51 protein-coding genes (1 of these 51 running past the window's edge) are annotated in these 57,671 nt (G+C 44.2%); 37 read left to right on the top strand and 14 right to left on the bottom strand.

The window, feature by feature from the left end:
- Positions 1-1,725 (bottom strand): retention module-containing protein (locus tag ACFI6L_RS02930; RefSeq protein ID WP_462573394.1); only part of this gene is annotated, 1,725 nt, incomplete at its 3' end.
- A gap of 247 nt (positions 1,726-1,972) precedes the next feature.
- Between ACFI6L_RS02930 and ACFI6L_RS02935 the strand changes: the two genes are divergently transcribed.
- The 4 genes from ACFI6L_RS02935 (at position 1,973) to ACFI6L_RS02950 (ending at position 8,056) form a co-directional block, all read left to right on the top strand.
- Positions 1,973-3,919, top strand: a complete 1,947-nt coding sequence (locus ACFI6L_RS02935; protein WP_462573395.1) for a TolC family outer membrane protein — start codon at positions 1,973-1,975, stop codon at positions 3,917-3,919.
- Positions 3,920-3,995: 76 nt separating this feature from the next.
- Complete coding sequence (locus tag ACFI6L_RS02940) at positions 3,996-6,095, top strand: type I secretion system permease/ATPase (protein ID WP_069943877.1); 2,100 nt, start codon at positions 3,996-3,998, stop codon at positions 6,093-6,095.
- Positions 6,092-7,459: an HlyD family type I secretion periplasmic adaptor subunit gene (locus ACFI6L_RS02945; protein ID WP_462573396.1), complete on the top strand. Its 1,368-nt coding sequence runs from the start codon at positions 6,092-6,094 to the stop codon at positions 7,457-7,459. The genes ACFI6L_RS02940 and ACFI6L_RS02945 overlap by 4 nt, the downstream gene beginning before the upstream one ends.
- Positions 7,460-8,056, top strand: coding sequence for a helix-turn-helix transcriptional regulator (locus ACFI6L_RS02950; RefSeq protein WP_014948583.1), 597 nt, complete (start codon positions 7,460-7,462; stop codon positions 8,054-8,056).
- On the opposite strand, the gene ACFI6L_RS02955 is transcribed toward ACFI6L_RS02950, so the two are convergent.
- The 3 genes from ACFI6L_RS02955 to ACFI6L_RS02965 all read right to left on the bottom strand — a co-directional run bounded on the left by ACFI6L_RS02955 (position 8,031) and on the right by ACFI6L_RS02965 (position 11,988).
- On the bottom strand, positions 8,031-9,965 hold the full coding sequence (locus ACFI6L_RS02955; RefSeq protein WP_462573397.1) for a bifunctional diguanylate cyclase/phosphodiesterase: 1,935 nt from the start codon (positions 9,963-9,965) through the stop codon (positions 8,031-8,033). The genes ACFI6L_RS02950 and ACFI6L_RS02955 overlap by 26 nt on opposite strands.
- Positions 9,966-9,971: 6 nt before the next feature.
- Positions 9,972-10,652 carry a transglutaminase-like cysteine peptidase gene (locus tag ACFI6L_RS02960; RefSeq protein WP_462573398.1) on the bottom strand — a complete coding sequence of 227 codons (681 nt, stop codon included), beginning with the start codon at positions 10,650-10,652 and terminating at the stop codon, positions 9,972-9,974.
- A 154-nt stretch (positions 10,653-10,806) separates the two neighbouring features.
- Positions 10,807-11,988: a flagellar assembly protein T N-terminal domain-containing protein gene (locus ACFI6L_RS02965; protein ID WP_462573399.1), complete on the bottom strand. Its 1,182-nt coding sequence runs from the start codon at positions 11,986-11,988 to the stop codon at positions 10,807-10,809.
- A gap of 299 nt (positions 11,989-12,287) precedes the next feature.
- Between ACFI6L_RS02965 and ACFI6L_RS02970 the strand changes: the two genes are divergently transcribed.
- Positions 12,288-12,773, top strand: a complete 486-nt coding sequence (locus ACFI6L_RS02970; protein ID WP_014948587.1) for an LPP20 family lipoprotein — start codon at positions 12,288-12,290, stop codon at positions 12,771-12,773.
- Between the two features lie 145 nt (positions 12,774-12,918).
- On the opposite strand, the gene flgN is transcribed toward ACFI6L_RS02970, so the two are convergent.
- The 3 genes from flgN to flgA form a co-directional block, all read right to left on the bottom strand.
- Entirely contained in the window at positions 12,919-13,350 is a 432-nt protein-coding gene (flgN, locus tag ACFI6L_RS02975; protein ID WP_014975873.1) for a flagellar export chaperone FlgN, read from the bottom strand.
- 39 nt (positions 13,351-13,389) lie between these two features.
- Complete coding sequence (flgM, locus tag ACFI6L_RS02980; RefSeq protein ID WP_014948589.1) at positions 13,390-13,719, bottom strand: flagellar biosynthesis anti-sigma factor FlgM; 330 nt, start codon at positions 13,717-13,719, stop codon at positions 13,390-13,392.
- Positions 13,720-13,821: 102 nt separating this feature from the next.
- Entirely contained in the window at positions 13,822-14,538 is a 717-nt protein-coding gene (gene flgA / locus ACFI6L_RS02985; protein ID WP_014948590.1) for a flagellar basal body P-ring formation chaperone FlgA, read from the bottom strand.
- Between the two features lie 277 nt (positions 14,539-14,815).
- Between flgA and ACFI6L_RS02990 the strand changes: the two genes are divergently transcribed.
- The 13 genes from ACFI6L_RS02990 (at position 14,816) to flgL (ending at position 27,713) form a co-directional block, all read left to right on the top strand.
- On the top strand, positions 14,816-15,745 hold the full coding sequence (locus ACFI6L_RS02990) for a chemotaxis protein CheV (RefSeq protein ID WP_014948591.1): 930 nt from the start codon (positions 14,816-14,818) through the stop codon (positions 15,743-15,745).
- A gap of 15 nt (positions 15,746-15,760) precedes the next feature.
- Positions 15,761-16,591, top strand: a complete 831-nt coding sequence (locus ACFI6L_RS02995; protein ID WP_014975874.1) for a CheR family methyltransferase — start codon at positions 15,761-15,763, stop codon at positions 16,589-16,591.
- A 201-nt stretch (positions 16,592-16,792) separates the two neighbouring features.
- A complete protein-coding gene (flgB, locus tag ACFI6L_RS03000; protein WP_014948594.1) occupies positions 16,793-17,227 on the top strand; it encodes a flagellar basal body rod protein FlgB in 435 nt (144 codons plus the stop codon).
- Positions 17,228-17,229: 2 nt separating this feature from the next.
- Positions 17,230-17,652: a flagellar basal body rod protein FlgC gene (flgC, locus tag ACFI6L_RS03005; protein ID WP_012517627.1), complete on the top strand. Its 423-nt coding sequence runs from the start codon at positions 17,230-17,232 to the stop codon at positions 17,650-17,652.
- Between the two features lie 31 nt (positions 17,653-17,683).
- Positions 17,684-18,370 (top strand): flagellar hook assembly protein FlgD, encoded by a 687-nt coding sequence (gene flgD, locus ACFI6L_RS03010; protein WP_012517628.1) that lies wholly within the window; start codon positions 17,684-17,686, stop codon positions 18,368-18,370.
- A gap of 14 nt (positions 18,371-18,384) precedes the next feature.
- Positions 18,385-19,770, top strand: a complete 1,386-nt coding sequence (flgE, locus tag ACFI6L_RS03015; protein WP_462555939.1) for a flagellar hook protein FlgE — start codon at positions 18,385-18,387, stop codon at positions 19,768-19,770.
- Positions 19,771-19,994: 224 nt separating this feature from the next.
- A complete protein-coding gene (locus ACFI6L_RS03020; RefSeq protein ID WP_012517630.1) occupies positions 19,995-20,738 on the top strand; it encodes a flagellar basal body rod protein FlgF in 744 nt (247 codons plus the stop codon).
- Positions 20,739-20,784: 46 nt separating this feature from the next.
- Positions 20,785-21,573, top strand: a complete 789-nt coding sequence (gene flgG, locus ACFI6L_RS03025) for a flagellar basal-body rod protein FlgG (protein ID WP_014948598.1) — start codon at positions 20,785-20,787, stop codon at positions 21,571-21,573.
- An 11-nt stretch (positions 21,574-21,584) separates the two neighbouring features.
- On the top strand, positions 21,585-22,265 hold the full coding sequence (gene flgH / locus ACFI6L_RS03030; RefSeq protein WP_131137252.1) for a flagellar basal body L-ring protein FlgH: 681 nt from the start codon (positions 21,585-21,587) through the stop codon (positions 22,263-22,265).
- Positions 22,266-22,287: 22 nt separating this feature from the next.
- Positions 22,288-23,400 carry a flagellar basal body P-ring protein FlgI gene (locus tag ACFI6L_RS03035; protein WP_462573400.1) on the top strand — a complete coding sequence of 371 codons (1,113 nt, stop codon included), beginning with the start codon at positions 22,288-22,290 and terminating at the stop codon, positions 23,398-23,400.
- 60 nt (positions 23,401-23,460) lie between these two features.
- A complete protein-coding gene (gene flgJ / locus ACFI6L_RS03040) occupies positions 23,461-24,411 on the top strand; it encodes a flagellar assembly peptidoglycan hydrolase FlgJ (RefSeq protein WP_462573401.1) in 951 nt (316 codons plus the stop codon).
- A 28-nt stretch (positions 24,412-24,439) separates the two neighbouring features.
- Positions 24,440-26,482: a flagellar hook-associated protein FlgK gene (flgK, locus tag ACFI6L_RS03045; RefSeq protein ID WP_342324611.1), complete on the top strand. Its 2,043-nt coding sequence runs from the start codon at positions 24,440-24,442 to the stop codon at positions 26,480-26,482.
- 7 nt (positions 26,483-26,489) lie between these two features.
- Positions 26,490-27,713: a flagellar hook-associated protein FlgL gene (gene flgL / locus ACFI6L_RS03050; protein ID WP_462573402.1), complete on the top strand. Its 1,224-nt coding sequence runs from the start codon at positions 26,490-26,492 to the stop codon at positions 27,711-27,713.
- On the opposite strand, the gene ACFI6L_RS03055 is transcribed toward flgL, so the two are convergent.
- Positions 27,710-28,696 (bottom strand): hypothetical protein, encoded by a 987-nt coding sequence (locus ACFI6L_RS03055; RefSeq protein WP_342324608.1) that lies wholly within the window; start codon positions 28,694-28,696, stop codon positions 27,710-27,712. The genes flgL and ACFI6L_RS03055 overlap by 4 nt on opposite strands.
- Before the next feature lie 239 nt (positions 28,697-28,935).
- On the opposite strand from ACFI6L_RS03055, the gene ACFI6L_RS03060 reads away from it, so the two are divergent.
- From ACFI6L_RS03060 to ACFI6L_RS03095, 8 genes are all read left to right on the top strand, one after another.
- Entirely contained in the window at positions 28,936-29,757 is an 822-nt protein-coding gene (locus ACFI6L_RS03060; RefSeq protein WP_020743045.1) for a flagellin N-terminal helical domain-containing protein, read from the top strand.
- A 705-nt stretch (positions 29,758-30,462) separates the two neighbouring features.
- Complete coding sequence (locus tag ACFI6L_RS03065; protein WP_239258044.1) at positions 30,463-31,287, top strand: flagellin N-terminal helical domain-containing protein; 825 nt, start codon at positions 30,463-30,465, stop codon at positions 31,285-31,287.
- A 724-nt stretch (positions 31,288-32,011) separates the two neighbouring features.
- Positions 32,012-32,833 carry a flagellin N-terminal helical domain-containing protein gene (locus tag ACFI6L_RS03070; RefSeq protein ID WP_020743047.1) on the top strand — a complete coding sequence of 274 codons (822 nt, stop codon included), beginning with the start codon at positions 32,012-32,014 and terminating at the stop codon, positions 32,831-32,833.
- Between the two features lie 91 nt (positions 32,834-32,924).
- Positions 32,925-33,392, top strand: a complete 468-nt coding sequence (locus ACFI6L_RS03075) for a flagellar protein FlaG (protein WP_342324604.1) — start codon at positions 32,925-32,927, stop codon at positions 33,390-33,392.
- A 10-nt stretch (positions 33,393-33,402) separates the two neighbouring features.
- The gene (fliD, locus tag ACFI6L_RS03080) at positions 33,403-34,830 is read left to right on the top strand and encodes a flagellar filament capping protein FliD (protein WP_239258048.1); all 1,428 of its coding nucleotides are present in this window, start codon (positions 33,403-33,405) and stop codon (positions 34,828-34,830) included.
- Positions 34,831-34,848: 18 nt separating this feature from the next.
- Positions 34,849-35,274, top strand: coding sequence for a flagellar export chaperone FliS (gene fliS / locus ACFI6L_RS03085; protein ID WP_020743050.1), 426 nt, complete (start codon positions 34,849-34,851; stop codon positions 35,272-35,274).
- Between the two features lie 316 nt (positions 35,275-35,590).
- Positions 35,591-38,965: a motility associated factor glycosyltransferase family protein gene (locus ACFI6L_RS03090; protein ID WP_342324600.1), complete on the top strand. Its 3,375-nt coding sequence runs from the start codon at positions 35,591-35,593 to the stop codon at positions 38,963-38,965.
- 47 nt (positions 38,966-39,012) lie between these two features.
- Entirely contained in the window at positions 39,013-39,624 is a 612-nt protein-coding gene (locus tag ACFI6L_RS03095) for a pseudaminic acid biosynthesis-associated methylase (protein ID WP_239258051.1), read from the top strand.
- A 79-nt stretch (positions 39,625-39,703) separates the two neighbouring features.
- Here the strand turns inward: ACFI6L_RS03095 and ACFI6L_RS03100 are convergent, their stop codons facing one another.
- The 6 genes from ACFI6L_RS03100 to pseB form a co-directional block, all read right to left on the bottom strand.
- Positions 39,704-40,171 (bottom strand): GNAT family N-acetyltransferase, encoded by a 468-nt coding sequence (locus ACFI6L_RS03100; protein WP_239258052.1) that lies wholly within the window; start codon positions 40,169-40,171, stop codon positions 39,704-39,706.
- 25 nt (positions 40,172-40,196) lie between these two features.
- Positions 40,197-41,249 carry a pseudaminic acid synthase gene (gene pseI, locus ACFI6L_RS03105; RefSeq protein ID WP_239258053.1) on the bottom strand — a complete coding sequence of 351 codons (1,053 nt, stop codon included), beginning with the start codon at positions 41,247-41,249 and terminating at the stop codon, positions 40,197-40,199.
- A 10-nt stretch (positions 41,250-41,259) separates the two neighbouring features.
- Positions 41,260-42,321 carry a UDP-2,4-diacetamido-2,4,6-trideoxy-beta-L-altropyranose hydrolase gene (gene pseG, locus ACFI6L_RS03110; RefSeq protein WP_462573444.1) on the bottom strand — a complete coding sequence of 354 codons (1,062 nt, stop codon included), beginning with the start codon at positions 42,319-42,321 and terminating at the stop codon, positions 41,260-41,262.
- Positions 42,315-43,022, bottom strand: coding sequence for a pseudaminic acid cytidylyltransferase (pseF, locus tag ACFI6L_RS03115; RefSeq protein ID WP_342324596.1), 708 nt, complete (start codon positions 43,020-43,022; stop codon positions 42,315-42,317). The genes pseG and pseF overlap by 7 nt, the downstream gene beginning before the upstream one ends.
- Positions 43,023-43,095: 73 nt before the next feature.
- Positions 43,096-44,265: a UDP-4-amino-4,6-dideoxy-N-acetyl-beta-L-altrosamine transaminase gene (pseC, locus tag ACFI6L_RS03120; protein WP_342324751.1), complete on the bottom strand. Its 1,170-nt coding sequence runs from the start codon at positions 44,263-44,265 to the stop codon at positions 43,096-43,098.
- Positions 44,265-45,263 (bottom strand): UDP-N-acetylglucosamine 4,6-dehydratase (inverting), encoded by a 999-nt coding sequence (gene pseB, locus ACFI6L_RS03125; RefSeq protein WP_239258056.1) that lies wholly within the window; start codon positions 45,261-45,263, stop codon positions 44,265-44,267. Before pseB ends, pseC begins: the two co-directional genes overlap by 1 nt.
- A gap of 233 nt (positions 45,264-45,496) precedes the next feature.
- Between pseB and ACFI6L_RS03130 the strand changes: the two genes are divergently transcribed.
- From ACFI6L_RS03130 to ACFI6L_RS03180, 11 genes are all read left to right on the top strand, one after another.
- Positions 45,497-46,297: a flagellin gene (locus tag ACFI6L_RS03130; protein WP_014975899.1), complete on the top strand. Its 801-nt coding sequence runs from the start codon at positions 45,497-45,499 to the stop codon at positions 46,295-46,297.
- A 163-nt stretch (positions 46,298-46,460) separates the two neighbouring features.
- Positions 46,461-47,924, top strand: a complete 1,464-nt coding sequence (locus tag ACFI6L_RS03135) for a sigma-54 dependent transcriptional regulator (protein WP_014978594.1) — start codon at positions 46,461-46,463, stop codon at positions 47,922-47,924.
- A gap of 136 nt (positions 47,925-48,060) precedes the next feature.
- The gene (locus ACFI6L_RS03140) at positions 48,061-49,203 is read left to right on the top strand and encodes a sensor histidine kinase (protein WP_039224851.1); all 1,143 of its coding nucleotides are present in this window, start codon (positions 48,061-48,063) and stop codon (positions 49,201-49,203) included.
- Between the two features lie 16 nt (positions 49,204-49,219).
- A complete protein-coding gene (locus tag ACFI6L_RS03145; protein WP_377946798.1) occupies positions 49,220-50,557 on the top strand; it encodes a sigma-54-dependent transcriptional regulator in 1,338 nt (445 codons plus the stop codon).
- A gap of 241 nt (positions 50,558-50,798) precedes the next feature.
- Positions 50,799-51,134, top strand: a complete 336-nt coding sequence (gene fliE, locus ACFI6L_RS03150; protein WP_014948630.1) for a flagellar hook-basal body complex protein FliE — start codon at positions 50,799-50,801, stop codon at positions 51,132-51,134.
- A 12-nt stretch (positions 51,135-51,146) separates the two neighbouring features.
- Positions 51,147-52,841, top strand: coding sequence for a flagellar basal-body MS-ring/collar protein FliF (fliF, locus tag ACFI6L_RS03155; protein WP_014948631.1), 1,695 nt, complete (start codon positions 51,147-51,149; stop codon positions 52,839-52,841).
- 12 nt (positions 52,842-52,853) lie between these two features.
- Positions 52,854-53,894, top strand: a complete 1,041-nt coding sequence (fliG, locus tag ACFI6L_RS03160; protein WP_014975903.1) for a flagellar motor switch protein FliG — start codon at positions 52,854-52,856, stop codon at positions 53,892-53,894.
- A gap of 39 nt (positions 53,895-53,933) precedes the next feature.
- Positions 53,934-54,716, top strand: a complete 783-nt coding sequence (gene fliH / locus ACFI6L_RS03165; RefSeq protein WP_156078030.1) for a flagellar assembly protein FliH — start codon at positions 53,934-53,936, stop codon at positions 54,714-54,716.
- A complete protein-coding gene (gene fliI, locus ACFI6L_RS03170) occupies positions 54,709-56,043 on the top strand; it encodes a flagellar protein export ATPase FliI (protein ID WP_014948634.1) in 1,335 nt (444 codons plus the stop codon). Before fliH ends, fliI begins: the two co-directional genes overlap by 8 nt.
- Positions 56,044-56,115: 72 nt before the next feature.
- Positions 56,116-56,562, top strand: coding sequence for a flagellar export protein FliJ (gene fliJ, locus ACFI6L_RS03175; protein WP_014948635.1), 447 nt, complete (start codon positions 56,116-56,118; stop codon positions 56,560-56,562).
- 351 nt (positions 56,563-56,913) lie between these two features.
- On the top strand, positions 56,914-57,671 hold the 5' end (the start) of the coding sequence (locus tag ACFI6L_RS03180; RefSeq protein ID WP_156078031.1) for a flagellar hook-length control protein FliK. It continues 1,558 nt past the right edge of the window; 758 of the gene's 2,316 nt are visible here — the first part of the coding sequence; the start codon lies at positions 56,914-56,916; the stop codon falls past the right edge of the window.

The raw sequence follows: 57,671 nt of genomic DNA on the forward strand, positions 1-57,671 counted from the left end.
CAAGGTTGGCGTAGTGTCGTTACCTGTCGCTATGGTGTCGATAGTGATCGATGGTGCAGTGGTATCAATTACGCCCGTGGTGTCTGTGGTTGCTGTATTGCCAGCCTCATCCGTCACGCTGGCGTTAACGGTAAATTCACCTTCGGCCAATTCAGCCGGCACATCAACGCTATACGTGCCGTCTGCTTGCACAATGGTAGTCACGGTTTGCGTATTGCCCGCACTATCAGTAATGGTTAGCGTAACTGTGCTACCCGGTGTGGCATCAGTGGTACCTGACAGGGTAGGCGTGGTGTCGTTATCAGAACCCGGCGCATTAATTGTAATGGTTGGGGCGGTGGTATCAATTACCCCTGTAGTATCAGCAGTTGCTGTATTGCCTGCTTCATCGGTCACGCTGGCGTTAACGGTAAATTCACCTTCCGCTAATTCAGCGGGTACATCAACGCTGTACGTGCCGTCAGCCTGCACAATGGCGGTCACGGTTTGCGTATTGCCTGCACTGTCGGTAATGGTTAGCGTAACTGTGCTGCCAGGAGTGGCATCAGTAGTACCTGAAAGGGTAGGTGTGGTGTCGTTATCAGAACCTGGCGCATTGATGGTAATGGTTGGGGCGGTGGTATCAATTTCCCCTGTGGTATCAGCAGTTGCTGTATTGCCTGCCTCATCAGTAACACTGGCGTTAACGGTAAATTCGCCTTCAGCTAATTCAGTGGGTACATCAACGCTGTAGGTGCCGTCTGCCTGCACAATGGCAGTCACGGTTTGAGTATTGCCTGCACTGTCGGTAATGGTTAGCGTAACTGTGCTGCCAGGAGTGGCATCGGTTGTACCTGAAAGGGTAGGCGTGGTGTCGTTATCAGAACCCGGCGCATTAATAGTAATAGTTGGAGCGGTAGCGTCAATTTCACCAGTGGTAGAACTATCTGCAGTATTACCTGTAGGTTCTAATACGGTAGCATCTACCGTGAACTCACCATCAGCCAGTGCGTTTGGTACGTCTACACTGAACGTACCGTCGTCTTGTACTATGGCGGTAACAACCTGAGTGTTTCCCTCACTATCGGTAACGGTTAGTGTAACTGTACTGCCTGGAATTGCTGAAGTAATGCCTGATAGTGTTGGCGTGGTGTCGCTTGTTAAGCCAATCGCATCTAGGGTAAGTGAAATGTCTTGTGCTTGCTCGCCTGTTCCAGAAAACTCAACTGGCGTAACATCGTCGTTGCCATTTGCACTTTGATCGAACTGGAAACCCACTGGATCGACTTCTTCATTTATGCGATCAACGCGCACAAAATTACTACCGCCGTCAGTACCAGCGCCGCCATCTAGACCCGCCGCGGTTGCTTCTAACGATTCTAAAATGTCTCCATCACCAGCAAGTACATCAAGAAAGTCAGCGTCACCTTCTTGGTTGTTATCATCAACGCCGTCAACACCGTCAAGTAATGCTGTTAGCTCATCGACACTTTCATCAAAAACAGCAAATTCATCGTCAGAATTGTTTTCGGTGAAATCTAATTGCAGCGGGAAAGTAACACTTTGTCCGGCTGGAAGTGTGCGAAGTTCTCCATCTACACTTACGGTAACAAATCCATCAGGTGATATGCTTAATACGTCGCCTTCCGCCACCGTCATACCGACAGTAACATTGACCTGTTCACCTGTTTCACCACGTACTAAAGAAGCCTCGCCGTTTACTTCTGCAATGATTACTTCAGCCATAATTCCCTCTCAATCGATAAATTTGCACGCTATACAAAAAGCGTAGCAGGGCTTTTTTATCTCGTTACCGGACCGTGGTACGGGGGACACATATCCTTTGGTATAAGTTGTAGGGAATTCCCCCTAATTAATTCATTTTTAGGTCAAAAAATGGTGCAGCAGTTTGCAGAAAATTTATTAGCGTCTACTTTTTAAAAGTAAGAAACGACACAAATGTCGCTTAGTATTTATATAGTGAGATGCATATATGAAGTTGATAAATTCAGTGCTTTCCAAGGTTGTTATTGGAGCAACTGGCGCTGTGCTGGCTCATGCTGCCATTGCTCAAAGCAATGGTGTTGGTAACTCACCAGTCAGTTTGGAAGACTATGTTCGCAAGGTAGTAAACGAAAACCCAGAAGTGCAAGCCAGCTGGCGTCAACTTCAAGTGGCTATGTCAGACGTTGATATTGCTCGTGGCGGCTTTCGCCCTCAGGTCGATGTGTTGGCATCAAGTGCTTATACCGATAGAAATTACGGGCTAGATCGGGAATACATGGGACATACCGCGCAAATCGCCTTAACCCAGATGCTATACGACGGTTTCTTAACAAGCAGTGAAGTTAAACGTTTTAAACAAGCGCAAGTGGTTCGCTTTTTCGAACTAATGGGTGAAGTAGAGCAAAAATCTCTGGATACAGCGCTCGCCTACATGGATGTGAAGATGTTTCGCGAGCTCTTAAAACTCGCTGAAGAAAACTTAATTACTCATGTGGACGTGTTTAAACAAATTGAGGAGAGTGTAGAAGCTGGTGTAGGTCGTCGTGCCGATTTGGAACAAATTAGCGGCCGTTTGTCTCTGGCTGAGTCTAATGTGCTTACCGAGCTGTCTAATTTGCACGATGTTACCGCGCGGTTTTTACGGTTGGTGGGCGAGAAGCCCGCGAATAACTTGCAGCCGGTAACGTTAAACTCTGCCTATGTTGATGCTAGTGTTACTGATATTCAAACCTTACTCACTAGCGCCTACGGCACCAACCCCCAATTCAATGCTGCTATTTACAACATTGATGCCCAGCGTTACGCCGTGGACAGTGCAAAAAGTCTTTATCATCCACAAGTTAATTTAACCGCAAGTTACGGCGCACAAACGCGAGACCAAGCTGCGCTGAATAACACCATTACTGAAGCCAGTGTTGGCGTCAACTTTTCTTACAACTTATATAATGGTGGTTCGGACCGCGCAGCGATTCGACAAGCTTTATCGCAGGTAGATTTAGCAAAAGACTTGCGGGATAAAGCCTGTATCGATATGAGACAAACGGTACAGATAGCTTATAACGACATTATCAATATTACTGAGCAGCTACCCTCACTGAATGCCCACCGCCTGTCTTCAGACAGAGTAAAGTCTGCATACATGGATCAGTTTACCATTGGCGAACGTTCTCTATTGGATTTGCTCGATTCCGAAAACGAGTACTACGAATCTAGTCGCGCATATTTAGAAGCACAATACACCTTAGAAAAGGCGCGCGTAAGACTGCTTGCGGCTTCGGGTAGCTTGGCACAAACGTTAGGAATTACAAAAGATGGCGTGCCAGATGTACTGAACAAAGCTGAAGAGAGAATAAGCTACGACCCTAACTACGTTTGTCCGGCCGTTCGTACAAACTTTGAAGATGAACTTAATATTCTTAAGCGCGACACAGATGGCGACGGCATTGTTGATTTGTGGGACGACTGCGTCGATTCTACGCCTGGGGCTATGGTCGATGACTTTGGTTGTGAAGCCAAAGAGCCTGATATGGCGCCAGAACCAAGTGCTGCAGATTTTACGTTAGATAATGCGAAGATAATCAATTCATTCAACGTCAATATCGAATTTGCGTCTAATTCTACCGAGGTTTTGCCTGAATATGAGAACTCGCTTCAGGATGTCATTGAAGCCTTAAACAATGACCCAAATTCAGGGGTGATTATTCACGGTCACGCCTCTTTAGATGGGGATGCAGCCTACAACCAGCGGTTGTCTGAACGCAGAGCTAAGGCGGTTGCGTCGCTGCTTATGAATAAAGCGAACATAGAAGCTAGAAGAATTACTGCGGTTGGTTACGGAGAGAGTCGTCCGCTGGTTGATGAAGAATCAGACGCGGCGAACGCCCGTAATCGCAGAATTGAAGCGGCTATTATCCAGCTTCCTTCTAACGAATAGCAATGTGTAGGCCTATATGAAGGAAAAGAAGGTCGTAGACGACATATCCTATTTGGAACAGCAAGGAGGCGTAATGATGGATTGTTTGATTACGATCTGTCATGCGCACCATCTGGATGTATCTCGAGTCAGCCTGCTCAGTGGGCTTCCCTTAGATAGCGGCGAATTATCGCCCACAGGATTTGAGCGTGCAGCTAAACGGGCGGGACTCGCCAGCAGAACGGTTAAGCGCGATTTAGACCACATTAATACTGCGCTTTTGCCCGCTGTATTAGTCTTAAATGAAAAGCAAGCCTGTGTACTACATGGCTTAGAGCCTACCCATGCAAGAGTTTCGTATCCAGAACTAGATGACGCCGTGGTTGAAGTTCCCAGAGATGAACTTGCTGCCCGTTATACTGGGTACATCATATTTGCTCGTCCAGAGATGCATGCGCAAGAAACTAATGCGCAAATTGACAAGTCCTCGGTAGGGCACTGGTTGTGGTCATCTATCAAATCTGCAAAAGGGCTGTATAGGGATGTACTAATAGCCTCTGTTTTTATTAGTCTGCTTTCCATTGCCCTGCCTCTTTTTGTAATGAATGTATACGACAGGGTGGTGCCAAATGCGGCACTGGAAACCTTGTGGGCGCTGGCGATCGGCGTGCTTTTAGTTCTCGCGGCAGATTTCCTGTTACGCATGCTTCGTCAGTATTTTGTAGAGCTGGCGGCAAGTCGGCTAGATGTCACGCTTTCTGCAAAAATTATGGAAAAAGTACTGTCTATAAATTTGGCCAGTAGACCAGCAAAAAGCGGTTCCTTTATAAACAGCTTGCAATCTTTTGAGAGTATTCGGCAGTTTTTTGGTTCTGTAACGCTGGTGGCATTGGTTGATTTGCCATTCGGGCTCCTGTTTGTCGTTATCATAGCCATGATCGATTTTTATTTGATCATTCCTATTCTTATTGGCGCAACTGCGCTTTTCCTATACGCCATGAAAGCGCAGCGCGTAATGCGTTCTCTTTCAGAAGAGTCGATGGAGATTAGTTCTCGAAAAAGCTCCCTCGTTACCGAAAGCGTGACTTCTTTAGAGGACATTAAGGCTTTTGGTTACCAGAGCCGAAACCAAAGTGCGTGGGAAAAACAGACGATATTTCTAGCCAAAGTCAACGCCAAGCTGCGTTTGGTTTCGATGTCGGTAAATAATGCTGCACTTTGGGTTCAGCAGTCAGTCGGCGTTGTAATCATTTTAACTGGTGTATATCTGATCATTGAAGGTGTAATCACCCAAGGTGGATTGATTGCTGCCTACCTATTGTCTAGCCGAGCTATGGGGCCGGTCTCCCAGGCTGCGGCTTTATTGGCGCAATACCATCACGCTGAGACGGCGAAGAATGCCCTTGACGATATTATGTCTTTACCGAGTGAGTCAGGCAGTAATAAGCAGATAAAAAGTAATATTGTGCTTAAGGGGAATATTGATGCAAGCCAGCTTTGCTTTAAATATCCGGATGAAACCGTACTTGCACTCAAAGACATAAACTTCTCAATTAAACAAGGTGAGCACGTAGCGATTTTGGGCAAAAACGGATGCGGAAAATCTACCTTGAACAAACTGCTTATGGCCTTTTACCGCCCTGAGTCTGGGCAGTTACTCGTGGATGGCATTGACCTTCAGCAATACGACCCGACACTACTTCGCAAACAGATAGGTTACGTGCCACAAGACGTCAGCCTTTTCTACGGTTCATTGAAAGACAATATTATGTCTGAAGATTTACATATCGATGAAAGTGACTTTTGGGAGGTACTGACTCAGTGTGGTTTGGCGAAACTTGTTAATGGAAATGCCAACGGGGTAGAACAAAATGTAGGTGAGCGAGGTAGCTTACTTTCTGGTGGTCAGCGACAAGCAGTAGCGATGGCTAGAGCGATAGTGCGAAACCCTGCGATATATATCATGGATGAGCCTACCTCAGCCATGGACTCAACGAACGAAGCGCAGATGAAGGAAACTATAAAAGCAGCGACATCCGGCAAAACACTCATCATCAATACTCATCGTACTACGCTGCTTGACCTTGTTGAGCGCGTGATTGTTGTCGAGAACGGAAAAGTTATTGCTGACGGTAAGAAGGAAGATGTACTTGTTCAGTTTAAACAGCCAAGTCAAATACTTAAGAGGGCGCCATGATTTCAAACAGTGGTGGTGAGAAAAAAGACTGGTTGCAGCGATTAATGCGAGGTTGGCTAGCGCCACCTCCAGGTCAGGACTGGGTATTGGAAGCCGAGTGGTCACGTATAATGCAAACGCCGGTAAAAGCCCGTGGGCTTTTGTATTTGGTATCACTAGTTTTATTTCTTTTGGTGGTGTGGTCGTATTTTGCAGAGATTGATGAAGTTGCCAAAGGCGATGGGAAAGTCATACCGTCACAGCAACTACAGGTTCTCCAATCCTACGACGGAGGAATTGTACAGGATATATTAGTACGAGAAGGGCAAACGGTTAAAGCTGGGCAAGTGTTATTAAAGGTTGATCCTACCCGATTTTTGTCAAGCCTTGAAGAAAACACAACCCAGTTTGCGGCGCTGGCGGCGAAAGTGCAGCGCTTATCTGCGCTTACCCAAGGTGACGTATTGCGGTTTAATCGAGAGCTTCGCGAACAGGCACCAACGATCGTTGATAACGAACGCAAGCTTTACAATTCCAATTTGGCTGAGCTTGATGAAGTCGCAGCAGGATCGGATTCTCGTATTATGCAACGCCGTCAAGACGTGGAAGAAGAGCGAGCGAATCTTTCCCAGTATCAAAACGTTTTGTCCCTCTCAAAGAAAGAGCTCTCTGTGACCAAGCCATTACTTGCATCAGGTGCTGTGTCGGAGATTGAAATCCTTCGATTGGAACGTCAGATAGTAGAGCTAGAAGGAAACATCACCAAGTCCAAGGTAGCGATTGAGCGTGGCTTAAACGCCATCGAAGAAGAAATCATAAAGAAGGAAGAAGCGCGTCTTAAACTGGTTAATCGATGGAACCAAGAATTGACCGAAGCCACCGCCGAAATGGCGACATTGCAGCAGTCTCAAACCAGTTTAGAAGATGTGGTGTCACAAGCAGCGCTGAGATCGCCAATTAATGGTACGGTGCAGCGCTTGCTCATTAATACCATTGGTGGGGTCATTACACCAGGCAGCGCGGTAGTGGAACTCGTTCCTCAAGATGATCAACTTATTGTTGAGGCAAAGGTCTCGCCTAAAGATATTGCGTTTATTCGAGAAGGGCAGCAGGCCATATTAAAGTTCAGTGCTTACGACTTTACTATTTATGGCGGTATGTCTGCTGAAGTCCAACATATCAGTGCTGACGCCATTACCAACGAGAAAGATGAAACCTACTATTTAGTCAGGCTTGAAACGAAGAAAAGCATTGCTGATGAAGCGTTAGATATTTTACCTGGAATGATCGTACAGGTAGACATATTGACGGGAAAGAAAACTGTCCTTAACTATATCTTATCCCCTCTGTTCAATGTTACAGCCTCTGCGCTGCGGGAGCGTTAAATGAGACATTTCATTGCCGAGAAAGATTTGCAAGGGGCGCTAACCCAGTATTCGTGGACCAGCTATAGTCGGGTTGATCAACTAACATGTGATCAAACTGATTGTATATGGATATTGGCAAGTGATGAGAACTGGCGGCAACAGCTAATTGAAGCCAAGCAAAAAGTAACGCAAGTGGTATTACTGACCTACAAATATGACCGTTTAGAGATGCAAACAGCGCTGATGCTAGGCGCTAGGGCGTATTGTCACGCATTAGGAACCCAGTCTCTTTTATCTTCGGTAGCGAGGGTGATAGAAGCCGGAGGCATGTGGTTACCTAATGAGTTGCTTTTAGTGACAACATCTAATGTGGCGGTCAATCTGCAGTCTAAACGAGTGCTACCTGCTTTAAGTGGCTTAACGAACCGCGAAAAGGACGTATTGAGCGGCATTTTAGATGGGTTAAGCAATAAAGAAATTGCAAGAGAGCACGGTATTACCGAGCGTACCGTTAAAGAATATGTGGGTACGCTCTTACACAAATTTGAGGCAAAGGACCGAATCAGTCTATTACTTCGACTTGGTGAATTTAGTCATCTAAAAGATGCTCTATAACTTCCATATGTGATACAACGCCGTCAATACCAAGTTCTATAAAGAGCGCTTGATGATCAGAGCGTTTAACGCCGTCGGCGTATACTTTAATACCGAAAGTATGCGCCAGTGAGCAGAAGCCTCGAAGGAAAGCGTGATTAGCTGGGTTGAAATCTATGTCGGCCATAAATGCGGAATCAATTTTCACATAGTCTAGCCCCATCTCTTGCACATCTAACAGTTGAGAGAACGATTCGCCTACACGTTTAAGGCCTATTTCGCATTCTTTAGCTTTAAGTGTAGTGCAAAAGTCGCTAAATTCGTCAGGGAAACGTGTTGCTGTAGATTCTCTTACTTCGAAGCACAGCTGTTTAGCTGCTTTTGAGTTGATACCTATTTGATAATAAAGCTGTGCAAGGGTTTCAGGGTCTAGCATGAACTGTTCAGAGCAAAGAAAAGCAAACTTTGATTCTGTGCCAGAACGGTTAATGTAATCAATAAGGTGAATAATGGTTGTCAGTTCTAACTGTGGCAACAAACCTAAGTAACGTGCCCAGTGGGTATAGAAGCCGCTCTTTCTAAGCTCGCCGTCTATGTTCACCCCAGCCCAGCTTTGGTAATGAACCAAATTTCTGTCTATATCGAGCACTGGGAAATTAAATGTTTCTACATCGCGCTCATCGATAGCACGTTTGAGCTCTTGCTCCCATCGCTTCTCTTCCACAAGTGAAATGAATTCTCTTAGCGGGGCCTCGACAAACGGTTCGTCCATTTCATCCGCTTCGGCTTCATCTATCATTGCATCAGCGCGCATAAGTGCGTTTGAAAAGCTGTCATCCGGTCGTAATTTCACAACCGACTGAAAGACTTGAGGGTCGCCATCGCGGCTAAATGCACTCAAACACGCACCGTGTAATGCTTCAGATATAGTAACGGCATCGTGGGTTTCGGTGAGGAGAATAACAAATTCATTTTTTTGCATTCTAGCAATACGACTGTCGGTGAAAAGGTGGTGATGCATAGAAAGGCAATCATTAATTTCTTCAACGAAGTCGCGAATACGATTTTTACGTATATTGGCCGGGGAGCGCAAGAAACCTTCGCCCTCAGTAAATCTCACAAAAAAGACGCAGTTGACGCCTTCTGTATCGCGAAAGGCAAGTTGGCCTTTTAAAATCGATATAAAATAGTCTCTGTTGGCGACACCAGATTCGTCGTCGAATTGGGTTTTATAGCGCATGAGATCAAGGCGGGAATTTTCCTCCTCCATAATCTTCTTGGACGTTCTCGCTAAGAAGTTCATCGCGCGAACCACACGTTTGAGTTCTAGCGTGCGAGGTTCGGGCAGTTGAACAAATTTCATTTCACCAAAAGACTCGGCTTGACTAACAACGCCATCCAGAGGTCGAATAATAAAACGAAGTGCCCACGCGCCTATTATTCCTGAGAAGATACCTACAAGGGACAAGCCAAAAATGAGCCGTTGAGTAGCGCGCCACATAGATGCGACGGCGAAGCTGGTGTCGGTTTCAACATATATCGTACCGTACTGACCCCACCCCTCGCTAACCTGAGCAATACCTGGATTGACATTCGGTGAGAAATTGTCTGCAAACCATTTGGGCGTGTCTTCATCTAATTGCACTTCGTGGGTGTGGGCAGACACAATTTCGCCGTCCGCTTTTTGAAGTACAATTGTTGCGTAGTGTCCTATATCGAATTGGGACATGATGAAAAGGTCTAAAGATACGGGGTCTTTTTCTAATCCACTTAGCGTTAACGCCATCATACTGGCGTTATCTAAGTTTTTTGAATAAAGCTGTTCTTCTACGTATTGCTTCGTAGTAATTCCATGAATTGTCACGCTACCTGCAATTGCAACAAGGACAACGACTACAATGGCTAGCCATAATTCTCTTGTTATTGACATAAACTCCTAGGACCTTCTGCTAATCCCCTCTTGCTTCATGCGCTCAATAACGTCACGCCACCTAGATAGTCTACTGGTAGACGAAGAAACCTGTGCCGTTTTGCCTGGTTGCCAAATACCTGAGTCGTTAAAACTAAAAACAGGTATCAAGTCTGTGCGCTGTGAGCCGGGTAATACATTAGACACTAAGCTGTCTAGCACAAGGGGATCCGATGAAGGGGTATCATAGTATCCTAAAACCATGTGTGCTTGTGTTACTCGACTTCTACCAATCTTCGCTTTTACATAAATTAGGCGAAGTTTAGAACTATCGATACCTAAGTGTAGCAGAGCTACGTATTTTGCAATGGCATAATCCTCACAATCTCCGCGAGAATGGCCAAAAAGTTCAGAAGGGGTTGCCCAGTAGTCTTTTTCTTTAAACACAATATCGTCAGTAGCATACTGAATATGCTCATCAAAGAAAGCGTTTACACCAAGCAATTGATCTTTGACACCCTTACTTTCAAGAGCGTGTAGGGCAGCTTCTAGCGCTGCAACGTGTGATGCTTTATCAGCTCCAAATTTATTTTTTACTTCCTGTTCAAGCTTTGGAAACTCGATTACATACTGATCCTTCATTTGCTGTCCAGCCAGTAGCAGGGCCACTAATGCTAAGCAGTGCGACGCAAATAGAGAAAGGGTCATAACTTCATTATTTTAGTTATACTAAAGTATAGGCGAGAGTAACCGTCTTCACCTAAAGTTTAAGTATAATTTGCTATACGTAGTTATAGGTATAACATGGCTGTGCTGATAAACCAACCATGATTTCGAATGCTAAAGTGGAAATCGAGAAAGACTATTTTTTTACTACAAAATCGTGTTCTTGAATGTTTGCGATAATTCCTGCACCTTCGTTTACTACTAGAGACGAATTACCGTAGGCACTACTCACTACAAATTTGCCAGGATATAGTGAGTACTGTAAGTATTTACGGCCACGGTTATCGACAATCTCTTTAGCTTGATAAAGGTATAGTTCATCTTTTTCAGAAATGCCATTGTCTCTGCCTAAAGATACAGAAATTTTATCGCCGGCAACATTAATCACTCTACCTGTCATTGGCTGGCATGCAGTGGCTTCTTTTATGTCTTCAATCGCTTCTGCTATTGTCGCGTTGACAGTTTGCCCATAAAGCGACTGCCAAAACTTCGTCGAAAATTCATCTACATCTTCGAATCTGTCGAATGTCCATTCTCCTTGATTCTGATAAGACTTAGTCAACAACAGGCCTCCATTAATGCCGTCATAGACCTGAATGGTCATAGCAAAGGAGCGTCGAGAAGTACCCTCACGCCACGGTGTAAAAACCGAAGCCTCTTCCCGTGTCACGCTTAAATCATCTATCATGCCCACCAGCACAAATTGAGTATTACTTTGCGCTGAAAGCGTGCGTACATTTTGGTCAGTATATCGACTGTCAAATTTTGCAGTATGTGGCGCGATATAGATAATATCTAGGTTTTCAGTTTTATTTCGCATGGTCTGCGCTAACTGCTGGGTGAATGAAGCATCGAAATTGGGAATATTACCCTGTGTTAATTGCGCTCTGTTACGTACCCTGAAATGTGTGGTAGCGAAATGTTTTTGGTCATTTTGTGCGGCACACACTTTTCCTCTTGGAAAAATGTCAGCGCGAATACTTACCGTAATCACATCGCCGCTATAAACTTCATCAACTAGTTCCAGTTGTTCAACTTCGCCGGTAGAGTGAATGGTCATCTCTTCATTTTTAAGAAGACCATTTGTAAGCTTGGCGACACTATGAACTGATGCGCCTGCAAAAAGCATGGCTTGCTTAAGTGCCTCTTGGGTAGCCGCATGTCTGGCAGTTTCCTTATCACCATTTCGCACCACAGCCTGTCCTGTAGCCTCGTACCACACGGCATTTGCTTGCCCAACCAAAAATGCAAACAGGCAAATTACCGCCACGACTGCATTTAAAATAGTTACCAGCTTTGTTTTGCTAATATGTCGCACCGCACACCTCTGGAGGTTTTTATCTAACTGCGCTATGCAAAGCGCCCGGTTTATGAAGCGAAGTATGCGAAAAGAGTGCCAGTTGATGTGGTTTGTCGCCATTAAATCAATCGGGCGCATATCTTGCACATATCTTGCAACGCGTATCTTGCTAAAGGTTTGTAAAACGCGTCAGTTTAGATATGTCAAAATCTGCTACCGCGAGTATGGCAGTATCTCGTAGTTACAAGGCTGCCACCGACGAGAGCAGCGTAACTACACATTTGATTTTATTAATAATGTAATTTGGAAATGAAACTATGTGCTTGAAAAAAATACATAAATCAAAATCGCTGCTGCTGTCTTGCTTTCTTGGTTTAGCAATAAGCACTGGTGGATGCGGCATTATTGATAAACACGTTGAGTGGGAAACAATAGAACCAGAAAGCTATCCCGTGCTCAAGGCGGTAGGCTATGCGCCAATTTCTTCTCAGCACGGCGAAAGCGACAGCATGAAGCTTATAATGGCGATGAAAGCGTCAAAATTAGATGCATACCGAGAGCTCACTGAACAAGTCTATGGTCAAAAAATTGAAGGCAATCAGTCTCTGTCTCACTTGGTTATAGATAGCGAAACATTGCGAGCATCTGTAGAGGGGGTCATTAGAGGCGCTGAAGTCGTAAAAGCCTATCCGGTAGGTGAAGATACATACGTCACCGAACTCGCTTTAGATATGCAGCAGGTTTACGATATATATCTGTCGACCGCAAAACCGCGCCGAGTAAAGGATGTTAAGTATTATTAAACATTAGCGAAAGGGGAGTTTGCGCAAGTGGCTGTATCGTGAAGTCTTAAATCATGCGCAAATTCACAGAGGTATAATTTACTTTTACCGGTTAAGGCTTAATGGTTAAAGCTCGCTGAGTGGGGTTTACTGAAATCGCAAAAAATTAGGCGCTCACTCCCGACCCTAAAGTCCCGCCTTTCGGCTTTCCTTTTTTGTCATAGGTGAGCGATTCTTTGGCACGAACTTCCATCATCAAGTTACGTAAGTGTGTGAGGCGTAGCTGTCCTTGCTCTACGGCTTTTTGATTGACTTGTGTGCGGTATTTGCAATCGTCCAGAAGTTTCTTTGCATTAGCCATTAATGCTTCATCTTCTTCTGACATTGAGCCTTGATCGCTAATTGTGCGCTCAATGCTTCCATCGAGAGCCTGAATAGACGTTAACAGTGCTGTCTTTTCGTCTAATAAGTTCATTAAAGATTCTGCGTCTCGCGAACTGATAAGTTGCAATTCTTTTTCAAGCAATACGGCAAGTGAAGACAGTTGCTCCACTTGCTTTATTAGTGCTTGTGTCAATTGGCTTTCTTGTTCAGTCACGTTAGCTCTCTTCTGGTTAGTTACGAGTTTTGTCGCTCACTATTTAGCGCCAAAAATCTCACCTTCTAGTTTTGCAATCTTGTTGGCAAGCACTTCAGGATTAACTTTATACTCGCCACTTTGAATCGCTCGCTTAAGGCGATCGACTTTATCTTGGTTCACAGGCGCTTCCGAACCTTTCTTCTGAACCTGGTTGAGCTGCTGAGCAGATTGCGTCAACGATACAGAATCCTGACGCGGAACTGATGCGGTTTGCGCAGCCTGTGTTGATGCCTGCTGTGGAGATTGCTGCGTTTGGTTTTGCTGCGCAACCTTTCCATTATCAACGGGTGTTTTCGGTAACCCATTGTTTATATTGTTAATTGCCATAATTAGTCCTCACTACTTTTTCGCCTCTGTAAAGTGTATCGGCCTTTCGGCTAATTTCTTTAGCTAAATTGTGAACAAAAAAGTAGATATTCGCTGCCTCGTTTATAAGTGTATCACGACTTCTTCAGGGCTTGCGACTCTTGCTATCACCGCCTTTTGGCTACTGGCATTAATTACCTTAATATTGTCACCAACAACACCGTCTTGCTGAGCGATTCCGGCTGTTTTCACTTCCATACCTGCTACCTCAGCAGTTATGGTAATTCTGTCGCCTTTGCACACAAAGCATAGCATATTTGACTGTATAGCTTGTCCGTCAGTCACTCGGCGTTTTATTCTAGCCCCAATAAGTGCTTCTAGCTCAGTAAATGCGGTATGGCGCAATCGTCTTACATCAACTTTTGCCAGAGAGAGATTCGATGATGTTAGTACGGTTCCTGGACTTATTGCGCCTTGAGTGACAACAATTTCTTTGGTACGCGTTACTTGCCCGCTGGTAAAAAGGTACCATTCATTATTTCTACAGCTCACTCTAACTGATATATACGATTGGCTCAGCGCTTCTTGCGACGCGTTGTATTCGAACCCAGTTGGGCAGTCAGGAATATTTATCCTATCGTCTATCTTCACAATAGACACATCAATGCTAGTATCCTGCGTATTATCAGCAAGTTGAGTTATTAGGTATTGTTTTGCGCCTTCTTCAACCTGTTTGTGATTGGTTTGTGTCGCCAAGCAGTTCATAGAAAGCACACTGAAAACGGTTAATGACAGTAATCGTGTGAATGTAAGGCGCGTTTTGGCGTTCATATTTTTCATCATGACTTTTCGTGTTCAGTTTACAAGTTATTGACTATGCTTAATACGGCCGGTTTGCTTAGTGCAAATAAATAACAGCCAAAGTAAATCCATAAGGTTTACAAGCACGAGCGTCAACGCAGGATCATTGACTAAGTTAAGGTATAAACCCTACTAAAGACTGAAAAATGCTATTTAGTGTCATTTTTCTGTCGTTTGACCTGCAAAAATTTAGTGATATTGTCTATCTTTATCATAAGAGGCAATGATCATGCCCAGTATTACTTAGAGGTGACCTATGTCGGGGATTTTAGATTCAGTAAACCAGCGCACGCAGCTTGTTGGGCAGAATCGCTTAGAGTTGCTGCTGTTTAGACTGAACGGCCGCCAACGCTTTGGAATTAACGTTTTTAAAGTGCGGGAAGTGCTTCAGTGTCCTCCGCTAACAGCAATGCCGAAATTAAACCCGTTGGTTCGTGGTGTGGCGCACATCCGTGGTCAAACCATATCGGTCATTGATTTAAGTATGGCAACACGCGGCCGTAAAATTGAAGACCTCTCTAATGCCTTTATTGTCATTGCGGAATATAACCGTTCAGTTCAGGGCTTTTTGGTGGGTGCCGTAGAGCGTATCATCAACACCAATTGGGATGCGATCATGCCGCCACCTCAAGGTACCGGCAGAGCAAGCTATTTAACGGCGGTGACTGAAGTTGAAAACGAACTTATTGAAATTCTAGACGTTGAGAAAATTTTAAATGAAATTTCTCCGTTGAATGCCGAAGTAAGTTCAGAGGTGGCAGAAGGTCTGACAACCGAAGGCCAAGAGAACAAAATTATCTTTATTGCAGATGACTCTGCGGTAGCGAGAAACCAAGTTAAAAAGGCCCTAACTTCACTAGGCTTAGAAATTGAGCTAGCTAAAAACGGTCTTGAAGCATTAAACAGGCTTAAAGAAATTGCGGAAGAGTATGGCGATGTAACGAACCGTGTAGGCGTGCTGGTCTCAGATATCGAGATGCCAGAAATGGACGGCTATACACTAACCGCCGAAATTAAGAATACGCCTGAACTTCAAAAGCTTCATGTTGTATTGCATACGTCGCTCAGTGGTGTCTTCAACCAAGCTATGGTGCAGAAAGTAGGGGCTGATGACTTTATCGCGAAATTCCACCCCGATGAACTTGCTACCGCGGTACAAAAGTGGCTAATGACTGAGTGCGAATAACGGAGCAAGATTGGATTGGCTAATAAAGACGTTTCGCCAGCAAGTTACCTCAAATTTAGAGAGTTTTTGGAAAAGCAATGCGGCATAGTATTAGGTGATAATAAACAATACCTGGTGCGCAGCCGTTTAGCTTCATTACTCTATAAGCATAAGTATGAGTCTGCTGACGAACTGATTGACGTGGTTGTGAAAGGGTTCGACAGAACTTTACTACAGAACGTTATTGACGCAATGACCACAAACGAAACGTTGTGGTTTCGAGACAACTATCCCTTCGATTTACTTGTAAAAGAGTTACTACCAACACTATCGGCAAAAAATCAGAAGCTTCGCATATGGAGTGCCGCTTGTTCGTCTGGACAAGAGCCTTATTCTATTGCGATGTCTGTACTTGAATATCAGCGCCAAAGGCCAGGTGCATTAAGAGCGGGTGTTGAAATTGTTGCTACAGATTTATCGTCAGAAATGCTGCAAAAGTGTGAGTTAGGTATTTATGACGAACTGTCCCTTGCAAGGGGATTGTCCCCGCAAAGGAGACAGGCCTTTTTCCAGCAAAATGATAGCGGGCTAATGCAGGTAAAACCCGACGTTCGTCGGATGGTAAGCTTTAGAAGTCTAAATTTACTTTCGAGCTATGCAGCACTTGGCCGCTTTGATATCGTTTTTTGCCGTAATGTTTTGATTTATTTCTCGGCCGAAGTAAAACAACGCATCCTGCAACAAATTGCCGGACAGCTGCAGCCTCAGGGTGTGCTTTTCCTTGGCGCCTCAGAATCAATCAGCGCTGCAAGTGATACCTACAGTATGGTTAAGTGCCACCCTGGCCTTTACTATCAAAAAAAATGATCTAACTTATCGGCCTGATAAATAATACTTTTTTTACGATCAGGTCGACACTTTTGACTTACACCCTCCGTCAAAATCTCATTATGGCATTTGCCTTGCTAACTATTTCTACAAACGACAGTAAAACGGCAAGATTCGATATTTAATTGTCCGCTTACATTGTCACCACGAACAAGTTTTTAGTATGTCAGAGGTCATGTTATGGCTATTAACCTAGATAAGCTGGTTGGCTTTCATGAGTCAGCACTCACTATACGCACAGAGCGTATGGAAGTGATTTCTGGAAATCTAGCGAACGCAAACACGCCTGGTTATAAAGCGCGGGACATTGATTTTAATAAAGCAATGCAGTCGGCTATGCGAGAAGCATCTGGTGGTACAGCCAATCACGCTTCTTCAGGAATGGTGCGGACAAATGATCGCCACTTAAGCGGCAATTCTACGTCAGTAGCGGCAAACTTTGACATGCAATACCGCATCCCAACACAACCAGACACTGGCGACGGTAACACGGTTGAAGTTCAAGCGGAAAGAAATCGGTTTTTAGACAATGGATTGCGCTACCAAGCCAGCCTAGAATTTTTGAACGGAAAAATTAAAGGCATGAAAAAAGCGCTTAGCTCAGGAGGTCAGTAGTCATGAGTTTATTTAATGTAATGCAAATTTCGAGTACGGGTATGGAGGCGGAGAATGTACGTCTTAATACTACGGCAAGTAATATTGCCAACGCTAACTCGGTTAGCAGCAGCTATGACGAAACATACCGAGCTCGCCATCCAGTTTTCGCTACGGCGTTGCAAGATGCAATGCGCGACCAGTCGAAAGGTGCAGGTGTTCAAGTAAAGGGTATTGTAGAAAGTGATGCTCCTTTGCAAGTGGAGTATTCACCTAACAACCCGATGGCAGATGAAAATGGCTACATCTATAAACCCAACGTGAACATTGTGGAAGAGATGGCGAATATGATGTCAGCGTCCAAAGCGTATGAAACTAACGTGCAGGTTGCGGACACCACAAAGCGTATTTTCCGTCGCGTACTGCAGCTAGGTCAAGGGCAGTAACTTGCCGCTTGAATAATGTGAGGATTACTCAGTGAATACCATAAACAATACTGGCTTAAATACTGATCTGTATTGGCAAGAGGAAACCGTCAAAATAGCTGACGGCACCGAGCAGCAGTTAACCCAGGAAGATTTCTTCTCAATGTTAACTGAGCAGTTAGCCAATCAGGATCCCACTGCACCCGTTGATAACGATCAAATGGTAGCGCAGATGACATCATTTACGATGGCCGACGGTATTTCCCAGCTTAACGAAAAGTTTGAGTCGTTTGCAGCTTCAATGACATCGAATCAAGCGTTACAAGCTTCTAGTCTTATCGGGCAAAACGTGCTGGTTCAAGGTAACGTGGGTTATATGGCCAATGAAGGCGATGGCATTTCGGGTGTCATCGTGAATGAAAAAACAGTTCAGAATATGACGATCACTATTGAGAACCAGTTTGGTGAAGTCATAAAAACCATTGATGCAGGCACACAAAGCGCTGGCAACATTGAGTTTGAATGGGATGGCAAAGATAAGCATGGCAACCAGATGGCACCGGGTGAATATGTTATCAGTGCCACTGGCGAGTTGAATGGAGAAGGTGTTCAGCTGAATACCGCCGTTAATCGCCATGTTGGAAGTGTAAGCTTGGCTGGTAGTGGTCAAGGCGTAATTTTGAATTTGGATGGTGATGTCAGTATCAATCTTGATGACGTCATTCAAATCGGCAGTTAGTAGGAGAATCAATAATGTCTTTTAATATTGCACTGAGTGGCGTATCAGCCGCACAAAAAGATTTGGATGTAACCGCCAACAACATCGCAAACGTAAATACAGTTGGCTTTAAAGAATCTCGCGCTGAATTTGGCGATGTTTATGCGGCATCACTGCTTTCAGGTGGCAAAACTAAAGTAGGTGACGGTGTACTCACTCAAGAAGTTGCTCAGCAATTTTCTCAAGGTAGCCTTCAGTTTACCAATACCTCGCTTGATTTGGCGATCACAGGTAATGGTTTCTTTGCGACAGTACCTGAAATTACGTCTCGCGACTTCTCGTTCACACGTGCGGGTCAGTTCAAGTTAGATAGCGACAATTTCGTGGTTAACAGTAACGGCGATAACTTATTGGGTTTCCCCGTTAACTCTGATGGTACAAGTGCCTCGGTAGCACTTAGTACTACAGAGCCAGTACGTATCCCAGATTCTTCGGGTTCTCCCGCACAAACCACAGAAGTTGACATTCGAATGAACTTGCCTGCTGGTGATGCAGCCCTAGATCCACAAGATTTTGACCCTGAAGATCCGCTTACCTACAACGCAGCAACATCGGTAACCGTTTACGATTCGTTAGGTGATAGTCACGTAATGACCTATTACTTCATAAAGGATGCGACACCGGGTGTTGATAATGAGTGGTATGTTGCTACTGCAATCGATGACACGCTAGTTGATATGACAGATTCAGCGGGTAATAACACAGACCCAGCAACAGCAGTAAATAGTGTCGGTGGTAACACTGGTAACGCCGTAACAGCATCTAAACTCATCTTCTCTCAAGGCGGTGATTTCGCTGGTATGGAAACGCCTGATGGCCTACCTACACTTGATTTCAAAATGGAAACAGAAGCGCTAGGCGCAGGTATTCTTGCTAATGGCTCAGATCCTACGCAGCAAATAAGTATAGATTTCAACCTCGATGTTAATAGCGCTACGCCTAATGAGCCGACTCAGTTCGCCTCTGCGTTCGAGGTTACATCATTAGAACAGGATGGTTTGCCTGTAGGTCGATTGACGGGTATCGATATCGGTCCTGACGGCCTGGTTCGTGCAACGTTCTCTAATGGTACGTCTGAACCTATTGTTCGTGTCGCTTTGGTTCGCTTTTCTAATGAACAAGGCCTAACTCAAGAGAGCAGTACTCAGTGGAAGGAAAGTATTCTTTCTGGTGAGGCACTAGCGGGTGAAGCAACAACTGGTACTTTCGGCGAAATTAACTCTTCGGCGCTAGAACAAGCTAACGTTAACCTTACCACTGAGCTCATCGATATGATTATCGCTCAGCGTAACTTCCAGGCAAACTCGCGTGCGCTTGAAGTGAACAACTCGCTAAACCAGACTATCCTTAACATTCGATAGTTTGCAGTAAGCTACATTAGCAGATTGCTAAGCGGCAAATTTTAGGCGCGGAAAACCGTACCTATTTGACCCGATTTAGAAAGGTCGCAACAATGCGACCTTTTTATTTTTCTATATATATCAATTCAATACCGCCCTTATTTTTCAATTGCACTAAATATCCACAGATTGGCACTGCCTTTGCAAAATCTTGTTTAAGGTTTAATCAGAGTCAAAAGTCAGTCATGGACAAACTTCTCTATATTTCAGCAAGTGGCGCCTCCCAAGACCTACTAGGAACAGGGATTAGGGCTAATAACTTGGCTAATGCACAGACAACGGGATTCAGAGCGCAGTTAGAGCAGGCAAGGTCAATGCCGGCCTACGGCGAAGGTTTGCCGACTCGCGTGTTTTCCATGACAGAAAGCCCGTCGAATAATTACGAGTCGGGCCCGATGATTAAAACAGACCGCGATTTAGACGTAGCCATTCAAGGTGATGGTTGGTTCGCTGTACAAGATCAAAATGGTCAAGAAGCTTACTCGCGTGATGGAAATTTCAAGTTGGGCGATGACGGAATTTTGACAGATATCCACGATCGCGTCGTGCTTGGTGACAATGGGCCAATATTCCTTCCTGTTCCTTTAGATAATCTCAATATTGCGGCCGATGGCACGTTGTCAATGAGACAGTTAGGTGCCCCTGCCAATGTTATTGAAGAAGTGGGGCGACTTAAATTAGTTAGCCCAAACTATGCAGACATGGAACGTGGGAACGACGGCTTATTTAGAATGGAAGATGGCTCAATAGCGCCAGCCAATGCCAACGTGAAAGTAATGTCGGGCATGCTTGAAGGTTCCAACGTCAATGCGGTTGACGAAATGGTAGACATGATAAGTCTGCAGCGTCACTACGAGCTTCAAGTCAAAATGATGAAGCAAGCAGAGAAACTAGATCAAAGTGGCAATGCGTTATTACGCATTCTGTAAACGAATTTTTATCATCGTTGCCCCATGAGCAACGTCGGAGGTTAACATGCATCCAGCACTATGGATAAGTAAAACCGGACTAGACGCCGCACAGACTGATGTGGCAGTGGTATCTAACAACCTAGCCAATGCGTCAACAGTGGGCTTTAAAAAAGACCGCGCGGTGTTTGAAGATTTGCTTTATCAGAATATCAATCAGCCAGGCGGTCGTTCATCTGCTGACACAGAGCTTCCTTCTGGGCTTATGCTTGGTTCAGGCTCGAAGGTCGTTGCTACTCAAAAAGCACATACGCAAGGTAACCTGTTAACCACTGAAAACGCGCTTGATATGTCAATTCAAGGCCGTGGTTACTTTGAAATATTGCAGCCAGACGGCACCATTGCATATTCGAGAAATGGTCAGTTTTCACTGAACGACCAAGGCCAAATTGTTACATCTGGCGCGGGCTTTTTGCTTCAGCCTGAAGTGGCTATTCCCGAAGATGCGCAACAAATCACAATTTCTCAAGATGGTGAAATTAGCGTGAGCATACGGGGCCAAGCTGAACCGCAGGTACTCGGTCAGCTTAATATTTCTGACTTTGTTAACCCAACCGGATTACAACCAACCGGACAAAACCTTTATGTAGAGACAGCGTCAAGCGGTGCGCCTATTCAGGGGATCCCTGGTCTGCAAGGATTGGGTTATATCTCACAAGGCACGTTGGAAACCTCTAACGTAAACGTGACCGAAGAGTTAGTAAACCTTATCGAAAGCCAGCGCTTGTATGAGATGAACTCAAAGGTTATCTCATCGGTCGACCAAATGCTTGGTCAGGTTATTCAGCAACTTTAGTAGGTAGCATCATGCGTATTTTAGGTTTATCTGCTGCACTTCTGATACTTAGCGGTTGCGCAAGTACAAACGAGCCTCCCGTTCAGGCAAACGACCCGTCGTTTGCACCGGTAGTGCCAGATTACCCGCGTGAAACGGTAGTAGAGGACGGCTCGCTTTTTCGTTCGCAGCTTGCTAACAACTTATATTCTGACGTTACCGCAAGAAGAGTCGGTGACATCATCACTGTAACGTTAAGCGAGAATACCCAAGCGAGCAAATCAGCCGACACTAGCACAGCGAAAGATTCAAACGTCAATCTTAACCCTATTACCGGGCTTGCTGGGCAAGCGATAAACATTGGCGGAGAGTCCGTACAATTAGGAATAAGTTCATCTCGAGATTTCTCCGGTGATGCCACTGCTAACCAAAGCAACAGCTTAAACGGCGCTATCTCAGTTACTGTGGTCGACGTACTTCCTAACAGCAACCTTGTTATTCGTGGCGAAAAGTGGCTAACCCTGAATCAGGGCGATGAATATATTCGTCTTACCGGCATCATTCGTCCGGCAGACATTAGTCCCGAGAATGAAATCGTGTCCACTAAGGTTGCAAATGCGCGTATCCAATATTCGGGTACGGGAAGTTTTGCGCGAGCACAAGAAAAGGGTTGGTTAACCAAGTTCTTTGATTCTGCTTGGTGGCCTCTTTAGGTTTTAGGATAGGAGAGTGAACATGCGTTTGTTTTCAGTAGTATTAGCCGTTTTCACAACGCTTTTATCTTTACAGGCAGGTGCGCAGCGCATTAAAGATGTAGCGAGTATTCAAGGCGTACGTAGTAACCAATTAGTGGGATATGGTCTTGTTGTAGGTTTGCCTGGAACGGGTGAACAAAGCCCGTTTACCGAACAAAGTTTCAGAACCATGCTGCGCAACTTTGGTATCAGTCTTGACGCTAACACCAAGCCAAAAATACGAAACGTGGCCGCAGTGGCGGTACACGCCGACCTGCCTGCTTTTGCAAAACCCGGACAAACCATTGATATTACGGTTTCTTCAGTTGGCGAAGCGGCCAGTCTTCAAGGCGGAACACTGCTCCAGACGTTTCTTCGCGGTGTTGACGGTAAAGTCTACGCTGTAGCGCAAGGCAGCTTAGTCGTGAGCGGGTTTGGCGCACAAGGCGGTGATGGCTCTCGTATTGTCGTTAATACGCCAACGGTAGGCAGAATTCCAAACGGTGCGATGGTAGAGCAATCTGTACCAACAGGCTTTGCCAATGGCGACACGTTAACGCTTAACCTCCATTATCCAGATTTCTCAACAGCCAAGTCGCTTGCAGATACGATCAACGAGCGCTTAGGTGCACAGCCGGAAAATGGCTATGTTATTGCTAAGCCCATTGATGCAGCGTCTGTTCGCGTGTCGGCCCCGCGAGATGTCGGTCAGCGCGTGGGCTTTTTGGCAACCTTAGAAAACTTCGAATTTACACCAGCTGATGCGCCAGCGCGTGTGGTTATAAACAGCCGCACAGGCACCATTGTTATCGGCAGTGACGTTCGCTTGTTACCAGCAGCAATTACTCACGGCGGGCTAACGGTGACCATCTCTGAAAATCAGCAAGTTTCTCAACCTAACGCGTTTGGTGAAGGGCAGACAGCTGTTACCACTCAGTCGATTGTTGATGTCGATTTGGCAGATAGCCGCATGTTTAAGTTTGAGCCAGGCGTTACTCTGGACCAGCTTGTGCGCGCGGTAAATGAGGTGGGCGCTGCGCCGGGCGATTTAATGGCAATTTTGGAAGCATTACGTCAAGCAGGCGCGTTGCGTGGAGAGCTCGTTATTATTTAAAACGAGCAAAGAGCATTTACGAGACGTTAGTAAAAATAAGGTCACAGCGGAATAAGCACGATGGAATCACTTAGCACAAAAAGTCAGCTTGATATGGCTCGCAATGTCCACGATATGGGCAGCATAAACAAAATGCGTGAAGCCATTGCGTCGGGCGACGAGACGGTATTGCAAGAAGCCGCCCAGCAGTTTGAAGCGATATTTGTGCAGATGATGTTGAAATCAATGCGTAAAGCGCAAGATGCCCTTGCTGACGAAAATAGCCCATTTAATTCGCAGCAAGTTAAGTTTTATCGTGATATGCACGACCAACAGCTAGCGACAGACCTCACTTCCGGTGGCGGTTTAGGTCTCGCTGCTGTCATTGTTAAACAGTTAGGTCAAACTGAGGATAGCTATACGCCTGCCAGTGTAATCAGAAGTGACGGCGACTTATCATCACTTAACAGAAACCGTGTGTACAACGTAGCTGAGGCGCAGGATATTGCCCTTTCTTCACAGTCTATTCGCAGCCAGTCAGCACAAAAAGATGCCATGTTCGAAAGTCCCGAGCAGTTTGTAGAGAGCCTAATGCCAATAGCTGAGAAAGTGGCAGCAAAATACGGAATGGATCCTAAAGCAATAATTTCCCAAGCCGCGGTTGAAACCGGGTGGGGCAAATTTGTTATTCATAAAGCGGATGGGGAAAGCTCGCACAACTTATTTGGCATCAAAGCAAATAAGGGATGGCAAGGAGAGCAGGCTGTAGTCGACACGTTGGAATTTAACAATGGACTACCGCAAAAACAAAAGGCTGCTTTTAGGTCCTACTCGTCAGTAGAAGACGCAATGGAAGACTATGGACGCTTTATCACATCACAGCCTCGCTACAGCCATGCTGTCGAGAATGCTTCTGACGCAGCGCGCTATACCCATGCGCTTCAAGAAGCGGGCTACGCTACAGACCCTGAATACGCGCGCAAGATAATGGCAGTGTATAACAGCGATCGTCTCAGCGCGTTAATGCCGTAGTCGAGGGGCCATAGGTGAGGAGAATACAGTGAGTTCTGTTGATTTATATTCATTAGCCACAAGCGGCGTAAACGCTAGCAGCAAGTTACTTCAAACAACGAGTAACAATATCGCCAATGTCAACACGCCAGGCTATGTTCGCGAGCGCACTGAGCTTCAAAACAGCCAAGTTTTTGGTGTGGAGATCGGCAATACTGAGCGTATTATCAACGTTTTTGCACAAAATCAGCTGCGTCGCGACATAACAGCGGTAGGAGAACTGGAAGCCTTTTCTAGCAAAACAACGGCTATTGATAACCTGCTGGCAAGTGAAGCGAACTCAATTTCAAAAGGACTAAGTGAGTATTTCTCTGCTTTACAAACGGCAGCAGATGACCCAACCAATTTGGCGTCACGCGAACAAGTACTGAGCAAATCCGAGTCTTTGTATAACCGAATGAGAACGTTATCGGACTATATGCTAGAAAAAGAGGAAGAGCTCAACCTAGAGTTCACTTCGATGGTGAATCGAGCAAACACCTTGATTGGCAATATTGGCGACTTGAACCGCAACATAGTTATCGCCAATGGTAACAATACGAGCGATCAACCAAGCGCTCTGCTCAACGAAAGAGACCAGGCTATCGACGAGCTTGCTTCTATCATGGGTATTACGGTTATAGAGAGCACTACACAAAATGGTGCTGTGACCATTAATCTTACGTCAGGTGAGTCACTCGTTCTTGAAAACGGTGCATTCAACCTTTTTGAGTTAAGCTCTAGTGCGGATTTAACGACGAAAGAAATTAAGTTAGAAACTGACTTTGGCTCACAAACCAAAAACAACGCATCATTACGAATTTTGGAAAGTGATCTTGGCGGCGCATTGGGTGGGTTGTTTGAGTATCGCAATGAAGTGTTAGGGCCAACAATGCGTGATGTAGGTCAGCTCTCCGTCGCTTTCGCCGATGCAATGAATACTCAAAATAAATTGGGTATGGATTTAGACGGTCAAATCGGCACTAACATTTTCGATATTCCTTCGTTCAGAGGCTTAGCCTACGAAGATACCAATGGCGACTATGTTGTTACTGCGCAGATTACCGAGGGTAAAGGCGCTGAATTAACTGACGCCGATTATAAAATTGAAGTGACGGCAGTTTCTGCAGGTGTGCCCAGCGAAATAGAAATTACGTTTTTGAATCCAGATGGCACACCGAAAAAAGATGGTTCAGGTAATGACATTATTTTTTCAAACTTTGCTATATCGCCTGGTTTTAATGAACTGCCTGGTGGTATTGAAATAGACTTTGCGGGGAGCGACCCCTATACCATTGGCAACGAGTTTCTGATTCAGCCAACCAAAGACGTGGCTTCAAAGATAAGTTTAGCCTCCGACCGCCCCGAAGATTTGGCTTTTGCAAACCCAGTAAGAGCTGGGGCTGATAGCACTAACTTGGGCAGTGCCAACGTAACAGATGTAACTGTGTCAAATACGGAAGTGGGCACTTCTGCTTTTGATGGTGCGGGTGGCCTTTTAAATACAGCGCCAGCTCAAATTAGCTTTACCGCTGCAGATACCTACGAGGTATTAGATGGAAGCGGTACAGTGTTAGCAACTGTCACAGGAACAACAAATTTAAATAATCTTATTACTCAGGCAGGAATAAGCCCAGACCCTGGTTTTGATCTCAGTTTAGACGGTGTACCAAAAGCAGGGGATAGCTTTTCAATTAGCTATAATACAGATGGCTTTAACGACAACAGCAATGCGCTTAATTTAGCTGCTCTTCAGAATGAAAACAAAGTACAGGTGAGTAGCGAAGCGACGAATAGGCCTAGAACCTTTCAAGATGCCTATGCGTCTATGGTAGGACGCATTGGTGAAGATGCATCAATGGCCAGTGTCTCATTGGCTTCCGCTGAAGCGATGAAAGTACAGTCGCAAAACTGGTTTGAGTCTGTTTCAGGCGTAAGCTTAGACGAAGAAGCGGCAAACTTGATTAAGTACCAACAAAGCTATGCTGCCGCAGCACGAATTTTGTCTACGGCTCAAGAATTATTTAATACCATTTTGCAGTCAGCAAGGTAGGTGAGTTATGCGTATATCAACGAATCAAATTTATGATCAAAACATGCGCTCGATTATGCAAAATCAGGGCGACTTGGCGAAAACCCAAGAACAGCTAGCTTCCGGTAAACGCATTATCACGCCCAGCGACGATCCTGTTGGTGCAGCGAAGGTGCTGCGCTTAACTGAAGAAATTGATGAGCTTACTCAGTTTCAGCGTAATAATGATTTGGTAACGGGGTCGCTTGAACAGCAAGAGGCTGTGCTAACCAATATTACTGATTCAATTAACCGTGCACGCACGCTTATTGTCCAGGCTGGAAATGGGATCTTAGATGACCCTGATAAACGCGCCATTGGTGCGGAACTAGAGCAGATAAAACTTGAAGTGTTTGATCTGATGAACACACAGGATGCAGATGGCAATTATTTGTATGCGGGCTTCCAGTCGGGCAACCAGGCGTTTGAATACAACCCAGCAGCGGGTGGGAATGCCATTACCTTCGCAGGCGACCCTGGTGTAAGCTTTGTGCAGCTATCTAATAGCTCGAAGATTCAATCAACCAGTAACGGATATGAAGTTTTTGAAAACGTGCTATCGCGATTTAAATTTTCAGTTGATGGCACAACGGGGGCAACGGTAACTACTGCCTCTGTGAGACAGCAGGGAACATTTGATACCTTTTTTGACAAGAATTACGACCCTGTAAACGCAGGAAACAACGATTACCGCATTAATTTTCTAGCATCCGGACAAGCTGAGTTGGTCAACCAAGGTACTGGTGTCGTTATTGACACAGTGTCGTTTACGTCTGGTCAGCCGTTTACCACCAAGGGAATGGAATTTGATGCGACGGCCGTGCCTGGTGATAGTATAGATTTGTCTTTTAACGCACCGCAAAAGAAAAGCATGGCCCAGTCTATCCACGAAATTCAGACCATATTGATGGATTCCACAATAGACAATTCTGCACTTCAAGAATCGATAGCTGATGCACTAGTAGGATTGGATAACGGACTTGAGAAACTTTCTTTAGAACGGGCTTCCATCGGTAGCCGTTTGAATATCGCTGAGAGTACTTATGAAAGTAACCTTGATATGGAAATTGCGGCAAAAGCGCAGCGCTCATCTATTCAGGATGTAGACTACGCAGAGGCGTCTACTGAGTTCGCAAAGCAGGAAACGGCATTGAGTGCTGCGTTGGCTACTTTTCCTAAAGTAGCTAACTTATCGCTATTCGATTTCGTTTAGCGGTCATAATTTATCAAATCACTAACGCCGTTTAAGCGCGCCATATAAACTCTGGCTTGATTGTCGACATGGCTGGAGTAGTAAGAGATATAAAGATTGTCGCCTTCAATCACCAAGCCCGGATAACTTGTATCTCCTCCGCTTGGCAGCGTTTTTAGTTCAGTGAATATTTTAGTTACGCTATCAAATAGCCATACCCTGGTGGTAAATTGGTGTGAGCCCCAATCTATATGTCGTCCTGCAACGATATATAGGTTTTCACTTAACGCCACTGCGGCCGGACCGCCAATATAGATACCTAAATCATGCCACTGCCATTTGGTATACGGCGGTTTTGACGTACCAAATTGCGCACTGAAAGTATCGGCATCTCGTCTTAAAAATACCGAGGCGATTCCGTAATCATCAAACAAGATTGTGCTTTCATTGGGGTAACCTTTACCTTGTTTGCCCAAACAAAAAGCCTCCTCCTTGTGAACGTGCATTGAACGTGTAGGATCACCCTTATAGAGCGAAACTGAGTTCGCTCGTCGATTGTACGCAAAACCATAAGCTTCTGAGTTATAAAAAATATTGTTCCACAACCACCAACCGCTTCTACCGTGACTATTCCCTGTAGACCATGAATAGCCGGTGGTTGAGAAAAAAGTCACCATTTTTGTGACCACTTTTCTATTATCAAGGAAGGATTTTGCATAGGTAGTAAGCATGAGACGAGAGCCATCGTATGAGAACTTCGGATCTCGTAGGTCTGCATTATTCTCTCTAATAACTACTCTGTTGCGAACTTGAAACGAAGTTTTATCAAGAGTTAATACAATAACCACTCCGTCAGTACTGACATGGTCGGTAGCTTGTCGGTAACAGCACATCAAAGTTTTACGACTTTTGTCGAACGGATTTTCTATTAAATCAGTGAAAGCGCAATGGGTTGCAGGCTTGGATATGCGCTTTATGTTGAACAGCATCAAACTATTTTTCATGCCAAATCTCCCTTAAAAATCCACCAGTTATGTCGTGTCTTACCGTCAATCTACGGCAATATCTTACCGCCTATCGGCAAAAATCGTAATTTTTTCTAAAGGGATTCTAAATGATGTCGATACAGTTTCTGAGAGAGCCAGTTCATCAATTACCCCTCAGGTCTTGATGACTACTAAAACAAAACGTCGGCAATGCCGACAGCCAGCGCACGCTGGACTGAGAGTGTAGGAGAGACTTTATGTCTATGTTCGTTAATACCAATGTATCCTCATTGAATGCCCAGCGTCAGCTTTTTGATGTTAGTAATTCTTTGAGTACGTCTTTTGAGCGCCTTTCTTCAGGCTTCCGTATCAACAGCGCTGCTGATGATGCCGCAGGTTTGCAGATTACTGATCGCTTAACATCACAAATTCAAGGATTAGATCAAGCCGTTCGCAATGCGAACGACGCTATATCTCTTACTCAGACCGCTGAAGGTGCACTGGGTGAGACTACAAATGCCCTTCAGCGAATTCGTACTTTGGCAGTACAGTCACAAAACGGGATCAACAGCACGGCCGATAGGGTAGCACTGCAAGAGGAGGTATCAGCTCTTCGACAGGAAATGTCTCGAATCGGGAGCACTACAGAGTTTGGTGGTGTGTCGCTACTCGCCGGTGGCTTCTCTGCTACCTTCCTTGTAGGCGCGAATGCAAATCAGAAAATCAGTGTTAATTTGTCAAGAACGGGTGGATTTGGTGCCAACGGCCTATCAATTGATGGTGATGTCTTATCAGCAGGTGCTGCGTCAAGCATGTTGGCGGAAATAGATTCGGCATTATCCGTAATTGGGAGCACACGGGCAGAGTTGGGTGCGCTGCAAAACAGGTTTCAGTCAACGATAAGAAATTTAAGTAATATTTCTGAAAATGTATCTGCCGCGCGTTCTCAAATAAAGGATACAGATTTTGCCGCTGAGACTGCAAGTCTCACGAGAAATCAGATAATCCAGCAGGCAAGCACCACTGTGTTAGCTCAGGCTAACCAGCGCCCGCAGGCTGCATTACAGCTTCTAGGTTAATCATAATTAGCGTGAAGCCAGGAGGTAGTGCTCTAGTTCACGTGCGTTTTAAGCTGGTCTTTTCAAGGCCAGCTTTTTTATATCTCAGCCACTTAATTGTTATAAAGCCCGCCTACCCACACATTTGTGCCTTCAATCCATAGCCCCAACACTATGAAGTTTATAGGTTTTTTTATTGATTCTCTTTTTTATCTAAAAATTTGGAAAAACATCTAAAGTAAAAATAGATCTTTGACGATAACTAATACAAAGGGGAGATAAACGATGTTTTTATCCTCTACGCTTCTAAAGTTTATGTTTAAAAGCGTCAATAGCACCGTTTTAATTCAGGTTTATTTTAAGATTCTGAGTTTAAAAGTTAGGAAATACAGTGCTTTAAATCGACAAAAAGTCTTGAAAAAAATACTAAAGTAATTTCAAGTAAAGGTCGATAAAAGATGGAGTTTGTTGATAAATGATTAGAGCTGCCGACCGGCGAGAATAGAGCCAGGAGGTAGTGAGAGGTTTGAGGTTCTGGAACACCAAACCCACCGACCAGCAAAGAGAAGAAACTTCTCTATTTAGCAAGTTCCATTGGTAGTGTGCCAATGAAACGTCAGAATAAACTGACAGGGTTTTATAAGCACAGGTTATGCCAAATATTTAAATTAATTGCGCAAATAATAAAACCAATAGCGCCATACTCGAAACTGTTAGGAGAGACTCATGAGTCTATTTGTTAATACCAATGTGTCATCATTGAACGCCCAGCGTCAGCTGTTTAATACAAGCAATAATTTAAATACTGCATTTGAGCGTCTTTCGTCTGGTTTTCGTATTAACAGTGCTGCCGACGATGCTGCAGGACTTCAGATAACCGATCGGATGACTTCTCAAATTCAGGGGCTGGACCAGGCTGTAAGAAATGCAAATGATGGAATTTCTTTAGCACAAACTGCGGAAGGTGCATTGCAAGAAACAACCAACGCTCTTCAGCGTATACGGACGCTAGCTATTCAGTCACAGAACGGTATCAATAATACTGCAGACAGAGTTGCGCTGAACGAAGAAGTTGAAGCATTGAGAAATGAGATGTCTCGTATTGGTTCTACGACTGAATTTGGCGGCGTAAGTTTATTAACTGGAGGTTACTCTGCGTCTTTCTTAGTTGGAGCAAATGCTAATCAGAAAATTAGCATAAATCTCTCGAGGTCCGGTGGCTTTGGCGCTTCGGGTTTAGGAATCGATGGAGACGTACTTTCCGCAGGTGCCGCTTCTGCAATGCTGACCGATGTGGATGCCGCGCTGTCTATTATTGGGAGCACTCGCGCAGAGTTAGGGGCAACCCAAAATAGATTCCAGTCGACCATCCGTAACCTGAGCAATATATCCGAAAACGTTTCTGCTGCAAGGTCTCGCATCAAGGATACAGATTTTGCCACTGAAACGGCAGAATTGACCCGCAATCAGATATTACAGCAGGCAACAACTACAGTGTTGTCGCAAGCTAACCAGCGTCCACAAGCCGCGTTGTCGCTTCTTGGTGGATAAAGTTGAAGTTATAGGAAGGAGTTGAGAGGCCATCCTAAAAGTGAAAAGGACGGCTTTATTGCCGCCCTTTTAAATAGAATGCCGACCAACAGGTCCGAAAATGTAGAAGTGTTGGTTGAGAGGCCAGTTTAATCTACTAAGCCCTGTTAGCCGACAAAAACGAATTTTGCTCCATCTCCTAACGTGAGCAAATTGGCCGAGATGAACGTCTCGGCCTTTTTTATAATCGCCGAATCGTCTCACCAATCTCAAATTCCAGTAGAGCAACGCTAGAATCCATTTGGACTAATGCAATAATGGTACCAATTTTCTGTTTGTCTTCCTGGGTTCTGCTTCTAATTGTCGAAAAAATTATTTCATCTATCCCTAGTCGTAGCAAACAAGCCTCGTTGATGTATCTGAACCTCTATTGCTCGAATACTTTGTATCATTTGCCCAATTGAAGCGATGGTATAGGTTTCAACAAAAGCACTCTCATATCAGTGTATAACGTAATTTACGTGCATATTTTTATTATAAAAAACAGTAATTTAAATTATTGCCGAATTATTTATTCAAAATAATGAAAAAAAAGCTCAAGAACTTAAAGTTTGAGCCGATACCATTGTTGAGGGGTAATATACTTTTTTATTAATGATGGATTAGTAAGCGTAGTGACCTTGCTAGTTTTAACTGGAAAGAGCTGGCTGAAATACGTACGGTCAGGTCTCTTGGAGGTAGTAACATGTCTTTATTTGTAAATACTAACGTATCATCAATAAATGCACAGCGTCAGCTTTTTGACGTTAGTGATAAATTGAATACATCTTTTGAACGTCTTTCCTCAGGTTTTCGAATAAATAGTGCATCTGATGATGCTGCAGGCTTGCAGATTACTGACAGACTGACGTCACAAATTCAAGGTTTAGATCAAGCCGTAAGAAATGCCAACGATGCTATTTCGCTTACTCAAACTGCAGAGGGAGCGTTACAGGAGACAACTACATCTCTCCAGCGTATACGAACGCTTGCTGTACAATCGCAAAACGGTATAAACAGCACAGCTGATAGAAAAGCATTGCAAGAAGAGGTTTCGGCACTTCGTCAAGAAATTTCTCGAGTGGGAGCAACAACAGAATTCGGTGGCGTTACTTTGCTTGCAGGCGGCTTTTCCGCAAAATTTCTTGTTGGTGCAAACGCTAATCAGACGATTAGCGTGAACCTTTCAAGAACAGGTGGGTTTGGTGCTAATGGCTTATCGATAGATGGAGATGTCCTTTCTGCCGGTGGAGCATCTAGTATGCTTGCCGAAGTGGATGCTGCGCTGTCGGTATTGGGAGCTCAGCGTGCGGAGCTTGGCGCACTACAAAATCGTTTTCAATCAACAATCAGAAATTTAAGTAACATCTCAGAAAATGTTTCAGCGGCGCGTTCTCAGATAAAAGATACAGATTTCGCTGCTGAAACAGCGGCTTTGACTAGAAACCAGATAATTCAGCAGGCATCTGTTTCTGTACTTAGTCAGGCTAATCAGCGTCCACAAACCGCGCTGTCTTTGCTCGGGTAAGCTATACTCTAAAAGTCGCACAGTAATTCAGAAACGGGGGCCCGCTTTATTGCGAGCACTCGTTTTTGTGTTTTAGATGGGGAGATAGTTCGTGAAAATTCAAAATATGCAAGGTGGTCAAGTATTTGCTTCGCCCTCTATGGGGAGAGATGTCGAGCCTCAAATACGAGTAAAATCAGAGACTGGTGTTATTTCTCAAGAACTGGACAGTGAGAATAAGTCTAAAAACACAAATGCAGATGAACTTATAGCGAGTAATGATCAATTTTCTACTCAAGTAAGCCGAATAATCGCCGATAACGAGTCATCAGAAGCGAAAATTACGCTTGATGAGGCGACTAAGAAGGTAGAATCTTTTTTAAAGACTCAAAATCGGGATCTTGCATTTTCAATAGACGAGGAAACTAATCGCTCTGTGGTAATCGTGAAAGACGCGCAATCCGATGAGGTTATAAGACAGATTCCTTCTGAGGATGTTCTCGAACTCGCTGAAAGAATTAAAGACTTGCAAAACGATATTGGACAAACGGTAGGAATGTTCATTGATCAACAAGTCTGAGGGGTAAATTATGACGATACAATCATTAGGTGTTGGCTCAGGGCTAGCTTTAGATGATTTGGTACAACAGCTTATTTCGGCTGAAAGGCAGCCAAAGGAAGAAAGCTTAAACGCGAGAGAAGAGGCTGTAGAAGCCGAAATCTCTGGTCTAGGCCAAATAAAGTCTAAGCTATCTGAATTTAAAGATTCAGTAGACGAACTCCGCACTGATAGCGACATAAACGGTAGGGAACCAACCGTCAAAAACCCTTCAGAGGATAATGATGTTCTCTCTGCCGAAGCGTCTTCTTCTGCATTAAGAGGCAGTTATTCCATAACGGTGGATCAGTTGTCAGCAGGAAGCCGGATAACGACTAACGCTGGCGATTTTTCGTCGAGTTCAGACGCACTTTTATCTGGAGGAACCGGTTCTTTGACGTTCGCGGTAAATACAGATAAAAGCTTTACTATAACTGTCGATAGCACAACCTCGCTTGCAGACTTACGGGAGTTGGTAAACAATTCTGCTGATAACTTTGGTGTGACTGCTAATATTATTGAAACCGGAACTGCTGAAGGACCAAGACTTGTTTTTGTTTCAGAGGAGACCGGAGCAGGTAACGACCTCTCTATCACAAACGATAACGCAGAGCTGGACCGACTCTCGACGGGAGGAGGTGCGTCTAATATCTCAGCGAATAATATTGAGTTAGCAAAAAATGCCATTGCAACAGTAGACGGGATTACCGTTGAAAGTAGTAGCAACGAGTTTGACAATACTATTCAAAACGTTTCTTTCACTGTCAATGAGCTATCTCCTAAAGACGCTAATGGTGCAGCCCTCGCATCAACTTTAGGAATAGGTTTTGATAAAGAGGGATTGGAACAAAAAATTAGAGATTTCGTTGATAACTACAATGGGTTAATCGATGAAATTGGAAGGCTTACTCGATATGGCGAGTCAAGCCTAGAGGATGATGGAGCCTTGGCAGGCGACTCTCTTCTAAGAGGTATGCAATCTGGCCTTGCAAAAATAGTCAGTGAGAATGTAAGCAATTCTTCTCTGGGTGGGCTCTTCCGGCTTGGGGTAGAACTTGATAAAGATGGCAAGTTAGAGATTGGGTCTAGTGATTTTGGATTAGGCTCTGGAGAGGAGCGTCTTAAGGATGCGCTTGAAGATAATTTTGATGATATTGCAAAACTATTTACAGATGAGAATGAAGGAATTGCGGTAAGGATATACAATTTTGTCGATGAATTCTCTTCTTCTGACGGGCTTATCAGCTTGAGAGAAAAAAGTGCGAAGGAAAGTCGGGAAAACATCAATTCAGCCCGAGAAGCACTTGAATTACGCATGATCAGTTTTGAGCAAACTGTGAGATCAAAATATGTGAATTTAGACAAAACAGTTGCGCAGCTTAATCAAACTGGTTCTGCTCTATTTGCAGCGCTTATTTAAAAAATAATTGGAGTTACTATGTCATTACGAGGCATTAAGGCATATCAAAAAGGTAATCTGAAGCAAGATATTTCAACAGCGGACCCTCACAAACTCACGTTATTGTTAATTCAAGGTGCGTTAGATCGAATTGCCTATGCAAAGGGGGCAATAGAACGTAAGGATTTAGTTGCAAAATCGGGTTTTATATCTAAATCGACCTCTATCATCATGCACCTAAGAGATACTTTAGATTTTAATGCGGGCGGTGAAATCTCTAATAACTTATATTCTTTGTATAGCTATATTTTAGACAGAATTAATGAGGCGCATTTGCATAATTCGGTGGAGCCGTTGGATGAATCCTATAGTTTATTAGAGCCAATAAGAGATGCTTGGGCTCAGATACCCGAAAGCGCGAAGCAAGAAGCGTATGCGAACCAACAAAGAGAAAGTCTTGGATGAGTGAAGGCTTCACCGTCGACCTAAACCATCAGCATAGTCCACTGTTTTTGCGGATTGTCAATTGGAGAATTCAGCAGTACCTCCTAGACATTGATAGATTTTCGGAAGAGTTTGCTTACGCTACTCAACTTCGGCACAAAGTTGTTATAAGGGAGATAAAAAAACTCAGAGGTGAAGCTAGGCGAAATTTTGTAGAAAATGAGCTAAACGCCAATAGATACCTTGAAGACCTTACTTCACGCTTGCTCCATGATGCAAAAAGTGAGGTAATAAAGCTTAAGAGAAATGAAGCTGCGGTTAAGAGATACAGATAAAGATGCGTAAAGCAATCCAACTATTCCTCACTGAAAACGAAACACAAGAGAAGCGCGAACAGTCTTTTTCCTCATTAATTAATAAAAACTTCAATCAGAGTTTAAGATGTTTTCAGCGTATTGTTCCTTCGATCTATTCTCTTATTAAACAAAGCGGAAATGGTCACCATTCAGTTTATATAAACCGTGAAAGCGAGCTAGATATTGTTGAATATGAATCTGGAAACGTGTTTTACGGTCCTAATAGAACCAACGCTATCTCAGCTCATGTAGAGCGTTTTCTCCTTAGTCCCTATGTACTGCAGCTTGGTAAGACAAGATTGAAAGATGAGGCAGTTAATACGCAAAAGCTCGATGGTCTCGTTGTTTTCGGTATTGGTTTAGGCTTACATATTTACGATCTTATTATAAAATTGAAGCCAAAGCACCTTGTGGTTTATGAACCCAACCCGGATTTCCTTGGCTGCTCGCTTTACTCTGGTTTCTGGCCAAAGATTTTTGTTTATGCTCAAGAACAAAATATTTCGCTCTATTTCCAGATACCAAATAATGGTAAGAGCCTTTTCAGTGATCTAAGTGAGTTAAAGCAAGCCTTTTCTTTGGATCGTTTTGCAGTATATTTTCATTATCATAATAGCGCTTTCGATGATATTTTTGATGAATTAGTATCGAATAACTGGCTTCTTTCTATGGATCTAAGAGAGACGGTCGAAAAAAAAGGCTTTGAAAGTTACCTGCCAAAGTGGGCTCCCGTTGTCGATACTAAGAACTGGCATAAGTTACCCGATACTCATCAATTATTCGAAAGTAATATGAAGGCCTTTGAGAAATACTTTCCAGAGATTGCATCTGAGTTCAAAAATTATAGAACCAAGCATTGGCAAGTCGTTGTAAACCGAGACCAAAAAGCCAATTTAAAGAACATAAAATGGGGAGAGTTTCTTTTAGGAGATGACCCCGTTGGCGAATCTGAAGAAATATATAAGCTGTTTAGAGATAATCCTAGCAAAGATGAACTGATTTTGGGGTATGCAGGTGGCAAGTTATCACCATACTATCACCACCAAACAGTAATGAGAGTGCAAAAGGAATTTCGCAATTATAAAAGTGAGAGCGCTTCGATAGGGCAAAAAATAAAGTCAGTATTAATGTTCGGCCTGGGTATTGGTTATCAGCTCGAATTTCTTATGAAGTCTCATGATGTTGAAAAGCTTTTTCTTTATGAGCCAAACAGAGATTTTTTCTATGGATCCTTGTTTGCTATTGATTGGCATAAAATTTTAGAGCAAATAGATAAAAGCGGTGGAAGAATATATCTAAATATAGGTGATGATGGCTCGAATCTGGTCCAAGATTTTCTTACGCAGTTTCATAATGTAGGTACTTATCATCTTGCAAATACTTATCTTTTTAAAAGCTATGACAACGACATTCTTGAACCTACGTTATCGAACCTACGCGAAGACTTAAAACTCATTGTAGGTCTTGGTGATAATTTTGAAAACTCCCGTTATATTATTTCTCATTCGAAGTGGGCAGTAGAAAATAGAGTGAAATTTTTGCTTGAACGTAAAAAGTCGCCGCGGGAACTTGAAGATGTCCCTGTTTTTATTGTTGGCAATGGCCCTTCGCTAGATAATTTATTTCCCCTTCTGAAAGCTGAAAGAGAAAACGTAATCGTCATAAGTTGTGGAACGGCGCTACAGGCCCTACATAAACATAATATAGTTCCTGATTATCACGCTGATATCGAAGTGAATCGTTCGACTTTTGATTGGACCGCACGAATTAAAGACAGGGAGTTTTTAAAACGGGTTAAACTTATTAGTGGAAACGGAGTTCATCCAGATACGGCAAGTCTTTACAAAGATGCCTTTTTATCACTTAAAAATGGTGAAGCAGCAACATTAATGCTTACGTCGCTTATGAGTGAACTTAATTTTTCAACGCTCAGAAACTCTTACCCCACAGTATCCAATTTCGCGATTGACTTTGTCGTTGAAGTTGGGTTTAAGCAGATTTATTTGCTTGGCGTAGATATGGGGTTTGTCGATTTAAAGCATCATCACTCTAAGCACTCAGGATACTATACCTCAAATGGTAATGAGCTTTACGATTATCAAAAAGAAAATAATACATCGATTGTTGTTGAAGGTAACCTCAGGCCATACGTCAAAACGAAATATGAATTCAAAATGTCGAAAGCAGTGATTGAGCGAACTCTTTCTTCTAGTGATGCTGAAGTATATAACTTAAACGATGGTGCAAAAATTAAAGGTACTATTCCGCTCGATCCAAAGAATGTCTTAATTACCTCTACGCCAGATTCGAGAAGAAAACTTACAAACTGGCTTGAAAACGAGGCGTTTCAAACATTAGATTGTGAGCGATTTATAGAACGATTCGAAGAAAGAATCAAGAGTACAGACTTATTAGAGGGCATAGATAAGTTGAGAGTCCGTGCTGGTGTCGAAGTCGACACTCGAGAGGTCGTTGAAAAGCTAATTTTAGAACAGCGTAAAATACTATTTGATTATTATCGTGAGGGAAAGCCAGTCGTTCTTTATTACCTCAATGGTTCTGTCAATTACATAAATACGGCGCTGAGTAAAGCGCTCAATATAATGGATGACGAAGAGTGCTTAGAGCTGGTAGGTGGGATATTAAGCCATTGGCGAGAGTTTTTAGTAACAATATATCAGAGTATGAATGTTGTGCCCTACGAGCTGGATTTTATTACGAGTTTTCCTGAAGAGCGACAAAAAGCGGTGACAAATGATTATTACCTAGATAATGGAATATATGTCAGCACAGAAAACTACGAAGTCGGTTTAGAACATGCGATCAATTCGCTAGCTCTCGACATACGTGAAAATAATAAAACCGAAGTAGTGATTACGAAATTTGATGGTCAAAAAAGAGCAGCTATATTGTCTGACACTAAAATTTGTCATCTTATATTCGAAGAAAAATATATTGGGCAGGCTCTTCAAGTGAAGAATGCCGGCGATACTATTATTTACATTCCAGAGTATCTAAAGATGTGTGACTGGAAAAATACAGAATTTGAGTCAATAGAGCATTATATTTGTTACATCTCGCTATTGGCTATTACATGTCATCGAGATATTGAGGTTGTTGTGCCGAAGCTTCCTTCAAATAGGACTGAACAGGCTTTGTCACTAAATCCGAGTTTAGGAACCCCACTTTCTTTTCACATTTATGAAGCCTATCACTTTTTAGTGTTTTCTCAGGCTCTGCTAGGAGAAAGTGAAAAATCTACAGGAGCTGGAGATCGTTTCAGGTATGTACCATTTTTGAAAAGCGCAAATCTTGAGATTACACAAATTCTTGTACGTGACCATAAAAGAAAATGAAGCTGTACTAAGTCTGATGAAGTTTTTAGAAAAGGGGAATAAAAACAGTGGCCTATAAAACAGAACAAGAACAATTCTGGGCGGGGAATTTTGGAGATAGTTATAGCGATAGAAATGACTCTGAATCACTGCTCCTTTCCAAAGTTGCAATGTGGTCGAAAATGTTGCGTTCGGCAAACAATGTGACATCTGCGCTTGAGTTAGGCTGTAATATTGGCTTGAATTTAGTTGCACTCAAAAAGCTACAACCCGCGTTGTCCTTAAAGGGATATGAAATAAATAGAAAAGCAGCGAAGCTAGCAGAAAAACAGGGGGTCGCGGATATTGTTACAGGCTCAATTCTTGAAAAGATAAGTACTGATAAATTTGACCTAACATTTACTGCTGGTGTGCTTATCCATATAAATCCAGAATTTTTACACTGCGTTTATGACAACTTAGTAGAAAACTCTCGTCGTTATGTTCTTGTCGCTGAATATTATAATCCATCCCCTACCGTCATTACTTATCGGGGCGAACAAGACAAGCTATTTAAGCGAGATTTTGCTGGCGACCTGATTGAGCGTTATGGAATGAAACTTGTTGACTATGGTTTTCTGTATAAACGTGACAACTGGGCGCCACAAGACGACATTACGTGGTTTCTTCTAGAAAAGTAATACACCATTGCTGCTGAGTGAAGAGAATCTTAGTTTTGAATACTCGCGCGTAATAGCATACTAAAAAGTTTTAAGATTTTTAACTCTTTGGGCAAGCTGTGAGATCCAGCATGAAAAACGCGATGTTATCTCGTGTCCTCAGATATGAAAATCCAGCGCCAGTGAAAAGCCGCTTACTTGCTTCATTTTTAATTTTTATACGTGCTTTTATTACCGTAGGTCTCTGAAATTTGTTTTTAAATCTTACTAAAGCTGCCATTAAGCATCTTTTAGCTAAGCCCTTTCCTCTGCAACGTGGATTAAGGTTGATCGATACTTCTGCATAGTGATGATGCACATCAAAACGAACAAATCCAACAGGGGCGGAATTTTCCAAGTAACACAAAATAAGCAACTTTTTCTCATCATTAAGGGCATGTTGGAGCCACTCAATATGCTCACTCCAGGTGATCGGCATCGAGTTTATCGACATGGCAATTGTGTGCGGATTGTTGCGCCACTTAAACAGGTATTCTGCATCGTCGCATGTCACGAAGCGGGTCAACATATGTATCTTCCGTTCCAAAAAGGCGCTATCGGATAATGCTCCATGAAAGAGGACTGCCCCTCTTAACTGACCGGCACACCTGCTTCCCAAGGATATGTTTTAGGTGTTTTATTGGCAGGCCAAGACCTGGGCGAATAGCTCGAACGTTCGCTCGCGTGAGTATTTCCCCTTCCTTGATATCTTTTACAATATATAGGCTCCGCCTAAGTTTCCGCGAGTTTATTTCTGATTCTGTGCATCCATATGAAATTTTGCCAATAGCAACGCGTGCACGTTTTGTTTCGTTGACTAAAAGAGCAAATTCATCCGCTTCAAGGGAAAATGCCGCGTCTACACCGCCTGCATTTCTGTCTATTACAAAGTGCTTCTCTATAACGGTTGCACCGAGAGCTGTTGCGGTAATTGCAGTACCAATACCCGTGGTATGGTCTGATATCCCTACATGACAGTTAAACAATTGCTGTAGGTGCGGGAGTGTTGCTAGGTTTGCGTTTATCGGGTCAGCAGGGTACTGGCTGGTGCATTTAAGAAGAACATATTCCTGACAATTGTTCCGCTCAAGTACCTCTACAGCCTCGGATATCTCAGTAAGGCTTGCCATGCCAGTAGACAATATTACAGGTTTACCCGTCTTAGCGACCTTAGCAATTAATTCATGATCCGTGTTTTCAAATGATGCTATTTTATAGCATGGAACGTCTAGCGTTTCTAAAAAATCAACTGACGTTGCATCAAAAGGCGTGCTAAATGCAACAATGCCTCTTTCTTTCGCCCTTTCAAATATCGCTTTATGCCATTCCCAAGGAGTATGTGCTTTTTCGTACAGCTCATATAGCGAGCGGCCCCTCCAAAGGCTTTGTTTGTCATCGATAAAAAACTCACCACCCTCAATGTCGATAGTCATAGTGTCGGCGGTATAGGTTTGTAGTTTTATAGCACTAACGCCAGCGTCCGCGGCAGCGTCTACCATTTCTAAAGCAAGTGTTAAATTTTGATTATGGTTACCTGATAACTCAGCAATAATAAACGGAGGCTCATCTTTACCTATGCTGAATGGTCCAATCTTTATGGTGTTCACTTTCTTTCTCTCATGCTTGTTGTAAAGGTAAAGGCTCTAGTAATGATAAAACGTGTTTGGTCACGCAAGGAGTACCACTGTGTCGAGGAACTATATTACCAGCGCATTTAGACATAGCCCGTAATGTGCGCGGCGATTGTAGTAACAACACAAGGGCTCTTGCAACGTCAGTTACAGACACCTGATCCCAAAATCCGAGGTATTTGCATACGTTTTCTTTTGATAAACATCGCGTTGTCGCAACTTGGTTTTCTGCCACGCATATAACGAGAGCAGGGAGCTCTGAGATACAGCGTTCCCAATGCATTGAACCGCCCGCACCAACCATTAGCGACGCTTTTTTCATAAGCTCCGCTATTCGGTCACAATCTATATGTAAACGTAAGTTGTGCTTAGTAATCAGGTTTATTTGACTGACCTTAGCTATCACATCTCTTTTCGCTTTATGACCGCTTCCAATAACGATATCGACCTCTAATTGAAGATCTTTAATCGACGCGATAGCATCAAGCGTTATGGATGTCATGTTAGTGGGGTCACTACCGCCAAAACAAACTAACACTCGAACTGGATCACGCTTTATAAAATCATGAGTTGGCTGTTCATAAAACTCCTGTCGCAATAGTGCATACTCTGGGCCGAGCAGCATTTTGCATTTATGAGGAACTAACGTTTCATATCGATTACCTTTATCGGAAAAGTTGACATCCAGCAGTAAATCGCAATAGTGACGGCGGTTTGCTAAGTCATCGATAACCATCACTTTTGCGCCAGTTAACGAAAGTTTTTGTTCGAATGTTTCATCTAGTTGGTAATGATCAACTATCCATAAATCAGCGTCTACATGCCCAACATCGCTATCAATATGCTGCACAACTTCATGATTGAGGTTACAGGGGCCATAACGTTCTTGTAACAGCGTCGATTTTTGAGAGTTTACAAAAGTGATGCGATGGAGAGTGCCAGACGCGTTCAACAAATTTTGAATGCACTTGGCTAATGTGAGGCATCGCATAACATGACCCGTGCCTATTTCTGGGCTTGCGTCCACTCTAAAAGCAATTTTTAAGATTTGCGTTCTCCCATTTCTTTAAGTACTCTGAACATCACTTCTGCTCGCTTCCAGTCTTCGAATGTATCAATATCTTGAACTAGATGGGAAGGAAGCTTTAACATTCGTGAGCGTTCAGAAAATATTGCTTTAGACGTATCTAACCACGTCGATGCTTGCGCAGCATAAAGTTGCCCAGCATCATGATAAGCATGTGGTAGATCCTGAGAACGCTTGTTGATATCTACAGCGCTACAGGGCCGGATGTTACCAATTTCATCCTCCAGTAAGGCTCTTTGTATAGGAAAGGAAAACCGATGGGCGGTAAACACGTAATCCGCTTTTGTTTGTTGCAGCAACTCTAACGATTGATCTAATAGCTGCGCAGTGACGAAAGGCGCGGTAGCATATAGACATAAACAGTATTCAACATTATTTTTAAGGGCTATGTAGTCACTTAGCGCAGAGCGGATAACTGGAGTGGTACCTGTCATATCATCAGCGAGAGATTTATCTCGCATAAAAGGAATTTCGGCTCCATATTCTTTTGCAACGTTTGCGATCTCATAGTCATCCGTAGAGACGATGACTCTATCTATTAACTTGCTGTTTATTGCAGCTTCAATTGAGTAAGCAATAATTGGTTTTCCGCAAAAGCGAGTAATATTTTTCCTTGGAATGCGTTTGCTTCCGCCTCTAGCGGGAATTATAGCGATATTCATTTTTTTGGATATTCACTTTCAAAAAACATCTCAGACACTAACACAATTGGGAATCAAAGTTATAATGCCAAAATTATTCGTCGAGTTCGTCAAGCAATGTGATTAGTTTATCGACAATAAAGTCAACTTGTGAAGATGTTAAATCTGGAAACATAGGTAAGGTGATTGCCTGTTGGTAATATTGCTCTACGTTAGGAAAGTCTCCAGCGTTAAATCCTAATGCCTCATAATATGGCTGAGTATGAATGGGAATGTAGTGCAAATGTGCGAAGATTCCTGCGTTTCTAAGACGCTCAATAATTGTCTTTTTTTGTTCCTGACTAATATCCAATATACGAACGACATACAGATGATAGCTAGAGTAGCTTTGGCTACTAACAATTAGAGGGAGAATTCGCGGGCAAGACTTGAATAGTTCATCGTACCTTTTTGCGATTGAATTCCGTTTCTCTATAAATACTGAGAGCTTTTTGACTTGGCTAACCCCTAGCGCTCCCTCAATATCGTTCATTCGGTAATTATAGCCAAGACTAACTTGTTGGTAATACCAAGGACCATGAGAAGGTTTCGTCATTGACTCTTTAGCATTAGTGACACCATGGCTTCTGCCCATCCGCATTGATTCTACTAGTGCTGGATCATTTGTCATTGCCATTCCACCTTCCATGGTGGTTATGATCTTTACTGGGTGAAAACTAAAAACGCAAATGTCGGCATATTTACAACTACCTACTAAGCTATTCTTGTACTTTGCTCCCACGGCATGAGATGCATCTTCAATGACTCGAAACCCATAGTGCGACGCAAGAGTGGCTATACTCTCCATATCACACGATTGCCCTGCAAAATGCACAGGAATTAAGACTTTTGGTAATGTGTTTGTTTCTTTTGCCTTTCTCAGCTTGTTTTTTAACGCATTTATACACATGTTGCCGGTTTCAAGATCAATGTCTACAAAGTCGACGATAGCATTGCAGTAAAGAGCGCAGTTTGACGAGGCTACAAATGAGTTAGGGGATGTCCAAACTCGATCACCTTCTCCCACCGATAGTGCTAAGCAAGCCAAATGTAACGCTGAAGTAGCGCTATTAACAGCAACAGCATATCTCGCTCCGCAGTATTCAGACATCGCTTCTTCGAACAGAGGAACTTTGGGACCTTGGGTAAGCCAATCAGATGTTAGTGTTTCAACAACCGCTTTGATATCTTCATCATCTATATGCTGTTTGCCATAAGGAATCATCACTTACCTTCCTGATCAAACGTCAATATTTCATCTACCGTAAGAAAATGAGAGTTTGTGTCTGACACGTATTCAAAACCATCAACTACTGAATTTCCCTTTTCACCGAGAGCGTTAGTTTTGAAGTCGTTGCTTCTATTAAAAAATTTGATAGCTGGCGCAATGACAAAGTGATCGTCATATTCGAAAGTGTGAAAGGCCATGTCGCCAGGGCACATCATTTCGTGAAGTTTCTCGCCAGGTCGAATACCCACTATCTTAATGGGTACACCTGGTGCCATGGCTTCGGCTAAATCGGTAATTCTAATTGACGGTATTTTGGGCACAAATATTTCGCCACCCATCATGCGCTCGAAATTCTTCAAAACAAAGTCGACGCCCTGCTGAAGTGTTATCCAAAATCGCGTCATATCTTTATGCGTAACCGGAATATGGTCAGTGCCTTCTTCAATGAGCTTATTGAAAAACGGAACAACCGAGCCTCTAGAGCCCACTACATTCCCGTATCTCACTACAGAAAATCGAGGTCTGCCCGCGCCAACCATATTATTTGCTGCAACAAACAGCTTATCGGAAGCGAGCTTAGTCGCACCGTACAAATTAACGGGGTTAGCTGCTTTGTCGGTCGACAGCGCGATAACTTTGCTTACCGAATTATCAATAGCTGCGTTTATAACGTTTTCAGCGCCATCGATATTAGTGCGGATGCACTCCGTGGGATTATATTCAGCAGCCGGAACTTGTTTCATGGCGGCAGCATGGATAACGTAGTCTACCCCTTGCATTGCGCGCGTAAGGCGGTCTTTATCTCGCACATCACCGATAAAGTAGCGCATGCAGGGAGCATTAAATTTCTGCTGCATTTCGAACTGTTTTAGCTCGTCACGCGAATAGATAATTAAGCGCTTGGGGTTATAGCGTGATAACAAATTTTCGGTGTATTTATGACCGAACGAACCTGTACCACCTGTTATCAATATAGACTTACCGTCAAACATAGATCGCCCACGATTTTTATGATTATCGTTTAAATATATCATGTGTCGGCAACAATGCCATAAACCATTAGTTTTTAACGAGTCTTCCTTAAATAAAAAGTGAAATACTCAACAGTAACGATACCGTTGAGCCGTTGGGTATTCATTTTCATACTCTTTAAAAAAACAGTCACTCGTTATTCTTCTGTCTATTTACTACACTATATTAAGTGAAAGTTTAATAGGGTAGCCTCATGATTAAAATAGGTTCCGATTCAGGTAACTCGCTTATTGGTCAAATCCAAGAAAAGCAAAATAACCTGTTTGAGAAGCTTGCCAGTGGTAAGAAAGTTAACGATGCAACTGACGGCGCAGCAGCTCAGCAAATCATCGACCGGTTAACCTCTGAAGTAGAAGGTAACCGTCAGGCTATCAATAACGTTTATGATGGTATTTCACTGGCGCAGGTTGCAGAGGGTGGTTTAGGCAGCATCAATGACGATGTAAACCGCATTCGCGAACTTACCTTACAGTCTGGTAATGGTGTTTTGAGCAGTGGCGATCGCCGTGCTATTCAATCTGAAATTACGCAATTACAAGAGAATATCTCCCAAACCATTGAGCAGACGAATTTTGCTGGCAAGCCGTTATTATCTGAAAATGGCTCACTTGAATTCCAATCAGGTTCAAGTGCGGGGCAATCAATAAGCGTCAATACACAGGATGTTGCTGCTCAATTAAACGATGTGCTGGCTATCGATATTACATCGGGAACCAGCATTGAAGATGCGCTAGGTGCAACTGATGCTGCAATTGAAACGCTTGGTAACGCGCGAGGCGATTTAGGTGCTACCCAAAACCGTTTCGAGAGTGCGGCGCGTTCTCTTACTCAAGCTAACGTGAACACCGCTGAAGCGCGTAGCCGCATTCAAGATCTTGATTTTGCTCAAGCTGTGTCACAGCAGGCTTCAAACGATGTGCTTGGTCAAGCGGCGCTAACCGTTCAAGCGCAAGCGAATCAGCAGCAAAGTCAGGTTTTATCGTTGTTGAGTTAAACCAACATACGTTAATTTTGCTAAAATTAATCGAAAGAAGCAGGGTAACCTGCTTTTTTTATTGATACATTTCCGAAAACAGCGGTTGCGCTCCGATCTTTTGTCGTTACAATTTATAAATGCGCTAAACTGTAAATAATAACAAAGCGTTCTCGGGGAATTGATGAAGAACATTTTGCTGGTTAGTGACAACCAGGAACTTATTCAAAACTTGGAAACTATCGTTACCTTCATGGGAGAATCGTGTCAATCGCGAGGCTTTAGTGATTGCGAACGGTATTTGCAAGATAGTGGGGCTGATGCTGTTCTTATAGAGCACATATCGCCAGCCATAGTCAGCGGACTGGTTGAGAAGTTTCCTCACATACCATTTGTAGCATTGGTTGAAAATAATAGCCAAGCATCAGCAGGTTGTAATCTCGTTAGCGTTATTGCAACGCCATTAACCTATCCCGTTTTGACCCAAGCTATCCATCGTTGCCAAGAATACTCAAGGCGTAAACCGAGCTTGTCTCGTACATCGGGAACAAAGACGCGACTGTTTAGAAGCCTTATTGGTAAAAGCGAACAAATACAAATAGTTCGTCGATTAGTTGAACAGGTTGCTCCAACTGATGCCACTGTCTTGATTCTAGGAGAGTCTGGAACAGGTAAAGAGGTCGTTGCACGTAATGTTCACTTCTTATCTGAACGCAAAGACGGGCCATTTATTCCGGTAAACTGCGGTGCCATTCCTGGCGAGCTGCTAGAAAGCGAGCTATTTGGTCACGAAAAAGGGGCATTTACTGGCGCAATCAGCGCGCGTAAAGGCCGTTTTGAGTTAGCGGAAGGCGGTACGTTGTTTTTGGATGAAATCGGCGATATGCCGCTTCAGATGCAGGTTAAATTATTGCGCGTGTTACAAGAGCGTACCTTTGAGCGCGTAGGCGGCAACAAGCCCCTTCAGTGTAACGTACGTATCATCGCCGCGACGCACCGCAACCTTGAAACAATGATCAGTGAAGACAAGTTCCGTGAAGACTTGTATTACCGACTCAACGTATTCCCAATTGATAGCCCTGCACTTAGACAAAGAAAAGACGATATCCCTTTACTACTCCAAGAGCTAAATAGTCGTATCCAAGGTGATGGGGTGGAAGGTGTGCGCTTTACCGAGCAAGCGATAGCCTCGTTAATGGAGCACGAATGGGCGGGCAACGTTCGTGAGCTGTCTAACCTGGTTGAACGCTTAACAATTCTTTATCCTGGTCAAATCGTTGATATCGCCGATTTACCTGAGAAATATCAATACGGTGATGTACAGGCTTACGAGCCTGATTATCCCGAAGAAATTCTTGAGCGTGAAGCATTCAATGCACTCTTTGCTGAAGCGGCCGCGCAAGAGCCAGAAGAAGACCTTAACGAGCAAAGCCATGAGGGTCTGAACGGAATGGTTTCTTCATCTTTACCTGAGGAAGGGGTTAATCTCAAAGAGTACCTTTCTGAGTTGGAAGTAAACCTCATTAGACAGGCGTTAGACAATCAAGATTGGGTGGTGGCTCGAGCTGCCGACAAACTTGGTATGCGCAGAACAACGCTTGTCGAGAAAATGCGGAAGTACGATATTCAACGTACTGAAGAAGCGTAATGTCAGGTAATTGACGTTGCGCTTTCCTCTATAATTTCATCCTATCTAACTGAAAAATAAGCCAATGATGAATTGGCACATCTTCTGCTTTATCTAAGTCATAGTTTAACAGCGTCTGCAATTTGACGAGGGCAATATGGCTTTTGACAGCACACCACAATCAACTGAGTACTCAGCATCAAGCTATGCGTTAGATAGTATTGATAATGCGATATCTCGTGATGAATACGACCCCTCAAGCAGTGACGATATTTCGTCTTTACGGTTGCAGGCGAGTCGACTTGAGCACTTACTTCAGGTAATGCCTGCTGGCGTTATCGTTATAGACGGTAAAGGGATAGTGCGCCAAGCCAATGAACAAGCGAAAGCACTGTTAGGTGAACCGCTGGAAGAGGAAGTGTGGCGAAGTATTATCACGCGCTCATTCAAGCCTCGTGCTGACGACGGCCACGAAGTCTCACTTGTTGACGGTCGCCGAGTGAAGCTTTCTATCACGCCATTAGAAAATGAGCCTGGGCAATTAATTGTTATTACCGACTTAACCGAAACGCGGCAGCTGCAAGCACGCGTGAGTCATATGCAGCGCCTGTCTTCTCTCGGAAAAATGGTGGCATCCCTTGCTCACCAAATTCGTACGCCTCTTTCTGCGGCCATGCTCTATGCGTCTAATTTAACGCGCAAAGGCTTGGGACAAGAAGCACAAACTCAATTTGCAAACAAGCTAACTGACAGGCTTAAAGAGCTAGAGAGTCAGGTTAACGACATGCTGCTTTTCGCTAAGTCAGGGGAAGAACAAGTGGTCAGCCAAATTAGCTTGGGAGAGTTGTTTACTTCAATTGAAGGCAGTGCCCAAACCATGACGGCTCAAGCACAGCAAACGCTAACTTTTAGCGGCTTCGATAAAAACGTATCTATTACCGGTAATCTTACAGCGCTTCAAGGCGCGTTATTAAACCTTGTTCACAACGCGAGCCAAGTTACTCCGAAAGGGGAGTGCGTGCACGTAGAAACTGCAGTGTCTGATGAACGTTTGCATGTGGCCATTATAGATAAAGGTCCTGGCGTACCGGATAAACTCAAAAACAAAATTTTTGAACCGTTTTTCACAACTAAAACTCATGGCACGGGCCTTGGTCTTGCGGTGGTTAAATCCGTCGTAAACGCCCACAACGGTTTGCTTAGCGTATCAAATATGCCAGAAGGTGGGGCGTGCTTTAGTGTGTCTTTGCCGTGTGTGGTGAACGCTCAATCTTCACAAACATTGACTCATGTTGCGTAGGTCATAGGAGAGAATAATGTCTAAAACTACCATTTTAATTGTTGAAGATGACGCAGGATTACGCGAAGCACTCCTAGACACCCTTCTGTTAGGTAACTATGAGGTTGTTGCTGCTGACTGCGCTGAAGAAGCGTTAATGGTGCTGTCTACGCGCTCCGTAGATTTAGTGGTAAGCGATATTCAAATGGGCGAAATGAGCGGTTTAACGCTACTTAAGAGTATCAAAACCAAGTACCCCAATATGCCGGTGCTGTTGATGACAGCCTATGCCACTATTGATGATGCCGTGCAGGCAATGCGCGATGGCGCAACAGATTATCTATCCAAACCGTTTGCCCCAGAAGTACTGCTTAATTTAGTGGGACGCTACGCGCCGGCTCAAAAAATAGAGTCACGCACGCCTATTGTTGCTGACCCTTCAAGCTTGAAGTTACTTGAGCTTTCTCGCAAAGTCGCGAAGTCCGACGCCACTGTGATGGTAATGGGACCAAGCGGTTCGGGTAAAGAAGTGCTGTCTCGCTATATTCACGATCAGTCGCCGCGAAGTGATGCGCCATTTGTCGCCATCAACTGTGCAGCCATACCAGAGAACATGCTAGAAGCGACTTTGTTTGGTTACGAAAAAGGTGCGTTCACCGGCGCAATCCAAGCTTGCCCGGGTAAATTTGAACAAGCCCAAGACGGTACGCTGTTACTTGATGAAATAACCGAGATGGATTTGGCGCTTCAAGCTAAACTGCTACGCGTGTTACAAGAGCGCGAAGTAGAGCGTCTTGGCGGACGTAAAACCGTTAAGCTCAACGTCCGTGTTATTGCTACAAGTAACCGAGATTTGAGAAAAGCAGTGGATGCGGGAGAGTTCAGAGAAGATTTGTACTATCGCTTAAATGTATTCCCTATCGAGTGGCGCCCGCTTTCGGAACGTCCGGGTGATATTGTCCCTCTTGCCGAACACTTGGTTCAGCGTCACGCTAGTTCTCAAGGGCTGGGTACTATCAGGTTAAGCGCAGCAGCACGCAATAAGCTGTCACAATACAGCTGGCCAGGGAACGTTCGCGAACTAGAAAACGTGGTTCAACGGGCGCTTATTTTATGTGAACACAATGAAATCGACGCCAGCGATTTAATGATTGACGAAGACATGACGGCACCTGTTGAAACACTGCAAGAGCATGTTGAAGAAAATAGGCTAGGGTCTGAGCTGCGCTACCAAGAACATCAAATTATCCTCGATACATTGGTGTCGTGTAACGGCAAGCGTAAAGATGTGGCAGAAAAGCTCGGCATTAGTCCAAGAACCCTTCGTTACAAATTAGCGCGCATGCGCGAAGACGGTATTGAAGTGCCCGCATAAGGTCGCTTTCTACACTTTCGGTTTCCTCGTCCTTATCCGTCGCCTCTGTAGTAAAGAAGGCGGCGGTTTTTTGTTGCTCACACTAAGTCAAACGCCATAAATTTGGCTAACCCTCTTATTTTTGATTTATCTTATTGATATGTATAGCTTTTTAAAGTTGGCAAGCCCTTTGCTAAATCCCCTCTATACATAAGTTATACGCCGATGTTCAGGCGGTCTCGAAAAAGCACTAGGAGTGGTTATGGACGTTAAAGCCAATAGTTTGTATCAAGAAATGCAGAACATGATTGGGCAAACTCGTCTTCAAGTTAATGAGCCTCAACAGCAGCCGCTTAGTGAAGTTAATAGCTCGGCAAGTGATTTCTCGACCATGCTAAAGAATGCGGTAGATGGTGTAAACGGCATGCAGCTCGAATCAAAAGACGCGCAGCAGCGTTTTGAAATGGGCGACCCTAACTTAAGCCTAGCTCAAGTTATGCTGACGAAAGAAAAGGCGGGCATTGCTTTTGAAGCCACTGTTCAAGTACGTAACAAAGTACTTGAAGCCTATAAAACAATAATGAATATGCCGGTGTAGGTGGAGTAGGTTATGGCTGAAGCTACAGGTACAAACCTTACGGTTCCTGATCAAAATCAAGCAGTGGACAATGAGCCAGAAAACAAATCTGGTTTTATGGACACTTTAGGTAGCGCAGATATGATGCGCCAAATGGCCCTTGTGGTTGTTTTGGTAATCTGCGTCGCCATCGCTATTTTTATTCTTATCTGGTCGCAAGAACCTGATTACCGTCCACTTGCGAAAATGGAAACCCAAGAGCTTATTGAAACCCTCGATTATATGGATGCGAACCAAATCGACTATAAGCTTGAAGGCAATATTGTTTACGTAAGAAGTGACGAATTCCAAAATATTCGTTTAGGCATGACCCGCCAAGGGTTAACTAAGGCCTCTGATGCCGGTACCGATATCATTATGCAGGATATGGGGTTTGGTGTGAGCCAGCGTGTTGAGATGGAACGTCTAAAACACGCCCGCGAGCAACAAATCGCGGCTACCATCGAAGATATCGCAAGCATTCAAAAAGCCCGTGTCTTGTTAGCTATGCCTAAAGAGAACGTATTTGCGCGAAGAGAGAAGAAAGCGTCGGCAACCGTTGTGCTAACGGCTAAGCGCGGTGCCGTTATTGCAGGTGAAGAGGTTGATGCTGTTGTCGATATCGTGGCGTCTGCAGTGCAAAACATGGAGCCGTCTAAGGTAACCGTAACAGACAGCAATGGTCGTCTGCTTAACTCAGGCTCTCAAGATTCCATGAGTGCTCGTGCCAGAAAAGAATACGAGATTGAGCGCCAGCGTGAGCAAGAGTACTTAGAAAAAATTGACGCGATACTGATTCCAGTATTGGGCATAGGTAACTACACAGCACAAGCTGACGTTACCATGGACTTTACAGCTATGGAACAAACACAGCGTAGCTACAACCCAGATTTACCTGCGGTTCGCAGTGAAATGATAATGGAAGAAAACAGCGTAGGTGGCGGTGTTGGCGGTATTCCTGGTGCACTGTCTAATCAACCTCCATTAGATTCTAACATTCCAGAAAATGCAGTGGGCGGCAGTCAACAAACTATGCCGGGGCGCACAGCGAAAGAATCAACACGCAACTACGAACTTGATACCACTATCAGTCATACCAAGAAACAGACCGGGGTTATTCGCAGATTAAGTGTATCTGTGGCGGTGGACTATACCCAAGTTGCGGGTGAAGACGGTGCGATGACGCCAACACCGCGTAAACAAGAAGAGATTCTCAACATACGTAGGCTTTTACAGGGCGGCATTGGCTTTGATGTTACCCGTGGTGATTCGTTAGAAGTTGTAAGCGTGCCCTTTACTCGGATGGACGCAGGGGAAATTGAAGACGCGCCTATTTGGGAGCAGCCCGGATTTCTACCAATTCTTAAGCTAGTTGTTGGTGGCTTGGTTATAATAGTGCTTATCATCTTCGTGATTCGTCCTATGCTACGTCGTCTTATTAATCCTGATGAGTCGAACGACGCCGATGAATTTGATGCAGACGAGGGCTTAGATTTAGGCGATGACACCATTAGCATGTTAACGTCTGACTTTGATGAAGGACAGGTAGGTTTTGCGCCAGATGGTTCACTCATGCTGCCTGACCTGCACAAAGATGAAGATGTACTTAAAGCCGTACGTGCCCTTGTGGCCAATGAACCTGAGTTATCAGCCCAAGTAGTGAAGGGCTGGTTAATGCAAGACGAGTAGTGAGATAAGATTATGGCTGAAGAACTTGCCAATGTTGACGAGCCGTCATACGACGTCAGTAAATTAGAAGGCGTAGAAAAAGCGGCCATCTTGCTGCTGAGTCTTTCTGAAGAAGACGCCGCCCAGATATTGAAACACTTAGAGCCCAAGCAAGTACAAAAGCTCGGTACTGAAATGGCAAAAGTGGACGATATGACGCAAACCAAAATTACGGCGGTTCATAAGCACTTTATCGAAGAAATTCAGAATTACAGTACCATTGGCTTCCAAAGCCAAGACTTTGTTAAACGTGCGCTAACAGCCGCGTTAGGTGAAGATAAGGCGGCAAACCTAATTGATCAAATCCTGATGGGAAGCGGTGCAAAAGGCCTAGACTCATTGAAGTGGATGGATTCTAAGCAAGTAGCCAGCATTATTCGCAATGAGCACCCGCAGATTCAAACTATCGTATTGTCTTATTTAGAGCCTGAACAAAGTGCTGAAATATTGGCGCAGTTCCCTGAAAAAGTGCGACTCGACTTGCTAATGCGTATAGCAAATCTAGAGGAAGTTCAGCCGGCTGCACTACAAGAGCTGAACGAAATCATGGAGAAACAGTTTGCAGGTCAAGCGGGTACACAAGCAGCCAAAATGGGCGGCTTGAAGTCTGCAGCGAACATTATGAACTACCTAGATACCGCGATAGAAGGTCAGTTGATGGATGCTATTCGCGAGCAAGACGAAGAGATGAGCCAGCAAATTCAAGACCTGATGTTTGTATTCGACAATTTAGTCGATGTAGACGACAAGGGTATTCAGGCCATACTGCGCGAAGTACAGCAAGACGCGCTGCTTAAAGCCATTAAAGGTGCTGACGAAGAGCTTAAAGACAAAATTATGCGCAATATGTCTAAGCGTGCTGCTGAAATGCTTAATGATGACTTGGAAGCGCTTGGTCCTGTGCGTATTAGTGAAGTGGAAACTGCGCAGAAAGAGATCCTTTCTGTTGCCCGTCGACTTTCTGACTCTGGTGAAATCATGCTTGGTGGTGGCGGTGGCGAAGAGTTCCTGTAGGAACGCTAGTCCCGTCACTCATTTAGCCTAGGTAAATATATGACTGCCAAAAAAAGTTTCAGCGAAAACGAAGTAAATGAAGCTAAAAAATGGGACCTACCTTTCGTTGATGACCCCACTGCACCCCGAGAAAACGAGCCGACCAACGCGTTAAACAAACGTTCGGACTGGAAGTATGAACCGCCTGAAGTTGAGGAAGAGATTAAGCCGCCTACCGCTGAAGAAATAGAAGCTATACGTCAGGCTGCTTACGATGAAGGTTATAAGGAAGGCAAAGAAAAAGGTTTTGAAGAAGGAAAAGCGCAAGGTCTTGAAGCAGGTTTAGCGGAAGGTAAAGAGCAAGGTCACACCGAAGGGCTTGAACAAGGGCTTGAAGAAGGCCGCCAGCAAATGACGGCACAAGCCGAGGTGTGGCAAATGCTTGCTGAAAAATTTCACGACCCACTCTCGCAAGCCAACGATGAAACCCGCGACCAATTGGTAAAACTCGCCGTAACTCTTGCAAAAGCAGTTATTAAAACAGAGGTAAGTACTAACCAACAGGTTATAGTGCAGGCGTTAAGCGAAGGTATTAAGGCGCTACCAATTAATCAAGCTGACTATCAAATTCATATGAATCCTGAAGATATTGAATTGGTAAAAGCGCATTTTGGTGAAGAGGAAATGACCAAAAAAGGCTGGAATTTGGTTGAAGCACCAGCAATGGAACGCGGTGGCTGTGACATTACCACTGCGCAAAATGCCGTAGATGTGTCGATTGAGCGTCGATGCCGCGACGTTATCGATAAGTTTCTTTTAAACCAAGGTTTATCTAATGACTAGCCCTTGGCATGCCCATTTTGAATCACTTACTAAACAAGTGACATCGCCACCCGTTGTTGCGGCGGGAAAATTAGTCCGGGGCATAGGGCTTACCCTTGAAGCTGTAGGTTGCCAGCTGCCGGTGGGCAGTCAATGTTTAGTGCAAACCATCGAAGGCGAAATAGAAGCTGAAGTAGTTGGCTTTGGTGATGATATTACCTATTTGATGCCCACTGAAGCGGTTCGCGGTATTGTGCCAGGGAGTCGCGTTATGCCGTTAAACCGGCAAAGCGGTTTGCCGGTAGGTATGGGACTGTTGGGTCGTGTGGTCGATGGCAACGGTCAGCCCCTTGACGGACTGGGTGAAATCAATGCCGAAGCGCGAGCTCCCACCACGCGTCCTCCTATGAACCCGCTCATTCGCCGTCCAATCAACACCCCTATGGATGTTGGCGTACGTGCCATCAATGCGTTAAATACGGTTGGCGTTGGTCAGCGTATGGGGCTTTTTGCAGGAAGTGGCGTGGGTAAAAGTGTGCTACTTGGCATGATGACCCGAGGCTGTGAAGCCGATGTGGTCGTGGTTGGGCTTGTAGGTGAGCGTGGCCGAGAAGTAAAAGAGTTTATCCACGAAATACTGACAGAAGAAGAACGCCAACGGGCGGTTGTAGTGGCAGCGCCAGCCGATACTTCGCCGCTTATGCGATTGAAAGGATGTGAAACTGCGGTAACGATTGCTGAGTACTTCCGCGACAAAGGTATGAAGGTGCTGTTGCTGATTGATTCGTTAACTCGCTATGCCATGGCGCAGCGTGAGATTGCATTAGCTGTGGGTGAGCCACCAGCCACAAAAGGTTATCCGCCTTCGGTGTTTGCTCGGCTGCCCGCACTAGTAGAACGTGCAGGTAACGGCAGCGAGCGACAGGGCTCTATAACGGCTTTTTATACGGTGCTAACCGAAGGTGACGATTTGCAAGACCCCATTGCCGACGCCGCTCGCGCAATTTTGGATGGTCACGTAGTGTTGTCGCGAACCCTTGCCGATAGCGGTCATTACCCTGCTATTGATATTGAGGCGTCAATAAGCCGTGTAATGCCTATGGTCGTGAGCGAAGAACATCAATTGATGGCGCGTCGTATTCGACAAGTTTATTCAAACTACAAACAAAACCAAGACCTCATTTCTATTGGCGCTTATGCGAAAGGATCAGACCCGCGTATTGATCTGGCAATTCGCGCAGAGCCTGCAATCAACGCTTTATTGCAGCAAGGGATGAAACAAGTCATACCGTATGACGAGAGCTTAGAAGGCATGGCTGCACTGGCTAAAGGGCTGGGGCAAGGCTAATGTATAGCGCTGCAATGCAAGTTAGCTTGGCTATGATCCAGAAGTCATCAACTTTCCAAAAGGTATCGCATAATGTCTAAACAACTAGAACGTTTAGCTGAATTCGAGCGCGAAAAAGAGCAGCGAGAAGCCCGATACTACAAACAGGCCCAACAGAACGTTAATCAGCAAAAGCAAAAGCTAACCAGTCTTGAGCAGTACCGCATTGACTACATAAAAGGTATTCAACAAACCGGTCAAGCAGGTGTTACCGCCACCTATTATCAGCAGCATTTATCCTTCGTTGGAAAACTGGATAAAGCATGCGAACAACAGATGCAAGTGATTGCTCGTGCACAAATGGCGGCGGATCAGCGAAAGCAACTTTGGCTAAAGCAACAACAAAAAGTGAAAGCTGTTACCTTGTTGCTAGATAAGAAAAAGTTGGCAGAGCAGAAAAAAGAAGCCAGAGCTGAGCAGGCCATGATGGATGAGTTCGCTACCCAACGATTTTTCAGAGCTAAGCGCTCGCCTTTCTGATAATTAGTCGAGCCTCTGCCACTTTGGCTCAACCCTTGCAAAAACCATTTCATAATGTACTAGCGCGACGTAATTACTTTGCAATCGCTACTACGGTAAATCATCGTTTCTTTGAGTTTCATCACACAGTATAGCGTTTGAAATTCAGCGAGGGCGACTAAGGGCCGTAGCGAAAAATCATAGCGATACATGCTGACTAAGTAATGCTAAGTGATTGTAATTAAAGTAAGCGTTGGTGGGTTTGCGATGAAATGGCATCAAGTTTTTTGTAATAAAACGCCACGTGAATCATTCGCATCACGATACGTCTTCTTGGTGAAAGACGATTTAAATGTAGGACGGTAGGACAATATGCAACAAGTTGCCGCACATAAAACAGACATTGCCGCATTACCATTCTCTGCTTCTGGTACGGCGAAAGCCGTTGGAACGGGTATCGGAACTCAGCAACAAGCGAACAATGAAAATAACCAAGCATTTAACCGACTTTATCAAGACGCGAAAACGACCAAGTCAGATTTTGTTTTAAACGAAAAAGAAGAGCAGGTTGCTCAATCTCGAACAGCAAACCGTTCGGACAGAGCGGCTCCCCAATCTTCAGTCTCCAGTGACACGATCAAAAATGGTAAAGACCGCGATGCGGGACATACGGATTTACCTGTTCGTGACGAAGTGACAGATATTCCAGCTGAGTCTGAAGCTGACTCTCATAATGCAAATCAAGAAGAAAATGCAACGCTTGGTGCACACGAGGTTGCGCAAGGTTCAGCAACGACAACGCAGCCTTCAACTGACGGTGAAAATACCAATCTCGTTATTGATGACGCTGAAGGCGCCGTTGAACAAAAAAACGTGGCCGACGCGCAGTATGTCATTGGAGAAGGCGGCAGGAAAGATGCCGAGGCTGGCGTTATTACCTCACCTGGCACGCCAGATGGAAAGCCAAGCAAAGACGATGGCGAGCCAGACTGGATTGCCTACGTTGAGACGGTAGCCAATCGTTTTGGAAAAAGTGATGAATCTTCAGGTGAATCAGGTACCACAGAAGATAAGGGTCTCTCTGAAGCTGCAGGCGAGGCAGTTAACGTCGTATCTATAAAAGAAAGAGG

The organism is Alteromonas sp. G4i35, assembly GCF_054960375.1.

What these genes read in the sequence shown, in the direction of transcription:
- flgB (WP_014948594.1), top strand. Translation starts at nt 16,793, where the DNA reads ATGGCTATTAACCTAGATAAGCTGGTTGGCTTTCATGAGTCAGCACTC.
- ACFI6L_RS02950 (WP_014948583.1), top strand. Translation starts at nt 7,460, where the DNA reads ATGAGACATTTCATTGCCGAGAAAGATTTGCAAGGGGCGCTAACCCAG.
- ACFI6L_RS03060 (WP_020743045.1), top strand. Translation starts at nt 28,936, where the DNA reads ATGTCTATGTTCGTTAATACCAATGTATCCTCATTGAATGCCCAGCGT.
- ACFI6L_RS03070 (WP_020743047.1), top strand. Translation starts at nt 32,012, where the DNA reads ATGTCTTTATTTGTAAATACTAACGTATCATCAATAAATGCACAGCGT.
- flgL (WP_462573402.1), top strand. Translation starts at nt 26,490, where the DNA reads ATGCGTATATCAACGAATCAAATTTATGATCAAAACATGCGCTCGATT.
- flgA (WP_014948590.1), bottom strand. Translation starts at nt 14,538, where the DNA reads ATGAAAAATATGAACGCCAAAACGCGCCTTACATTCACACGATTACTG.
- ACFI6L_RS03020 (WP_012517630.1), top strand. Translation starts at nt 19,995, where the DNA reads ATGGACAAACTTCTCTATATTTCAGCAAGTGGCGCCTCCCAAGACCTA.
- fliJ (WP_014948635.1), top strand. Translation starts at nt 56,116, where the DNA reads ATGTCTAAACAACTAGAACGTTTAGCTGAATTCGAGCGCGAAAAAGAG.
- ACFI6L_RS02935 (WP_462573395.1), top strand. Translation starts at nt 1,973, where the DNA reads ATGAAGTTGATAAATTCAGTGCTTTCCAAGGTTGTTATTGGAGCAACT.
- ACFI6L_RS02970 (WP_014948587.1), top strand. Translation starts at nt 12,288, where the DNA reads ATGTGCTTGAAAAAAATACATAAATCAAAATCGCTGCTGCTGTCTTGC.
- ACFI6L_RS02955 (WP_462573397.1), bottom strand. Translation starts at nt 9,965, where the DNA reads ATGTCAATAACAAGAGAATTATGGCTAGCCATTGTAGTCGTTGTCCTT.
- ACFI6L_RS02990 (WP_014948591.1), top strand. Translation starts at nt 14,816, where the DNA reads ATGTCGGGGATTTTAGATTCAGTAAACCAGCGCACGCAGCTTGTTGGG.
- pseF (WP_342324596.1), bottom strand. Translation starts at nt 43,022, where the DNA reads ATGAATATCGCTATAATTCCCGCTAGAGGCGGAAGCAAACGCATTCCA.
- ACFI6L_RS02960 (WP_462573398.1), bottom strand. Translation starts at nt 10,652, where the DNA reads ATGACCCTTTCTCTATTTGCGTCGCACTGCTTAGCATTAGTGGCCCTG.
- ACFI6L_RS03140 (WP_039224851.1), top strand. Translation starts at nt 48,061, where the DNA reads ATGGCTTTTGACAGCACACCACAATCAACTGAGTACTCAGCATCAAGC.
- flgJ (WP_462573401.1), top strand. Translation starts at nt 23,461, where the DNA reads ATGGAATCACTTAGCACAAAAAGTCAGCTTGATATGGCTCGCAATGTC.
- flgG (WP_014948598.1), top strand. Translation starts at nt 20,785, where the DNA reads ATGCATCCAGCACTATGGATAAGTAAAACCGGACTAGACGCCGCACAG.
- ACFI6L_RS03035 (WP_462573400.1), top strand. Translation starts at nt 22,288, where the DNA reads ATGCGTTTGTTTTCAGTAGTATTAGCCGTTTTCACAACGCTTTTATCT.
- ACFI6L_RS03100 (WP_239258052.1), bottom strand. Translation starts at nt 40,171, where the DNA reads ATGTTGACCCGCTTCGTGACATGCGACGATGCAGAATACCTGTTTAAG.
- ACFI6L_RS03145 (WP_377946798.1), top strand. Translation starts at nt 49,220, where the DNA reads ATGTCTAAAACTACCATTTTAATTGTTGAAGATGACGCAGGATTACGC.
- fliD (WP_239258048.1), top strand. Translation starts at nt 33,403, where the DNA reads ATGACGATACAATCATTAGGTGTTGGCTCAGGGCTAGCTTTAGATGAT.
- ACFI6L_RS03135 (WP_014978594.1), top strand. Translation starts at nt 46,461, where the DNA reads ATGAAGAACATTTTGCTGGTTAGTGACAACCAGGAACTTATTCAAAAC.
- fliI (WP_014948634.1), top strand. Translation starts at nt 54,709, where the DNA reads ATGACTAGCCCTTGGCATGCCCATTTTGAATCACTTACTAAACAAGTG.
- flgC (WP_012517627.1), top strand. Translation starts at nt 17,230, where the DNA reads ATGAGTTTATTTAATGTAATGCAAATTTCGAGTACGGGTATGGAGGCG.
- ACFI6L_RS02945 (WP_462573396.1), top strand. Translation starts at nt 6,092, where the DNA reads ATGATTTCAAACAGTGGTGGTGAGAAAAAAGACTGGTTGCAGCGATTA.
- flgE (WP_462555939.1), top strand. Translation starts at nt 18,385, where the DNA reads ATGTCTTTTAATATTGCACTGAGTGGCGTATCAGCCGCACAAAAAGAT.
- fliG (WP_014975903.1), top strand. Translation starts at nt 52,854, where the DNA reads ATGGCTGAAGAACTTGCCAATGTTGACGAGCCGTCATACGACGTCAGT.
- ACFI6L_RS03130 (WP_014975899.1), top strand. Translation starts at nt 45,497, where the DNA reads ATGATTAAAATAGGTTCCGATTCAGGTAACTCGCTTATTGGTCAAATC.
- flgH (WP_131137252.1), top strand. Translation starts at nt 21,585, where the DNA reads ATGCGTATTTTAGGTTTATCTGCTGCACTTCTGATACTTAGCGGTTGC.
- fliF (WP_014948631.1), top strand. Translation starts at nt 51,147, where the DNA reads ATGGCTGAAGCTACAGGTACAAACCTTACGGTTCCTGATCAAAATCAA.
- pseC (WP_342324751.1), bottom strand. Translation starts at nt 44,265, where the DNA reads ATGATTCCTTATGGCAAACAGCATATAGATGATGAAGATATCAAAGCG.
- ACFI6L_RS03055 (WP_342324608.1), bottom strand. Translation starts at nt 28,696, where the DNA reads ATGAAAAATAGTTTGATGCTGTTCAACATAAAGCGCATATCCAAGCCT.
- fliH (WP_156078030.1), top strand. Translation starts at nt 53,934, where the DNA reads ATGACTGCCAAAAAAAGTTTCAGCGAAAACGAAGTAAATGAAGCTAAA.
- fliE (WP_014948630.1), top strand. Translation starts at nt 50,799, where the DNA reads ATGGACGTTAAAGCCAATAGTTTGTATCAAGAAATGCAGAACATGATT.
- pseB (WP_239258056.1), bottom strand. Translation starts at nt 45,263, where the DNA reads ATGTTTGACGGTAAGTCTATATTGATAACAGGTGGTACAGGTTCGTTC.
- ACFI6L_RS03065 (WP_239258044.1), top strand. Translation starts at nt 30,463, where the DNA reads ATGAGTCTATTTGTTAATACCAATGTGTCATCATTGAACGCCCAGCGT.
- fliS (WP_020743050.1), top strand. Translation starts at nt 34,849, where the DNA reads ATGTCATTACGAGGCATTAAGGCATATCAAAAAGGTAATCTGAAGCAA.
- ACFI6L_RS03090 (WP_342324600.1), top strand. Translation starts at nt 35,591, where the DNA reads ATGCGTAAAGCAATCCAACTATTCCTCACTGAAAACGAAACACAAGAG.
- flgM (WP_014948589.1), bottom strand. Translation starts at nt 13,719, where the DNA reads ATGGCAATTAACAATATAAACAATGGGTTACCGAAAACACCCGTTGAT.
- ACFI6L_RS02940 (WP_069943877.1), top strand. Translation starts at nt 3,996, where the DNA reads ATGGATTGTTTGATTACGATCTGTCATGCGCACCATCTGGATGTATCT.